At 71.0% G+C, this 56,365-nt stretch carries 52 protein-coding genes and 1 tRNA gene (2 of these 53 running past the window's edge); 19 read left to right on the top strand and 34 right to left on the bottom strand.

Annotation, left to right across the window (positions count from 1 at the left end):
• Both ACWEGE_RS25995 and ACWEGE_RS26000 read left to right on the top strand, forming a co-directional pair.
• Positions 1–50, top strand: partial view of a patatin-like phospholipase family protein gene (locus tag ACWEGE_RS25995; RefSeq protein WP_449663047.1) — the 3' end only. It extends 790 nt beyond the left edge of the window; 50 of the gene's 840 nt are visible here — the last part of the coding sequence; the start codon falls outside the window, past its left edge; its stop codon occupies positions 48–50.
• 86 nt (positions 51–136) lie between these two features.
• Positions 137–223: transfer RNA gene (locus ACWEGE_RS26000), tRNA-Ser, on the top strand.
• A 33-nt stretch (positions 224–256) separates the two neighbouring features.
• Here ACWEGE_RS26000 and ACWEGE_RS26005 read toward each other — a convergent pair.
• Positions 257–730: a MarR family winged helix-turn-helix transcriptional regulator gene (locus ACWEGE_RS26005; protein WP_449663048.1), complete on the bottom strand. Its 474-nt coding sequence runs from the start codon at positions 728–730 to the stop codon at positions 257–259.
• Positions 731–1,328: 598 nt separating this feature from the next.
• Here ACWEGE_RS26005 and ypfJ point away from each other — a divergent pair.
• On the top strand, positions 1,329–2,258 hold the full coding sequence (gene ypfJ, locus ACWEGE_RS26010; RefSeq protein ID WP_449663049.1) for a KPN_02809 family neutral zinc metallopeptidase: 930 nt from the start codon (positions 1,329–1,331) through the stop codon (positions 2,256–2,258).
• Positions 2,259–2,313: 55 nt separating this feature from the next.
• Here the strand turns inward: ypfJ and ACWEGE_RS26015 are convergent, their stop codons facing one another.
• Positions 2,314–3,855 (bottom strand): M28 family metallopeptidase, encoded by a 1,542-nt coding sequence (locus ACWEGE_RS26015; protein WP_449663050.1) that lies wholly within the window; start codon positions 3,853–3,855, stop codon positions 2,314–2,316.
• A gap of 81 nt (positions 3,856–3,936) precedes the next feature.
• On the opposite strand from ACWEGE_RS26015, the gene ACWEGE_RS26020 reads away from it, so the two are divergent.
• Complete coding sequence (locus tag ACWEGE_RS26020) at positions 3,937–4,914, top strand: NAD(P)H-quinone oxidoreductase (RefSeq protein ID WP_449663051.1); 978 nt, start codon at positions 3,937–3,939, stop codon at positions 4,912–4,914.
• On the opposite strand, the gene ACWEGE_RS26025 is transcribed toward ACWEGE_RS26020, so the two are convergent.
• Positions 4,911–6,110: a cysteine desulfurase-like protein gene (locus ACWEGE_RS26025; protein ID WP_206784010.1), complete on the bottom strand. Its 1,200-nt coding sequence runs from the start codon at positions 6,108–6,110 to the stop codon at positions 4,911–4,913. The genes ACWEGE_RS26020 and ACWEGE_RS26025 overlap by 4 nt on opposite strands.
• Before the next feature lie 134 nt (positions 6,111–6,244).
• Here ACWEGE_RS26025 and ACWEGE_RS26030 point away from each other — a divergent pair, with 134 nt between their 5' ends.
• From ACWEGE_RS26030 to glfT1, 4 genes are all read left to right on the top strand, one after another.
• Positions 6,245–6,811 carry a bacterial proteasome activator family protein gene (locus tag ACWEGE_RS26030; protein WP_449663052.1) on the top strand — a complete coding sequence of 189 codons (567 nt, stop codon included), beginning with the start codon at positions 6,245–6,247 and terminating at the stop codon, positions 6,809–6,811.
• Positions 6,812–7,032: 221 nt separating this feature from the next.
• Positions 7,033–7,983: a galactan export ABC transporter permease subunit Wzm/RfbD gene (wzm, locus tag ACWEGE_RS26035; RefSeq protein ID WP_449663053.1), complete on the top strand. Its 951-nt coding sequence runs from the start codon at positions 7,033–7,035 to the stop codon at positions 7,981–7,983.
• A gap of 3 nt (positions 7,984–7,986) precedes the next feature.
• Positions 7,987–8,802 carry a galactan export ABC transporter ATP-binding subunit Wzt/RfbE gene (gene wzt / locus ACWEGE_RS26040; protein WP_449663054.1) on the top strand — a complete coding sequence of 272 codons (816 nt, stop codon included), beginning with the start codon at positions 7,987–7,989 and terminating at the stop codon, positions 8,800–8,802.
• Positions 8,802–9,710: a galactofuranosyltransferase GlfT1 gene (gene glfT1 / locus ACWEGE_RS26045; RefSeq protein ID WP_449663055.1), complete on the top strand. Its 909-nt coding sequence runs from the start codon at positions 8,802–8,804 to the stop codon at positions 9,708–9,710. Before wzt ends, glfT1 begins: the two co-directional genes overlap by 1 nt.
• Positions 9,711–9,765: 55 nt before the next feature.
• On the opposite strand, the gene ACWEGE_RS26050 is transcribed toward glfT1, so the two are convergent.
• The 4 genes from ACWEGE_RS26050 to ACWEGE_RS26065 all read right to left on the bottom strand — a co-directional run bounded on the left by ACWEGE_RS26050 (position 9,766) and on the right by ACWEGE_RS26065 (position 13,165).
• Complete coding sequence (locus ACWEGE_RS26050; protein ID WP_449663056.1) at positions 9,766–11,241, bottom strand: hypothetical protein; 1,476 nt, start codon at positions 11,239–11,241, stop codon at positions 9,766–9,768.
• A 10-nt stretch (positions 11,242–11,251) separates the two neighbouring features.
• Entirely contained in the window at positions 11,252–11,818 is a 567-nt protein-coding gene (locus ACWEGE_RS26055) for a DUF3558 domain-containing protein (protein WP_449663057.1), read from the bottom strand.
• A gap of 6 nt (positions 11,819–11,824) precedes the next feature.
• The gene (locus ACWEGE_RS26060) at positions 11,825–12,271 is read right to left on the bottom strand and encodes a hypothetical protein (protein ID WP_449663058.1); all 447 of its coding nucleotides are present in this window, start codon (positions 12,269–12,271) and stop codon (positions 11,825–11,827) included.
• 129 nt (positions 12,272–12,400) lie between these two features.
• On the bottom strand, positions 12,401–13,165 hold the full coding sequence (locus ACWEGE_RS26065; protein ID WP_449663059.1) for an ESX secretion-associated protein EspG: 765 nt from the start codon (positions 13,163–13,165) through the stop codon (positions 12,401–12,403).
• A gap of 105 nt (positions 13,166–13,270) precedes the next feature.
• Here ACWEGE_RS26065 and ACWEGE_RS26070 point away from each other — a divergent pair, with 105 nt between their 5' ends.
• A complete protein-coding gene (locus tag ACWEGE_RS26070) occupies positions 13,271–13,516 on the top strand; it encodes a hypothetical protein (protein WP_449663060.1) in 246 nt (81 codons plus the stop codon).
• Between the two features lie 67 nt (positions 13,517–13,583).
• On the opposite strand, the gene ACWEGE_RS26075 is transcribed toward ACWEGE_RS26070, so the two are convergent.
• Both ACWEGE_RS26075 and ACWEGE_RS26080 read right to left on the bottom strand, forming a co-directional pair.
• Entirely contained in the window at positions 13,584–15,503 is a 1,920-nt protein-coding gene (locus ACWEGE_RS26075; protein ID WP_449663061.1) for a glycosyltransferase, read from the bottom strand.
• 6 nt (positions 15,504–15,509) lie between these two features.
• Positions 15,510–15,977, bottom strand: a complete 468-nt coding sequence (locus ACWEGE_RS26080; protein ID WP_449663062.1) for a GtrA family protein — start codon at positions 15,975–15,977, stop codon at positions 15,510–15,512.
• A gap of 205 nt (positions 15,978–16,182) precedes the next feature.
• Here ACWEGE_RS26080 and ACWEGE_RS26085 point away from each other — a divergent pair, with 205 nt between their 5' ends.
• The 3 genes from ACWEGE_RS26085 to ACWEGE_RS26095 are packed head-to-tail and all read left to right on the top strand — an operon-like array spanning position 16,183 to position 19,537.
• Positions 16,183–17,517 (top strand): FAD-binding protein, encoded by a 1,335-nt coding sequence (locus ACWEGE_RS26085; protein WP_449663105.1) that lies wholly within the window; start codon positions 16,183–16,185, stop codon positions 17,515–17,517.
• A complete protein-coding gene (locus tag ACWEGE_RS26090) occupies positions 17,514–18,269 on the top strand; it encodes a decaprenylphospho-beta-D-erythro-pentofuranosid-2-ulose 2-reductase (RefSeq protein WP_449663063.1) in 756 nt (251 codons plus the stop codon). The genes ACWEGE_RS26085 and ACWEGE_RS26090 overlap by 4 nt, the downstream gene beginning before the upstream one ends.
• Entirely contained in the window at positions 18,188–19,537 is a 1,350-nt protein-coding gene (locus ACWEGE_RS26095; RefSeq protein WP_449663064.1) for a hypothetical protein, read from the top strand. Before ACWEGE_RS26090 ends, ACWEGE_RS26095 begins: the two co-directional genes overlap by 82 nt.
• 10 nt (positions 19,538–19,547) lie before the next feature.
• On the opposite strand, the gene ACWEGE_RS26100 is transcribed toward ACWEGE_RS26095, so the two are convergent.
• The 5 genes from ACWEGE_RS26100 to glf form a co-directional block, all read right to left on the bottom strand.
• On the bottom strand, positions 19,548–21,062 hold the full coding sequence (locus ACWEGE_RS26100; protein ID WP_449663065.1) for a hypothetical protein: 1,515 nt from the start codon (positions 21,060–21,062) through the stop codon (positions 19,548–19,550).
• 75 nt (positions 21,063–21,137) lie between these two features.
• Positions 21,138–21,860: a hypothetical protein gene (locus tag ACWEGE_RS26105; RefSeq protein WP_449663066.1), complete on the bottom strand. Its 723-nt coding sequence runs from the start codon at positions 21,858–21,860 to the stop codon at positions 21,138–21,140.
• 110 nt (positions 21,861–21,970) lie between these two features.
• Positions 21,971–22,930 carry a decaprenyl-phosphate phosphoribosyltransferase gene (locus ACWEGE_RS26110; protein WP_449663067.1) on the bottom strand — a complete coding sequence of 320 codons (960 nt, stop codon included), beginning with the start codon at positions 22,928–22,930 and terminating at the stop codon, positions 21,971–21,973.
• Positions 22,927–23,445, bottom strand: coding sequence for a phosphatase PAP2 family protein (locus tag ACWEGE_RS26115; protein ID WP_449663068.1), 519 nt, complete (start codon positions 23,443–23,445; stop codon positions 22,927–22,929). The genes ACWEGE_RS26110 and ACWEGE_RS26115 overlap by 4 nt, the downstream gene beginning before the upstream one ends.
• Entirely contained in the window at positions 23,438–24,661 is a 1,224-nt protein-coding gene (gene glf / locus ACWEGE_RS26120) for a UDP-galactopyranose mutase (protein WP_449663069.1), read from the bottom strand. Before glf ends, ACWEGE_RS26115 begins: the two co-directional genes overlap by 8 nt.
• Positions 24,662–24,740: 79 nt before the next feature.
• Between glf and ACWEGE_RS26125 the strand changes: the two genes are divergently transcribed.
• On the top strand, positions 24,741–26,744 hold the full coding sequence (locus tag ACWEGE_RS26125; protein ID WP_449663070.1) for a DUF6541 family protein: 2,004 nt from the start codon (positions 24,741–24,743) through the stop codon (positions 26,742–26,744).
• 126 nt (positions 26,745–26,870) lie between these two features.
• Here the strand turns inward: ACWEGE_RS26125 and ACWEGE_RS26130 are convergent, their stop codons facing one another.
• Positions 26,871–27,752, bottom strand: a complete 882-nt coding sequence (locus ACWEGE_RS26130) for an LLM class flavin-dependent oxidoreductase (protein ID WP_449663071.1) — start codon at positions 27,750–27,752, stop codon at positions 26,871–26,873.
• Positions 27,753–27,848: 96 nt separating this feature from the next.
• On the opposite strand from ACWEGE_RS26130, the gene ACWEGE_RS26135 reads away from it, so the two are divergent.
• Positions 27,849–28,646, top strand: a complete 798-nt coding sequence (locus ACWEGE_RS26135; protein WP_449663106.1) for an HAD family hydrolase — start codon at positions 27,849–27,851, stop codon at positions 28,644–28,646.
• 55 nt (positions 28,647–28,701) lie between these two features.
• On the opposite strand, the gene ACWEGE_RS26140 is transcribed toward ACWEGE_RS26135, so the two are convergent.
• From ACWEGE_RS26140 to ACWEGE_RS26185, 10 genes are all read right to left on the bottom strand, one after another.
• Complete coding sequence (locus ACWEGE_RS26140; RefSeq protein WP_449663072.1) at positions 28,702–29,430, bottom strand: lysophospholipid acyltransferase family protein; 729 nt, start codon at positions 29,428–29,430, stop codon at positions 28,702–28,704.
• 9 nt (positions 29,431–29,439) lie between these two features.
• Positions 29,440–30,879 (bottom strand): glycan biosynthesis hexose transferase WsfD, encoded by a 1,440-nt coding sequence (wsfD, locus tag ACWEGE_RS26145; RefSeq protein WP_449663073.1) that lies wholly within the window; start codon positions 30,877–30,879, stop codon positions 29,440–29,442.
• On the bottom strand, positions 30,876–32,546 hold the full coding sequence (locus ACWEGE_RS26150) for a hypothetical protein (RefSeq protein WP_449663074.1): 1,671 nt from the start codon (positions 32,544–32,546) through the stop codon (positions 30,876–30,878). The genes wsfD and ACWEGE_RS26150 overlap by 4 nt, the downstream gene beginning before the upstream one ends.
• 225 nt (positions 32,547–32,771) lie before the next feature.
• Complete coding sequence (locus ACWEGE_RS26155) at positions 32,772–33,749, bottom strand: lysylphosphatidylglycerol synthase transmembrane domain-containing protein (RefSeq protein WP_449663075.1); 978 nt, start codon at positions 33,747–33,749, stop codon at positions 32,772–32,774.
• A gap of 12 nt (positions 33,750–33,761) precedes the next feature.
• The gene (locus tag ACWEGE_RS26160; RefSeq protein WP_449663076.1) at positions 33,762–35,003 is read right to left on the bottom strand and encodes an acyl-CoA reductase; all 1,242 of its coding nucleotides are present in this window, start codon (positions 35,001–35,003) and stop codon (positions 33,762–33,764) included.
• Positions 35,000–36,052 (bottom strand): LuxE/PaaK family acyltransferase, encoded by a 1,053-nt coding sequence (locus tag ACWEGE_RS26165; RefSeq protein WP_449663077.1) that lies wholly within the window; start codon positions 36,050–36,052, stop codon positions 35,000–35,002. Before ACWEGE_RS26165 ends, ACWEGE_RS26160 begins: the two co-directional genes overlap by 4 nt.
• Positions 36,049–37,443, bottom strand: a complete 1,395-nt coding sequence (locus tag ACWEGE_RS26170) for an AMP-binding protein (RefSeq protein ID WP_449663078.1) — start codon at positions 37,441–37,443, stop codon at positions 36,049–36,051. Before ACWEGE_RS26170 ends, ACWEGE_RS26165 begins: the two co-directional genes overlap by 4 nt.
• On the bottom strand, positions 37,440–38,168 hold the full coding sequence (locus tag ACWEGE_RS26175) for an SDR family NAD(P)-dependent oxidoreductase (RefSeq protein WP_449663079.1): 729 nt from the start codon (positions 38,166–38,168) through the stop codon (positions 37,440–37,442). Before ACWEGE_RS26175 ends, ACWEGE_RS26170 begins: the two co-directional genes overlap by 4 nt.
• Positions 38,161–38,406, bottom strand: coding sequence for an acyl carrier protein (locus tag ACWEGE_RS26180; protein ID WP_449663080.1), 246 nt, complete (start codon positions 38,404–38,406; stop codon positions 38,161–38,163). Before ACWEGE_RS26180 ends, ACWEGE_RS26175 begins: the two co-directional genes overlap by 8 nt.
• An 11-nt stretch (positions 38,407–38,417) precedes the next feature.
• Entirely contained in the window at positions 38,418–39,137 is a 720-nt protein-coding gene (locus ACWEGE_RS26185) for a UDP-N-acetylglucosamine acyltransferase (RefSeq protein ID WP_449663081.1), read from the bottom strand.
• Between the two features lie 149 nt (positions 39,138–39,286).
• Between ACWEGE_RS26185 and ACWEGE_RS26190 the strand changes: the two genes are divergently transcribed.
• On the top strand, positions 39,287–40,393 hold the full coding sequence (locus tag ACWEGE_RS26190) for a DegT/DnrJ/EryC1/StrS family aminotransferase (protein WP_449663082.1): 1,107 nt from the start codon (positions 39,287–39,289) through the stop codon (positions 40,391–40,393).
• Positions 40,390–41,346 carry a Gfo/Idh/MocA family protein gene (locus ACWEGE_RS26195; RefSeq protein WP_449663083.1) on the top strand — a complete coding sequence of 319 codons (957 nt, stop codon included), beginning with the start codon at positions 40,390–40,392 and terminating at the stop codon, positions 41,344–41,346. Before ACWEGE_RS26190 ends, ACWEGE_RS26195 begins: the two co-directional genes overlap by 4 nt.
• Here ACWEGE_RS26195 and ACWEGE_RS26200 read toward each other — a convergent pair.
• From ACWEGE_RS26200 to ACWEGE_RS26230, 7 genes are all read right to left on the bottom strand, one after another.
• A complete protein-coding gene (locus tag ACWEGE_RS26200) occupies positions 41,343–42,683 on the bottom strand; it encodes a M20/M25/M40 family metallo-hydrolase (protein ID WP_449663107.1) in 1,341 nt (446 codons plus the stop codon). The two genes, ACWEGE_RS26195 and ACWEGE_RS26200, sit on opposite strands and share 4 nt — an antisense overlap.
• An 85-nt stretch (positions 42,684–42,768) precedes the next feature.
• Positions 42,769–43,497: a hypothetical protein gene (locus tag ACWEGE_RS26205; RefSeq protein WP_449663084.1), complete on the bottom strand. Its 729-nt coding sequence runs from the start codon at positions 43,495–43,497 to the stop codon at positions 42,769–42,771.
• Positions 43,494–44,003, bottom strand: a complete 510-nt coding sequence (locus ACWEGE_RS26210; protein WP_449663085.1) for a SigE family RNA polymerase sigma factor — start codon at positions 44,001–44,003, stop codon at positions 43,494–43,496. The genes ACWEGE_RS26205 and ACWEGE_RS26210 overlap by 4 nt, the downstream gene beginning before the upstream one ends.
• A gap of 251 nt (positions 44,004–44,254) precedes the next feature.
• The gene (locus ACWEGE_RS26215) at positions 44,255–44,881 is read right to left on the bottom strand and encodes an acyltransferase (protein WP_449663086.1); all 627 of its coding nucleotides are present in this window, start codon (positions 44,879–44,881) and stop codon (positions 44,255–44,257) included.
• Positions 44,868–46,064, bottom strand: a complete 1,197-nt coding sequence (locus tag ACWEGE_RS26220; protein ID WP_449663108.1) for a glycosyltransferase family 4 protein — start codon at positions 46,062–46,064, stop codon at positions 44,868–44,870. Before ACWEGE_RS26220 ends, ACWEGE_RS26215 begins: the two co-directional genes overlap by 14 nt.
• A gap of 32 nt (positions 46,065–46,096) precedes the next feature.
• On the bottom strand, positions 46,097–47,026 hold the full coding sequence (locus tag ACWEGE_RS26225) for an NAD-dependent epimerase/dehydratase family protein (RefSeq protein ID WP_449663087.1): 930 nt from the start codon (positions 47,024–47,026) through the stop codon (positions 46,097–46,099).
• A 23-nt stretch (positions 47,027–47,049) separates the two neighbouring features.
• A complete protein-coding gene (locus ACWEGE_RS26230; RefSeq protein ID WP_449663088.1) occupies positions 47,050–48,183 on the bottom strand; it encodes a DegT/DnrJ/EryC1/StrS family aminotransferase in 1,134 nt (377 codons plus the stop codon).
• A 127-nt stretch (positions 48,184–48,310) separates the two neighbouring features.
• Here ACWEGE_RS26230 and ACWEGE_RS26235 point away from each other — a divergent pair, with 127 nt between their 5' ends.
• Together ACWEGE_RS26235 and lhgO are read left to right on the top strand one after the other, a co-directional pair.
• Positions 48,311–51,415, top strand: a complete 3,105-nt coding sequence (locus ACWEGE_RS26235) for a BTAD domain-containing putative transcriptional regulator (RefSeq protein WP_449663089.1) — start codon at positions 48,311–48,313, stop codon at positions 51,413–51,415.
• 99 nt (positions 51,416–51,514) lie between these two features.
• Positions 51,515–52,705, top strand: coding sequence for an L-2-hydroxyglutarate oxidase (gene lhgO, locus ACWEGE_RS26240; protein ID WP_449663090.1), 1,191 nt, complete (start codon positions 51,515–51,517; stop codon positions 52,703–52,705).
• On the opposite strand, the gene ACWEGE_RS26245 is transcribed toward lhgO, so the two are convergent.
• Both ACWEGE_RS26245 and serS read right to left on the bottom strand, forming a co-directional pair.
• Complete coding sequence (locus ACWEGE_RS26245) at positions 52,702–53,703, bottom strand: DUF3558 family protein (RefSeq protein WP_449663091.1); 1,002 nt, start codon at positions 53,701–53,703, stop codon at positions 52,702–52,704. The two genes, lhgO and ACWEGE_RS26245, sit on opposite strands and share 4 nt — an antisense overlap.
• A gap of 64 nt (positions 53,704–53,767) precedes the next feature.
• Positions 53,768–55,030, bottom strand: a complete 1,263-nt coding sequence (gene serS / locus ACWEGE_RS26250) for a serine--tRNA ligase (protein WP_449663092.1) — start codon at positions 55,028–55,030, stop codon at positions 53,768–53,770.
• 118 nt (positions 55,031–55,148) lie between these two features.
• On the opposite strand from serS, the gene ACWEGE_RS26255 reads away from it, so the two are divergent.
• Positions 55,149–56,365: the 5' portion of an aspartate aminotransferase family protein gene (locus ACWEGE_RS26255; RefSeq protein WP_449663093.1), read on the top strand. It continues 79 nt past the right edge of the window; only the first 1,217 of its 1,296 coding nucleotides appear in the window; it begins with the start codon at positions 55,149–55,151; its stop codon lies beyond the right edge, outside the window.

The following is a 56,365-nucleotide window of genomic DNA, read 5'->3' on the forward strand; positions in this document are numbered from 1 at the left end:
CCGAAGCGGGCCGCGCGCAGGGCGCGGCGCTCACGTTGAGCTGGACCTGAGGCCGGGTCGGCACCAGCGGACGGCCGGCCCGTCCACGGCGGGGCCCAGGGCGCCCCGAAGTGCGTCGGCTACCCTCGTGGGCAGGGGTAGCGTGTCCGAGCGGCCGAAGGAACAGGTCTTGAAAACCTGCGAGGGGGCAACCTCTCCGTGGGTTCGAATCCCACCGCTACCGCACTCGGAACCCGGGCGCACCGAGCGCCCGGGTTCAGTGTTCCCCCGCCAGCAGGTGCGCCTGCACGCGCTCGAACGCCGCGGCGATGGTCGCCTGCTCCTCGGGGCTCAACAGGTCGATGAGGTGCTCGCGCACGCCTTCCACGTGCGTCGGCGCGGCCTTCTCCAGCAGCGCCAGCCCCTCCTCGGTCAGCTCCGTGATGACACCGCGCTTGTCCTCCGGGTCGCGGGCCCGCCGGACCAGGCTCGCCTCTTCGAGCTTGGCCACCTGGTGCGAAAGCCGGCTCTTCGTCGAGCCCATCATGAACGCCAGCTCGGACATCCGCATCCGGCGGCCGGGCTGCATCTGCAGGCAGACGAGCACCTCGTAGTCGACCAGCGAAACCTCGTGCGCCTCGGTCAGCTCGCGGTGCAGCCGCTGCCGCAACAGGAGGGTCGACACGACGTAGGAGCGCCACGCCGCCATCTCCGCATCGTCCAACCACCGCACCGCACGCTCCTCGCTCATAAGGCAGCGTAGAACGTTGATCAAGCGACCGCGCGCTCCGAGACCATTCCGTCTGCCGGTGAAAATGCCGGTGCAACATCGCCCGAAGGTGGGGTTACGAAAAGGTTGAGACTCGGCCGGGAAAGGCGCATTCTGCTTGTGGCGGAAGGTCGGCCAGGGTAAGCGGCGCGGCGACGGCGGCGTGCCGGCCCGGCTCCCCGCCGGAGAGGTCAGGTGGTTGCGTGGCGGGTGATTCTCGCGGTTGACCGCCAGCTGCGTCCCCGCGACCGGAACGGACTCCTACCGGGTCGGTCGCGATCGAGGGTTGTTCTGGTCAGGCCGGCGTGCCCCGCGCGCAAACGCGAGGCAGCTCGATAGCAGTGCGCCGGCCGACGGCAGAACAAGTCTCACCGTGAACAGCTATGAGCGGGCTTCCATGCGCATCACGCATACGGCGTCGGTCGGGCCTGGCTCCGGTCACGGCCTCGGAAGCCGTGACGACAGCGCCTGAACGCCGGCCCCGGAAGCGGCCAACCGCTCGACCAAAGACATACCTCGGTACAAGCCTGGGTGCGCCCGTCAGCGCGACGGCCGCACCCAGGCTCGTTAACATTTGCTGGTGAGATTCGACGACGACGCCGGCCTGGACGCCTCCGAGGTCCAGGACCTGCGCGGAAGCGGTGGAGGCGGCGGCGGGATCGGCGGCCGCGTGGCGCTCGGCGGCGGTGGGCTCGGGATCGTCGGCGTGATCATCTACTTCGTGCTGTCCCAGCTGGGCGGGGTCAGCACCGGCGGCAGCAGCGGCCTGAGCGGCGGGCTCGGCAGCGTCGGGTCCGGCCAGCAGGTCGACAACTCGAAGCTGGCCAGTGAGTGCAAGACCGGCGCGGACGCCAACAAGAACCACGACTGCGCGATCGTCGCGATCGTGAACTCCGTCCAGGACTACTGGACGCAGCAGTTCGCCCGCTCGGGCGCGACCTACCAGAAGGCGCCGACGAAGTTCTTCAACGGCGGCGTGCGCACCGGCTGCGGCAGCGCGACCTCCGACACCGGCCCGTTCTACTGCCCGGCCGATTCGGACGTCTACATCGACCTGTCCTTCTTTAACGAGCTGAAGACCCGCTTCGGCGCGCAGGGCGGCCTCTTCACCGAGGCGTACGTGCTGGCCCACGAGTACGGCCACCACGTGCAGAACCTGCTCGGCACCTCGCGCAAGGGCACCGGCACCGGCCCGACGTCCGGTTCGGTGCGCCTGGAGCTGCAGGCCGACTGCTACGCCGGCGTCTGGGCCAACCACGCCTCGACGACGCCGACCGAGAGCGGCAAGCCGCTGATCACCGACGTCACCCAGGACGACGTCAACTCCGCGCTGGACACCGCGTCCCGCATCGGCGACGACTACATCCAGGAGAACCTCGGCGGCGGCCAGGTCGACCGCTCGAAGTTCACCCACGGCACGTCCGCGCAGCGCAAGAAGTGGTTCACCACCGGCTTCCAGACCGGCGAACCCGCCCGCTGCGACACCTTCGGCACCAACAACCTGGGCTAGTCAAGCACGACGAAGGGGCCGCCCCGCTCACCGGGACGGCCCCTTCGGTCTGTCGTCAGGCAGTCAGTGCGTGCGGGTCACCCGCGACGGCGCGGGCGGAGAAGTTCCGCTGCGCCGTGCGCTCGGCGGCCTTCTGCTTGGCCGCCTTCGCCTTGCCCGGCTGGACACCGTTGATGCTCTCGGTGCTCGTCGCGTAGACGCCGAGGGCCCAGGCGACCCCGTCGGCGTTGCGGTCCAGCGCGACCCGGTCGATGTTGCCCAGGTTGTCGCAGGCCTGGTGGTAGCACGGGTCGAACGCGATGCCGGCCTTGCCGCCCCACTTCGCCGCCTGCGCCGGGGTCTTCAGCACCTCGGCACCGGTGTCGAGCCCGCCGGCCGGGATGCCGACGGCGATGAACTCGCCGTAGTCCGAACGCCCGGTGAAGTCGGTGCCCTCCAGGGACACGCCCCGCGCGGCCTGCATGAAGTCCACGAAGGTCTTCTCGATCTGCGCCGAGCCGTACGGGCCGGCGCCCGCGCCGACGCCGTCGGAGTTGTCACCGTCGTAGGCGAAGTAGCCGGCGTTCGGCGAGCCGATCATGTCGAAGTTCAGGTACAGCGCGATGTCCAGCTGCTGCTCGAAGCTCAGCTGGTCGACGTAGTAGGTCGAGCCGATCAGGCCGAACTCCTCCGCGCTCCAGAAGCCGAAGCGGACGGCGTTGTTGACCTTCGGGCTGCTCCCCAGCTGCAGCGCGGTCTCGAGCAGGGTCGCCGAGCCGGAACCGTTGTCGTTGATGCCCGGGCCGGCCGGGACGCTGTCGAGGTGCGAACCGAGCATCACGACGTTGTCCTTGCGCCCGGTCTTGGTCTCGGCGATGACGTTGTAGCTGGTCCGCGCCTCCTGGAAGGCCCGCAGCTCCAGCGTCACGTTCTGCCCGCCGAGCGTGGCCAGCTGCGCCCCCGCGGCCGCCGTCACGCCTCCGGTCGGGATCGCCGCGTTCTCCGGGCCCCCGAGCGTCCCGTTGAGCGCGCCGTCGGTGTTGTTGTAGACGACCGCGCCGATCGCGCCCGCCGCCGCGGCGGTCTGCTGCTTCTGCGCGAACGAGCAGCCACCGCGCTTGATCAGCGCGATCTTGCCCACCACGTCCGCGGTGTAGTCGGTGGCCTCGCAGCCGCTGGTGTCGTCCACCGCGACCACGGCGAGCGGCGCGGTGATGCCGCCGACCGGCGTCGACTTCGTGTACTCCATGGCGATGATCGGGACGCTCTGACCGCCCGCGGTCAGCTTCTCGGCGAGGGTCTCCGAGTAGGTGAACGGGAACTCCTGGCGGGTCACCTGGTAGCCGGCCGCCTCGAGCTTGGTGGCGATGTACTCGGCGGACTTCTTGTGGCCTTCGGTGCTCGCCGCCCGGGTGCCGCCGTTGGTGTCGGCGATGCGCTGGAGGGCGATCAGGTGCCGGTTGACGCCGTTGGCGTCGACCTTCTTGACAAGCTGCTTCGCCAGAGCAGGGCCGTCGGGGACGGTGTCCGCGGCGGCGGCCGGGGTCAGGCCGAGCACCAGCGTGGCACCGGCGGCGATCGCCACCGGCGGCAGGATTCTCGTTCTAAAGAGTGACATGGTTGCTCACCTTTGTTCCCTATGCGAAGTCCGTCAATGCGCCTTTCGGCGGGACCTTTCGCCGCGGTATACAGTCGACACATGTACGCGATCACCATCCGTGAACCAGGTGACCCGGACGTTCTCGAGTGGGCGGAGGTCGCGGATCCGCGGCCCGGACCCGGCGAAGTGCTGCTGGAGGTCGCGGCGAGCGCGGTGAACCGCGCGGACCTGCTGCAGCGTCAGGGCCACTACCCGCCGCCACCCGGCGCGAGCGAAACCCTCGGCCTCGAATGCTCGGGCACGATCGCGGAGCTCGGCGAAGGTGTCGAAGGCTGGAACGTCGGCGACGAGGTCTGCGCCCTGCTCTCCGGCGGCGGCTACGCGGAGAAGGCCGTCGTCCCGGCCGGGCAGCTGCTGCCGGTGCCGGGCGAGATCGACCTGCTCACCGCGGCCGCGCTGCCCGAGGTGGCCTGCACGGTGTGGGCGAACGTCGTGATGCACGCCAACCTCACCGAGGGCGAGGTCCTGCTGGTCCACGGCGGTGCCGGCGGTATCGGCACGCACGCCATCCAGGTCGGCAAGGCGCTCGGCGCCACCGTCGCGGTCACGGCGGGCTCGCCGGACCGGCTCGAAAGCTGCCGCCAGCTCGGCGCCGACGTCACGATCAACTACAAGACGGCCGACTTCGTCGAGGTGCTACGCGAGGCGACCGGCGGCGCGGACGTCATCCTCGACAACATGGGCGCGTCCTACCTGGGCCGCAACGTCGATGCGCTGAAGCAGGACGGGCGCCTGGTCGTCATCGGCATGCAGGGCGGGGTCAAGGGCGAGCTGAACGTCGGCGCGCTGCTCGGCAAGCGGGCTTCGGTGTTCGCCGCCGGCCTGCGGTTCCGCCCGCTGGACCAGAAGGCGGCGATCGTCGCCGACGTCCGGGAGCGCCTGTGGCCGCTGGTCGCGGACGGCCTGGTCAAGCCGATCGTCGGCCAGGTCGTGCCGATGGCCGAGGCCTCGACAGCGCACCGCGTCCTCGAAGAAGGCAGCGTCTTCGGCAAGGTCCTGCTGGCAGCGAAGTCTTAACGCAGCTCTTCGAGGACCCGCACGAGCTGGTTGATCTCGAAGACGTTGGAGTAGTGGGCGAGCCCGATCCGCACGGCGCCGCCCACTTCTCCGACGCCGAGCGACGCGAAGACGCCGCTCGTGCCGTCGTCGGCGAAGGCGCACAGGCCCTGCGTCGCCAGGTACTCGGCGACCTCGGGCGCCTTCTTGCCGGCCACGGCGAAGGCGAGCGCGGGGATCCGGCGCATGGCGTTGCCGATGACCATGATGTGCCGCAGCGAAAGCAGTTCCGTAGACAGCTGCGCGAGCAGCCCGGCGTGGTAGGACTTCGCCGACCCGAGCGAGGTGACCAGGCGCTCGCGGCGCGAGCCGGTGGCGGCGTCGTCGAGGCCCGAGAGGTAGTCGATCGACGCGATCAGCCCGGCGAGCAGCGGGTACGCGTGCGGGCCGAGCTCCAGGCGGGCGGCGCCGCGGGCCATCGGGTCCAGCGAGGCCGACGGGATGCGCTCGATCAGCTCGGGGTCGCGGAAGACCAGCGCGCCCACCGACGGGCCGCCCCAGGCCTGGGCGGAGACGACCATGACGTCGGCCCCGAGCGCGTTGATGTCCAGCGGCAGGAAGGGCGCGGCGTAGGTGGCGTCGACGACGACGAGCGCGCCGACCCGCTTGGCGAACTCGATGATGGTCGGCACGTCCGGCCGGGTCCCGACGGAGCCGGACGCGAGTGTGACGGCGACGGCCTTGGTGCGCGCCGACACGAGCTGCTCGTACTGCCACGCGGGCAGCTCGCAGGTCTCGATGTCGATCTCGCCCCACCGCACGACGGCCCCGACGCGCTTGGCGGCCCGCTGCCACGGCGCGAGGTTCGCCTGCTCGTCGAGCCGGGAGACGACGAGTTCGTCGCCGATGGTCCAGCGCTCGGCGAGCGCGTCGACGAGCCGGCGCAGCATCACGGGCGCGCTCGGCCCGAGCACGACGGCAGCCGGGTCGGCCCCGACCAGGTCGGCCACGGCCCGGCGGGCCGCGGTCACGATGCTCTCCGCGCGCTGTGAGGCCGGAAACGCTCCGCCCGGCCCGGACACCGGGGCGCGCATCGCCGTGGAAACGGCCGAAGCGACCTGTTCCGGGACCAGCATTCCGGCGGCGCCGTCGAAGTGAATCCAGCCGTCACCCAGCGCGGGAAAGAGCCCACGGATACGAGCGACGTCGAACGCCATGGGGACACCGTACGGACGTGCGGTTTCGCCGTGCGTCCGGGGTTGGGTGGAGAGCCACCGGGAACCCGGTTTACGGCTACGCTCGGAGACGGACACCCCCTGGGTGTCGCGGAGCGTGTCGAAGGCAAGCCAGGATGGAGCACATGACCGAGCCGAACTTCACAGCGGGTGACCCGGGCCAGGAATCTTCACCCCACGTGGTGGTCGTCGGACCGGACGGCACGCCGGTGGGAGCGGCCCCCGCCGACGGCGACCACCCCGAGTCGGTGGGCGACCTCGTCGAGGAGCCGGCGAAGGTGATGCGCATCGGCACGATGATCAAGCAGCTCCTGGAGGAGGTCCGCGCGGCCCCGCTGGACGACGCGTCGCGGACCAGAGTGCGCGAGATCCACCAGACGTCGATCCGCGAGCTGGAGAAGGCGCTGGCGCCGGAGCTGCAGGACGAGCTGGAGCGGCTGGTCCGCCCGTTCACCGACGACTCGACGCCGTCGGACGCGGAGCTGCGGATCGCCCAGGCGCAGCTGGTGGGCTGGCTGGAGGGCCTGTTCAGCGGGATCCAGACGGCGTTGTTCGCCCAGCAGATGGCGGCGCGGGTCCAGCTGGAGCAGATGCGCCGGGGGCTGCCGGCCGGTCCGTCGGGCGCGCCCGGCCTCGGTCACGAGCACGGGCCGGGGATCTCGGGGACGGGTCAGTACCTCTGACAGCCGGGTTGTCCACAGACCGAGGGGCCTGTGGACAACCTCTGTGGACAACTCCGGGCCAGGACGTCCGGAGCTCCAACGGGTCATTCGCGACGTTCGCGCCGAAAACGGATCGTTTCGCGTGACAGACTGTAGTCCAGGTCACCGACGCACCCGCCGCGCGCGCTGGTTGCGGGCGGGGTGGCCAGGCCGGTGCCGGACCCATCGGTACCCTCGTCCACGTGCATGCCACCAGCACGGTTCAGGCCGCAGACTCAGCCGTGGCGACGTCGGCTCCCCCGACGTCGGACAGCAAGACGTTCTCGCGTGCCTTCGCCGATATCAAGGCCGGATTCCGCGCCCGCGAGCTCTGGGGTCACCTGGGCTGGCAGGACATCAAGCAGCGGTACCGCAGGTCCGTGATCGGGCCCTTCTGGATCACGATCACCCAAGCCGTCCTCGCGGTCGGGCTCGGGCTGCTGTACTCGCAGCTGTTCAAGCTGCCGGTCGAGGTGTTCCTGCCCTACATCTCCACGGGCTTCATCATCTGGGGCTTCATCGTCGGCTGCCTGTCCGAGGGCATGGAGACGTTCATCGCGAACGAGGGGCTGATCAAGCAGCTTCCGGCGCCGCTGAGCGTGTACATGCTGCGCACGGTGTGGCGGCAGACGCTGATGCTGGCCCACAACATGATCGTCTACGTGGCCGTGCTGGCGATCTTCTTCAGCGCGCTCAGCAACAAGTACTCGCTGCTCGGCGACGGGGCGTGCGTCCCCAACCACATCTGCCACCCGGGCCTCAGCTGGAACATCCTGCTGGCCATCCCCGGCTTCCTGCTGCTGGCGCTGAACGCCGGCTGGGTGACGCTGCTGTTCGGCATCATCTCGACCCGCTTCCGCGACATCCCGCAGGTCATCAACTCGCTGATCCAGCTGCTCTTCTACGGCACCCCGATCGTCTGGCCGGTGGACCAGCTGATGACCGGCGGCTCCCGCGAGGCCGCCTCCTGGATCCTGCCGGTCGTCAAGATCAACCCGCTCTACCACTTCATGCAGGTGGTCCGCGCGCCGCTGCTGGGGCAGGAGTTCTCGGTCGGCAACTGGATCGTGGTCGGCTCCATCACCGTCGTCGGTTGGGCTCTCGCGCTGGTCGCGATGCGCAACTACCGTGCCCGCGTCTCCTATTGGGTGTGACACATGGTTTCCATTGACGTCCACAACGCGTTCGTCGACTTCCCGATCTTCGACGCGAAGACGCGGTCGATGAAGAAGAAGGTCCTCGGCAAGGTCGGCGGCAAGATCGGCACCGACACCAAGGTGCCGATCATCGAAGCCCTGCACGACGTGACCCTCAGCCTGCGCGAAGGCGACCGCGTCGGCCTGGTCGGGCACAACGGCGCCGGCAAGTCCACCCTGCTGCGCCTGCTCGCCGGGATCTACGAGCCGACCCGCGGCTCGTCGCGGATCAACGGCAAGATCGCGCCGGTGTTCGACCTCGGCATCGGCATGGACCCGGAGATTTCGGGCGTCGAGAACATCATCATCCGCGGCCTCTTCCTCGGCATGACTGCCAAGGAGATGGAGAAGCGGGTCGACGACATCGCGGAGTTCACCGAGCTCGGCGACTACCTGCAGATGCCGCTGCGCACGTACTCGACGGGTATGCGCGTGCGGCTGGCGCTGGGTGTCGTCACCTCGATCGACCCGGAAATCCTGATCCTCGACGAGGGCATCGGCGCGGTCGACGCGGCGTTCCTCAACAAGGCGCGCGACCGCCTCAAGGACCTCGTCAAGCGCTCCGGGATCCTGGTGTTCGCCAGCCACTCCGACGAGTTCCTGTTCGAACTGTGCGATTCGGCCATCTGGATGGACGAAGGTCACCTCAAGCAACAGGGTTCGCTGCGGGACGTCCTCACGTCGTACAAGGGGCGTGACCCCTTCGAAAACATGAGCCAGGAAACCTTGGAGCGCTTCGGCATCGAGCCGGTGGCGACGACGAACGGCGGGGAATGATGGCCAGCGAGACCCGGCAGCTGCCCGACGGCGCGGTCGTCGGCGTGGTCGTCACGCGGCACCGGCGCGAGCTGCTCGCGGACTCGCTGAAGGTCATCGCGGCCCAGAGCCGGCCGGTCGACCACCTGGTGGTCGTCGACAACGGGCCGGACGACTCCGCGCGCGAAGTCGTCGAGAACTACCCGCTGCCGCACACGTACCTGCCGTCGCACCGGAACCTCGGTGGCGCCGGCGGGTTCGCGCTGGGCATGCTGCACGCGCTCTCGCTGGGCGCGGACTGGGTCTGGCTGGCCGACGACGACGGGCGCCCGGCCGACGAGAACGTCCTCGCGATCCTGCTGGAGGAAGCGGAAAAGCGGGACCTGGCGGAGATTTCGCCGGTGGTGTCGAACATCGACGCGCCGGACCAGCTGGCGTTCCCGCTGCGCCGCGGCCTGACCTGGAAGCGCGCGCAGTCCGAGCTGGGCACGGACTTCCTGCCCGGCATCGCGTCCCTGATGAACGGCGCGCTCTTCCGCGCGTCCACTTTGGACGTCGTCGGTGTGCCGGACCTGCGCCTGTTCTTCCGCGGCGACGAGGTCGAGCTGCACCGCCGGCTGGCCCGCTCGGGGCTGCCGTTCGGCACGTCGCTGAAGACGAAGTACCTGCACCCGGACGGCTCGGACGAGTTCAAGCCGATGCTGGGCGGCAAGTTCCACGCGCAGGACCCGGAAAACGAGGTCAAGCGGTACTACACCTACCGCAACCGCGGCTACCTGCTGTCGCAGCCGGGCATGCGGAAGATCGGCGCGCTGGAGATCGTCCGCTTCGGACTGTACTTCGTGGGCGTGAAGCGCGACCCGAAGGCGTTCCTGCAGTGGCTGAAGCTGGTGCGGCAGGGCCGCGCCGAGAAGTTCTACCGCTACTGAGCCCCCAGCAAAAAAGGGCCCCCGCGCACCGCGGGGGCCCTTTCTGCTGAACGCCCTACTCGCCGATGACCGGCGGCGCCGTGCGCATGTCGGTGCCGAAGACCTCGTCGGGGTCACCCTCGACCAGGTAGGTCGGGCGCGAGTGCTCGGTGTCCTCGTCGCCTTCGCCCTTCTGGCCGCGGCCCAGGCCGCCACCGCCGGGCCCCATGCCGCCGCGACCGGCGGCACCCGAGCCGAGACCGCCCATCCCGCGGCCCGCGGCCGCTTCCGCGGCGCCGATCCCGCCGGGCCGGGCAGCACCCGACGCGGCACCCGCGCCCGTCGCGTTGCCGGCGCTCGAGCCGCCGGGCCCGAACCCGCCGCCGCCACCGCGCCCGCCGCCGCCACCGCCGACCTTGGAGTTGTAGGCCTCGTCGCCGCCGAAGTTCATCCCGCCCATCGGCATCGGGCTCATCGGCGGCATCCCGCCGAACTGCTGGTTCTGGTTCGACGTCGACGCCGCCGGGAGGGAGCTGGGCGTGAAGCCGGACGGCGTGGTGGTGCCCGCGGGCACGAACCCGGACCCGGTGGTCGAGCCCGGCCCGGCGAAGTGCGGCGTCCCGGTGGTGCCGGGCACGAAGTTGTTGTTGTGGTTCCCGGTCGGCGTGTTCACCGGGTTGGACACCGGCATGGTGATGTTCCGCTGGTCGATGCCGTTCTTGTCCCCGGTGCCGTTGGGGTCACCGCTGCCGCCCCCGGTGCTGAAGCTCGGCGGCGGCGCGAAGGCGGGCTGCTTGGAGGCGGCCTCGTAGAGGTTCTTGTCGTAGGTCGCCATGACGCCGGCGGCCTCGTCGTGCGCCGCCTGGCTGTCCTTCTGCTTCTGGATCGACTTGTCGACGTTGTCGGGCAGGTTGAAGGGGTTCGAGGTGGCCCAGTCCTTGAACTCGTCCTTCCAGCTGAACGGGATGGGGGCGGGCATGGAGTTCTTCGCCGTGGCGGCGGCCTGCCCCTGGTCGTAGATGGTTTCCGAGGCCAGCTTGGCGTTCTGGGAGTTGGCGTCGGACCACTTGCTGAGGCTGGTGAAGTACTGCTGCGCGTTTTCGGCGGCGGTGCCTTCCCAGGTGCCCTTGGACGCGTTCACGGCAGTGTTCATCGACTGCGCGAACTTGTCGAAGACCTTGTGGACTTCGTGGTAGGCGGTCGAGACCTCGGACACCTGGTCGACGTTCAGGTTGCTCTGGAGGAACGCCTGCAGCTGGGCGTGGTCCGTGCCCTTGTAGTCCGCGTTCGGCGCGTTCAGCCCGGAGACGTATTCGACGTCCCGGCCCTGAGTGGCTTCTTTGACGTTCTTGTCGCCCATCTGCTGCGACTGGTTCTTGGCCCGCGCCTGGGCCATCCACTGCTGCACCGGCCCGAACAACCAGCTGCTCGGATCGACGCCCTCTTCGGCCTTCCGCTGCAGGTAGGCATCCCGCTCGGCGGGCGCCATGTTCTGGACCTCTTGGGGCGTCTTGTCCTCGGTCTTCGGCGCCGGGTCTCGTCGCGTCGTCATCTGGGTCCCCTTACCCCTTGGGCAGCTTCGGCTCGACAGCCTTCGTGGCCACGTCCTCGGCGATCTGGCAGGCCTTCTCGACGGTCCGGACCGAGGTGACGTTCACGTCGACGCGCGCCTTGTCCCCCACGCCGAGGGCGACCGTGCACCCCAGCGGCGCGGTGCTGGACGCTTCCTTGGCCTTGCGGCCGTTGATCTCCAGGTCCTTGATGCCGTTCCCGGTGTCGACCACCGAACCGAGGGGCGCGTCATCCCGGATCGCGACGTTGATGCCCACGCTCTCTTCGCTGGCGGTGGAGGTCTTGTTCAGGTAGCCGCAAACACGCGCCGTACCGAGCTTCTGCTCCTTGCCGTCGCCGAACGTGCTGTAGGAGCTGATGTCCGCCGGGGTGAGCAGGGTGCACGGTTCCAGCGACGCGGTCGTGGCACTGCCTGGGTCCGCCGACGCCGAACCGCCGGAGGTGGCTGGCGGCTCCGACCCCGCGGGCGATGCGGTTCCGGGCTGGGTGGTCGTGCAGCCGGCCAGCAGGCAGGCACCTGCGGCGAGGGGCAGGACAGCGCGTGCGAGGAGTTTCATCGTTCCCTACGGCTTGGACTTCATGGCGTCGAGGGCGGCGTTCTCGGATGCGTTGTAGAGACCGGCGGCGCGCGCAAGCGCCTGATCGGCCTGCTCGGCCACCTCGCGGAGCTGGGCCAGCACGACACCCGCGGAGCCTTCCGCCTGCGCCGCGCCCTTCTGGTCGTGCGCGGCGATGGTGTGCCCGTAGGGGTGGTTGCCCAGCTGCGGGGACTGGTTGAGCGTGTAGGTGGTCTGCTCGAGGCCCCGCAGGTCGGTGACCAGCTCGTTCAGCGCGTCCCGGATCGGCTTCACACCCTCCGGGGTGATCTTGAAACCACCGTTCGCGGCCGCGGCGACCAGCTTGTCCGTCTCGGCCTTGACGGCCAGGACCGCGGCGCCCATGCTCGCCGAAGAGAGCGGGTTGACAATGTCGGCGATCGAGCCTCCGCCCCCGCCGTCGGCAATCAACATCGCAGTTCCACCCCGAATCGCTTCACCCGTGCGTGTGCACCCGGGAGTCTACTAGCCGGACACCCTCCGCCACGGCCGTTCACCGATCTTCACCTTCGACGCGGGCTCGGGCCGAACGGTTCCGGACCGTCAGAACTGGCCTTCGAGCTGGGCGTACAGCTGCTGGGCCAGGCGGGCGTTGTCCGCCGGGGCGTAGGTGATCCAGCGCTGGCCGTCGGCGGCCGCGCGCGACGACATCAGCCAGCGGCCGTTCGGGGTGTCGAACCAGGCCAGCGGGGGGAACGTGCCGGCGCGGGTCTGGGCCGTGAACTGGCCCACGCGCTTCTTCGGCTCCTGGAAGACGCGCTCGATCATGCGGACCTGCGGGCCACCGCCGCCGGTTTGCGAGCGCGGGCCGGTGACGCCGGCGAACGGGTCGTACGCCTCGTCGCGGCGCTGGTGGCGGGGCTGCTGGACCGGCCGCGAGATCGTCACTGACTGGCCGGGCGCCGCCGGCGTCAGCGGGAGCAGGTCGACGATCGCCGGCACGATGCCCGTCGGGCGGACCTCCTCGAAGACGATGAGGTTGTCCTCCTGGCGGGCGAGCACCGCGAACTGGCCGTCGGAGGCGACGCGGGCGAACAGGTGGCGATCGCCCAGCTCGGCGGCCGCGTTGATGGTCACGCTGCCGCGGACGAACGTGGCCAGCGCCAGCTCGGCGTCCGCGTCGAGGCGGCCGCGGCTCCACAGCCCGCGGCCGGTCAGGTCGCGGATGACGGCGTCGCGGATCATCGCGCGCTGCTCGACGGTCGTGCCGACGTGCGGCACCTCGAACGGCGTCGGCGCGCGGCCGAAGCCGAGCTGTTCCAGCAGGATGTCCACCGCTGCCAGCGACAGCGAGAACGAGTGCGGCATTCGCTTCCAACCCCCCGCGGATGAGTCCGGCCTTCGCGAAAACCGTAGCTCCGCCCTCAGCGAACCCGCTTGCCGGGGCAAGATCGGCGCTGGTCCGATGGACGCATGGCTGACCCGAAACCCGCCCTCGTCCTGCACCTCGCCACCGGCGGCGAACCGCTGCTGTTCGCGCTGACCACCGAAGAATCCGAGCGGCTGGCGGGCAGGCTCGCCCAGCTCGTCCAGGACGGCGCCGTCGAAACGGTGACCACCAAGGACCACTCGCCGGTCGCGGTCAACTTCGCCCACGTGGCCGCCGCGTACGTCGACGACCTCGCCCGGAAGAGCACCGTGTTCGGCATGCACGCCTGACAGCACCGAGCCAAAACCGGCGAAGGCCGCCTCACGTCGTACGTGAGACGGCCTTCGCGAAAGACGATCAGAGCTTGTACAGGCGCTTCCAGTTCTCGCGCGAGGTGAGCTCGGGCATCGCCCGCTTGTACTGCTCCTGCACCGCCGCGCCTTCCTTGCGCAGCCGCTGGATGACCCGCGCGCCCTGCTTCGCCAGCGCGAACATCTTCACCCGGTCGTAGGACCGGACGCGGACGCCTTCCTGGCTCGCGTCGGTGACCACCGCCGTCTCGAACTGCGCGATGTGCCACCAGTTCGCCTCGTCGATCGGCACCGCGCCGAGCCCGAAGCGGCTGCGGCCGAGCACCCGGTCGAGCACCCGCTTGAGCAGCACCACGCGCTGGAAGGGGGGCCGCGGCGGGGTGTTGATGATGCCGATGTCGCTGGAGGCGATGCCCGGGACGTCGGTCGCCTTGTGGCGCTTGGTCTCCGGGTAGTTCTCGCGGATCCGCCGGATCTCCTGCATGGCCTCGACCCCGCCGTCACGCAGGATCTCCGGGCCCTTCAGGAAGTCCTCGACGGCCTTGATCAGCGTCGCCGACAGGCCGTACTGCATGCCGAGCAGGTAGCGCACCAGCTGCGCGAGCAGCACCCGCGAGAGCAGGTTCAGGTTGAACGGCGAGTGCAGGGCCGCGGTGATGATCGAGTTGCGCAGGTTGAAGTACCGGTGCCACTCGTCCCAGTCCTTCATGTGGAAGTCCGCGTGCCACACGCCCGCACCCGGCAGGGTGACGGTCGGGAAGCCGTGCGCGCGGGCCCGGTAGGAGTACTCGGCGTCGTCCCACTGGAAGAAGAACGGCAGCGGGTAGCCGGTGGCCTTGACGACCTCGTACGGGATCAGGCACGACCACCAGCCGTTGTAGCCGGCGTCGAGGCGGCGTTCCTGGCGGTTCGGCTTCAGCGTCTCCTCGTCCACGCCGAGCAGGTCGGCGGTGGTCAGCGAGTGCTCGACCGGCTGGCCGGGCTCCAGCGTGTTGAGCCGCGCGTACTCGGCGCCGACGTGCAGCTGGTTCGGGTGGAACAGGTTGAGCATCTGGCCACCGACGATGATCGGGTCGGCGGCGCGGTTCGAGAACGCCGTCATCCGGATCACCAGGTCCGGCTCGAGCAGGACGTCGTCGTCCATGAACAGGACGTTCGCGTGCTCGGTGGCGGTGTGCCCGGCCACCTCGAAGAGGCCGCGGGTGAAGCCGCCGGCGCCGCCGAGGTTCGGCTGCTTGATGTAGTGCAGCTTGTCGGCGAGGTCCTTGGCGACCTGCTCGAAACCGTCGCGCGACTCGACGAGGTCGGTGCCCTGGTCGGCGACGTAGATCGCGTCCAGGGTCTCCAGCGACGAGACGTCCGCGGCGAGGGCCTGCAGGTTCTTCAGGCAGTCGTCGGCGCGGTTCATCGTGCAGATGGTCACCGCGGTCGGGCGGATCTTCTCCGGCGCCTCGACCGTCCAGCGGACCTGCTCGACGCGCAGCGTCTGGCCGCCCTCGGTCTCGAGGTCGAGCCAGAGCGCGCCACCGTCGTAGAACTTGTCCAGCTTGCCGGTCAGCGCGACCTTCCGCTGCTTGGCGTCGGCGACCTGCTCGGCGGCCACCACGCGCGGCTCGCCCTCGACGTCGGACGCGCCCATGGACAGCAGGCCGGTGCCGGTCACGACGGCCTCGACCGAGACCTCGGACACGTTCGTCCAGCGCTGCCAGTAGCTGGCCGGGAACCGGCCGAAGTACGTGTTGCCCGACACCTTGGAGGCGGGCTCGAGGGTGATCGACGCACGTTCCCGCACGGCCGCGCCCCACTCGAGCTCGGCGTACAGGTCCTTGCTGACGATCGGCGCCGGGCCGGCGAAGAGCCCGCGCTGCGCCGTCAGGCGGCCTTGCGGAGTGTGCTCGGTGAACCGCGTCTCGGCGGCCGCGCCGGCTTGGGTGCTCGGCGCCGGGGTGGCTGTCTTACCGGGCATGGTTCCTCAGTTCTCCTCAGTCGACGGCTCGCGGAACACGACCCACTTGAGCATCACGAAATTGATCACGGTGGCGGTGGCCTGCGACACGGCCCAGCACAGCGTGTGCTGCCACGCGGACTCCGGCAGCACCTGCAGCGCCAGCTGGTTCACCCCGACCGCGACGAAGAACGTCACGGTGTAGAGCAGGACGAACGAGCCGATCTGCGCCTTGCCGTCGCGGCGGCCGCCGGCGAAGGTGAACTTCCGGTTCAGGAAGAACGCCGTGGTCGTGCCCACGATGAAAGAGATGGCGCGGGCGATGTCGACCCACGGTGAGGTGGCCATCCCGGCCACCTGCGTCAGCAGCGTGTAGGTGCCGAGGTCGACGAGGGCGCAGAAGCCCCCGATCAGGGCGAAGCGGATGAGCTGGCCCAGCAGTCCCGGGGAGGACTGCGCAGCCGTTGTGCCGGCTTGCGGATCGGTCGCCACCACTGCTTTACCTCGTCACATGTGTCACGGTCACCCGCGCGGGCGCTTGTGCCTTGATGCGCAAAGTGTAGTGAGGACGGCTTCAGGTCCACTTTCCGGGCGTGGCTACTCCATCCATGCCCCCACCGCCACCCTCAACGGAGGCGCTTCGCGCCGCTGCTTTACTTGACGGGTGACCCAAGCACCCAATACACAGCGTCGCACGCTCATGGGCTGGGCGCGGACCGCACCGACCACCGCCGAGGTCCTGAGCACGCCGGACGTCGAGGTCATCGCTCGTGCCGTGGTCCAGGCCGGTGCACGCGGCGTGATCGCCCGCGGCCTCGGCCGGTCCTACGGCGACCCGGCGCAGAACGCCGGCGGCCTGGTCGTCGACATGACGGCGCTGAACCGGATCCACTCGATCGACCCCGACACCGCGCTGGTCGACCTCGACGCCGGGGTCAGCCTCGACCAGCTCATGCGCGAGGCCCTGCCGTACGGCCTGTGGGTCCCGGTGCTGCCCGGCACGCGCCAGGTGACCATCGGCGGCGCGATCGCCAACGACATCCACGGCAAGAACCACCACAGCGCGGGCAGCTTCGGCAACCACGTCGTGTCGATGGACCTGATCACCGCGGACGGGCAGATCCGCACGCTGACGCCGGAGGGCCCGGACGCCGAGCTGTTCTGGGCGACCGTGGCCGGCATCGGCCTGACCGGCATCATCGTCCGGGCCAGGATCCGGATGACCAAGACCGAAACCGCGTACTTCCTCGCGGACAACGAGCGCACGGACAACCTCGACGAGACGCTCGAACTGGTCAGCAACGGCTCCGACGACAACTACACGTACTCGTCGGCGTGGTTCGACACGATCTCCACCGGCTCGAAGCTGGGCCGGGCCGCCTTCGGCCGCGGCTCGCTCGCGAAGCTGGACGAACTGCCGCCGAAGCTGCGCGCGAACCCGCTGAAGTTCGACGCCCCGCAGCTGGCGACGCTGCCGGACGTCTTCCCGAACGGCCTGGCCAACAAGCTGACCTTCGGCGCCATCGGCGAGCTGTACTACCGCAAGACGCCGAAGGCCGCCCGCGGCGTGATCCAGAACCTGACCGCCTTCTACCACCCGCTCGACATGTTCGGCGAGTGGAACCGGGCCTACGGCTCGAAGGGCTTCCTGCAGTACCAGTTCTCGACGCCGCTGAACGCGCACGAGCCGCTGCGGAACATCGTCCGGAAGATCGCCGAGTCGGGGCACGTCTCCTTCCTCAACGTCTTCAAGCGGATGGGCGAGGGCAACGCGGCGCCGCTGTCGTTCCCGCACCCGGGCTGGATGGTCTGCGTCGACTTCCCGATCAAGGACGGCCTGAGCCGGTTCTGCCAGGAGCTCGACGAAGACGTCCTGGAGCTGGGCGGGCGGCTGTACACCGCGAAGGACTCGCGCACCTCGCCCGAGACGTTCGCGAAGATGTACCCGCGGCTCGAAGAATGGCGCAAGGTGCGCGCTTCCATCGACCCCGAAGGCGTTTTCGCCTCTGACATGAGCCGGAGGCTCGAACTGTGATCGACGCGGTGGGCAACCCCCAGTCCCTGCTCCTGCTCGGCGGCACGTCCGACATCGCGCTGGCGATCGCCGAGAAGTACCTGGCCGAGAAGCCGCTGCGGGTCGTGCTGGCCGCGCGGCCGTCGCCCCGGCTGGAGGCGGCCGCCCAGCGGCTGAAGGACCGCGGCGCCGAAGTGTCCACAGTGGACTTCGATGCGAAGGACACGGCGTCCCACCCGGCCGTGCTGGCGAAGGCGTTCGAGGGCGGCGACATCGACGTCGCGGTCGTGGCGTTCGGCCTGCTCGGCGACCCGGAAGAGGCCTGGCAGGACCACGCGAAGGCCGTCGAGCTGGCGACGGTGAACTACACGGCCGCGGTGTCGGTGGGGGTGGCGCTGTCGGAGAAGCTCAAGGCCCAGGGCCACGGCACGGTGATCGCGCTGTCGTCGGTGGCGGGCGAGCGGGTCCGCCGGTCCAACTTCGTCTACGGCTCGACGAAGGCCGGGTTCGACGGGTTCTACCTGGGCCTGGGTGAGGCGCTGGCGCCGTTCGGGGTGAAGGTGACGGTGGTCCGGCCGGGGCACGTGAAGACCAAGATGACCGAGGGTCTCAAGGACGCCCCGCTGGCGCAGACGGCGGAGCAGGTGGCGGAGATCGCGGTCGGCGCGGCCCGGGCGGGCAAGGAGCTGGTGTGGGCGCCGGCGCCGTTCCGGCTGGTGATGTCGGCGCTGCGGCACGTCCCGCGGCCGATCTTCCGCAAGCTGCCGATCTGAGCCTCTCCGACCCCCTCGGCGCGGCCACCCAGGCCCGGCCGTACCTGCGCCCCGGCGAACAGCCGCGGTGGGCGGCGTACGGCCGGGTACTCGCGTTCGCCGTCCGCGGCCTGACGCCGGAGGGGCAACCGGACAAGGGGATGCTGCGCAAGCTCGGCTCGGGCGTGGCCGGGTTCGCGGGTGACTTCGTCCTCGAGGCGATCGCGGGCGGGGACGACAGCGGCTCCGACAAGGCGCCGCCCCCGCAGGTGATCGCCTTCGGCGACCGCGCGGGCGTGCTGGCGCACGAGTTCCTGCGCGGGCTTCCGCCGCGCGCCGCGATCCAGCGGCTCTGGGTGCTGACCCCGGCGCGGCTGCTGGTGCTCGACGCGCCGGTGCCCCCGCCCGAACCCGCACCCGCGCCGCAGAAGTCGTTGCTGGGCAAGGCCATCGGGTTCGGCCGCGGGGTCGCGAAGTTCGGCAAGGACGTCGCCGAAATCCTCACCGACCGCACGCAGACCTACGGCGAAAACCGCGAAGGCGAACCGATCGGGCTGCGGGAGTTCACCCCGGTGGCGGAGCTCCCTGCAGCCCGGATCGCCCGGGTCGACCAGGCGAAGCGCAGCCGCAAACCGGTGCTGCGCGTGGCACTGGTGGACGGGTCCGGACTGGACTTCCTCGAGGAACGGACCGCGCTGAAGCTCGAGACCACGACCGCGGCGAAGGTCGACGAAATCATCGAGCGCGAATACCGCGGGCACTGGCTGCGGCCCGGGGAGGTGCTGCGGCTGGGCTGCGCGCCGCACCACGCGCACGTCGGGCTGCGGCTCGGCGGCGTCCGCCACGCGCCGTACATGCCCGCGCGCGAAGTGCCGAAGCTGACCGGCGGGCCGGGGCGCTGGCCGCTGCCCACCGACGCCGTCGCGGACGAGGACTGGGCCGACGACCCGGCGCTGGGCTACTGGGCCGTGGCCGACCACCCCGGTCGGCTCGCGGTCCGGCTGGCCGACCACTTCGCCGGCGGCGCCGGCCACGCCCGGCTGACCTGGACGAACCAGCGCCTCGCCGTCGTCTACCCGACGAGCCGCCTGGAAGGCGGCGCCGGCGGGCCGTTCACCACGGCGGAGGAGTTCGACCCACGTGTTGTCGTCCGGCTGGACGCGGTGCCGGGTGGGCCCAGCTTCCCGCCTTCGCCGTCGATCCGCTTCGGCTTCGGCGACGGCTCCGCGGTGTTCCTGCGCGACGCGCTGGCGGCGGTGAAGGTGCCTCGCGCGCTGTCACGGGCTTGATCACCCCGCATCACCCCGCGGAGTGGGCGGGGACCAGGTAGAGGTTCTGGCTGCCCACCCACGGCGAGTCGATGTGCCAGCTCGCCAACGCCGTCCGGGGCGGTGTGCGGCGGGTCGTCGCCAGGACCAGGTCCGGGCTGATCGGCGCCACGCTGTGGTCGAAGTTGTGGAAGTTCGCTTCCAGCAGCGCCCGGCCCAGGTCGCCGCTGCGGCGCTTGGTTTCGGTGATCGCCGGGTCGACCGCGCCGCGGTCGGAGAACTCGTCGACCAGCTCGCAGTCGCACGCGTACGCCAACGCGCCGACCTCGCCCGCCGTCTCGACCTTGCGGCCGTGGGCGATCGCCGCCAGCTCCTGGCCGATCTCGCGGTACTCCGTCGTCGATGCGTGGTTGCTGGTGATCGGCGCGAACTGGCGCGGGAGGCCGGGCCAGGCGTACACCGCGACGCTCGCGACGAGTGCCGCTCCGGCCAGCGCCCACGTGGCGCGCCGGACCGCTTCCGGGACCGCGGACGCGCAGGCCGCCAGGAAGATCGTGGCGCCGATGATGCTCGGCGCGTAGTACCAGTGGTAGGGCGGCACGCCCAAGCGGCTGTAGGCCAGGTAGTGCAGCGCGCCGGCGACGGCGAGCGCCGCGAACGGCGTCAGCCGGCGGGCCGTCTCGAAGCCGCGGCGGTACTGGACGATCCAGGCCGCCCCGGCCAGGCCCGCCAGCACCAGCGGCAGGAACGACAGCGCGGCCGCGGCCGGGAAGTTGCGCCAGTACAGCAGCGGGCCGTTGGCGAAGCTGAACGGCCCCCACGACTGCTGGCTGATCTTGATCACGAGCGTGTCCGGCACGGCCGAGCCGAGCACCACCCAGCTGAACCCGAACCACGGCAGCGTGACGGCGAGCGCCGCGAAGGCCGTCCGCCAGATGCCGGTCCAGAACTCGCGGCGGGCGGCGAACAGCACCGCGGCGATCAGCAGCAGGTCGATCCGGACCAGCGCGAGCAGCCCGATCACCACGCCCAGGCGGCCCGCCCGCCGCTCCCCCGCGTAGACCAGCGTCCACACGACGCCGGTGGCGCCGAGCCCCACCTCCAGGCCGATCGAGGACAGCAGCAGCGGGTTGACCAGGAGCAACGCGAACGTCAGCGGCGCGAACGCCGGCGGCAGGCCGGTGCGTTCCCCCAGCCGGCGCAGGCCCAGCACGAGCAGGACCTGCGTGGCGACGAACACGACGCCGGCGGCCAGCACGGCGTCGCGCAGGACGAACGTGACCGCGCCGAGGGCCAGGACGTTCAACGGGGACGTCGCGGTGTTCGCCGTCCCCTGCTCGATCAGGCCCCAGTGGCCGTGGAAGGCGAGGTTCTTCGCGTAGGACAGCGTGATGTACGTGTCATCGATGAGATGGCTGCTGACCAGGGCGAACACGACGGCGGAAGCGACCGCGGCGCCGGCCGGCAGCGCCCACGAGCGGGCGGCGGGGATGGCCGCCGGCAGCGCGCGGACGGCGTTGGGGAGTTCTGCGGAGGCGCTTCGCATCCCGGCCACCGTACCCCGCTCGTGATGATTCTGTGATCTGAGCGGGGTACGGGTGGCCGAGGCCACAGTCCGGGATCAGATGCCGTCGCCGGTACCGGAGCCGGGGTTGCCACGGCCGCCGAAGCCGGGCCCGCGGCCGTTGAAGCCCTGGTCGGGGCCGTTGTACTGGCGGTGGATGCCGGGGCGGCCGTCACGGGGGCCGTGGTGGCTCGCGGCGGCGAGCCCGCCGACGATCCCGCCGCCGACGAGCATGCCGAGCACACCGACGGCGACGAGCTGGGTGGCCCGGTGCCCGACGAACCGCCGGAAGCCACCGGACTGCCGCGGGGCGGCTGGGGGCGGGCCCCAAGCCGGGTAGGGCCGGCCGAACTGCGGACCGGGCGGGGGCTGCTGGCCATGCGCGGCGGTCTGGTCGACCGGGTCGGGCGCGGCCGGTCCCGCGCCGGGCGGGGGCTGCTGGCCGTGCACGGCGGTCTGGTCGGCCGGAGCGGCGGCGGCCGGGTCGGGCGCGGCCGGTCCCGCGCCGGGCGGGGACTGCTGGCCGTGCACGGCGGTCTGGTCGGCCGGGGCGGCGGCGGCCGGGTCGGGCGCGGCCTCGGCCGGTCCCGCGCCGGGCGTGGCCGGGCGGCTCTCTTCCGCAGGCTCGGTGGCGAACGCGGCTGTGGGTGAGGCTTCCCCCTGGCCGGGAGCCGCGGCCGCGGGCTCGGGAGCCGGAGGCCGGGTGGCCGCTGTCGGGTGCTCGGCCGTCGGCTGCTCGGCTCCGTCCGGGGCCTTCTCCTCGCGCGGCTGGTCGTTCATGGTCGCTCCTGTGGTCACGGGGACGGGCGCAGTGCCCGCCCCCACCACCTCAGGGTGCGCCGCTCAGCTGTGTGTCAGCTGAACCGAACCTGTCGATCCGCCATGAGAGCTCACAGGTAGAACGACAGGAACAGGGTGATCACCCAGGTCGCGCCCAGCACCTGCAGGATGCGGTCCTTGAGCGCGATCTCCTCGGGCTCGCCCGCGATGCCGCCGTCGACGTCCACCGCGTAGCGCAGCACCGCCACCAGGAACGGCACCATCGAGATCAGCGCCCACACCGAGTTGTGCTCGGTCTGGCGGATCTCGAACGCCCACAGGCAGTACGACATGATCAGGATCGCCGCCGACGTCGCCCAGACGAACCGCAGGTAGCTGGCCGAATACTTCTTCAGCGACGAACGGATCTTCGCGCCGGTCCGCTCGAAGAGCATGATCTCCGCGTAGCGCTTGCCCGCCACCATGAACAGCGAGCCGAACGCCGTGACCAGCAGGAACCACTGCGAAAGCGCGATGCCGCCCGCGACGCCGCCGGCGATGGACCGCATCAGGAAGCCCGAGCCGACGATGGCCAGGTCGACCACCGGCTGGTGCTTGAGGCCGAAGCAGTAGCCGAGCTGGACGGCTTCGTAGACGCCCAGCACGACCGCCAGCTGCCAGCTGGCCAGGAACGAAACGCCGAGGCCGGCCAGGAAGAACACGACCGCGGCCCCGTACGCGACGGGGACCGGCACGATCCCGGCCGCGATCGGCCGGTTGCGCTTGGTCGGGTGGGCGCGGTCGGCCTCGACGTCGATGGCGTCGTTGATGAGGTAGACCGAGCTCGCTGTCAGCGAAAAGGCCACGAAGGCGATGACCGCGTCGATCAGGAGACCGGTGCGGTCGGTCGACTTCGAGAACGCGAAGAACGGGGCCGCGAAGACCAGGACGTTCTTCACCCACTGCCGCGGCCGCGCCGTCTTGACGACGCCGCCGAGCAGGCCGAACGGCCCCCCGGACGCCGTCGTCCCGACAGCCTCGGGCGTCACGGCGGGTTCGTCGCTGCTGCGCTGCTCGGTCGTTTCGCTCATGGGTTCTTATTCAGCTTCCGTCGTATCAGACCACCGACGAGCCCCCCGAGAGCTGCACCGGCCAGAACGTCTGTCGGATAGTGAACGCCGAGCACGAGCCTCGAGGCCAGCATCGGCGGTACCAGGGCGGGCACCAGGTTACGCCCGGTCAATCCGGAGTAGAGCACCGCCGCCGCCGTCGTGGACGTCGCGTGCGACGACGGGAAGCTCAGCTTGCTCGGCGTGCCGACCAGGACCTCGACGCTCGGGTGGTCCGGCCGCGGCCGCCTGACCACGCGTTTCACCGCGATCGACGCGGCGTGCGCGCCGACGACACCCGCCGACGCGACCAGCCAGTCCTTGCGGCGCTTCTTGTCGACGACGGCGCCGGCCACGCCCAGGGCGAACCAGCCCAGGGCGTGCTCGCCGAAGTGCGACATGCCGCGCGCAGCCTTCACCGAAGCTTCACTCTTCAGAAAGCCCTGGGCCTTCGCCAGGACCGCCACTTCGCCGGCGGGCTGCCCCTTCTCAAGCATCCAGGGACCCGTCGAGCGGCGCGCCGTCGGTCAGGTGCGGGGCGATCTTGTTGTCGAACGCCGACAGCGCCGAGCCGATGGCCATGTGCATGTCGAGGTACTTGTACGTGCCCAGGCGGCCGCCGAACAGCACGTTCTTCTCGCGCGCTTCCTTCTTGGCCAGCTCGCGGTAGGCCTCGAGCTTCTCGCGGTTCTCCGGGGTGTTGATCGGGTAGTACGGCTCGTCGTCCTCGCCCGCGAAGCGGGAGTACTCGCGGAAGATGACCGTCTTGTCCTTGGGGTAGTCCCGCTCCGGGTGGAAGTGCCGGAACTCGATGATCCGGGTGTAGGGGACTTCCTGGTCGTTGTAGTTGACGACCGAGGTGCCCTGGAAGTCACCCGTCTCCGCGACCTCGGACTCGAAGTCGACGGTGCGCCAGGTGAACTTGCCCGCCGAGTAGTCGAAGTAGCGGTCCAGCGGCCCGGTGTAGACGGTCGGGGTGCCCGCCGGGATGTGCTCGCGGACGTCGAAGTAGTCGACGTTCAGCCGGATCTCGATGTTCTCGTGCTCGGCCATCTTCTCGAGCCACGCGGTGTACCCGTTGACGGGCAGGCCCTCGTAGGTGTCGTTGAAGTACCGGTTGTCGAAGTTGTAGCGGACCGGCAGGCGCGTGATGATGTTCTCGCCCAGGTTCTTGGGGTCGTTCTCCCACTGCTTCGCGGTGTAGCCCTTGATGAACGCCTCGTAGAGGGGGCGGCCGATCAGTGAGATCGCCTTCTCCTCGAGGTTCTGCGCGTTGGCCGTCTCGAACTCCGACGACTGCTTCGCGATGAGCTCGCGGGCCTCGTCCGGGGTGTGCGACTTGCCGAAGAACTGGTTGATCAGCGCCAGGTTCATCGGGAACGAGTAGACCTGGTCCTTGACCCGCGCGAAGACGCGGTGCTGGTAGTTCGTGAACTCGGTGAACCGGTTCACGTACTCCCACACCCGCTTGTTCGAGGTGTGGAACAGGTGGGCCCCGTACTTGTGCACCTCGATCCCGGTCTCCGGGTCGGGCTCCGAGTACGCGTTGCCGCCGAGGTGGCTGCGTCGCTCGAGGACGAGGACCTTCTTGCCCAGCTCGGCCGCGGCCCGTTCGGCGACGGTCAGGCCGAAGAAGCCGGACCCGACGACGACGAGGTCGTAACCTGCGAAATCGGCTTCAGTAATCTTGGCGGGGTTCGTGTGCGCGCTCACGGGCGTCGAGGGTACGCAGGTCGCTGACCCGGCCCGCACCCGACTATCACATTTCGGCCTACGACACACCTGGAAAGCAGTGCCTGCACCCGAGGACTTCTGGAGCTACTTCGGCGCGGTGGCCACCTACCTGGCCGTGCTCGCGGTCCCCGGCGGGCTCGTCGGGTGGGCCGCCGGCCTGCGCGGCTGGGCCCTGGCCGGGCTCGCGCCGCTGCTCAGCTACGCCATCACCGGCCTGGCCGGGCCCTGGCTGGCCATCGCGCACATCCCGTACGGCCCGCTCAGCGTGGCCGCGGTCACCCTGCTGCTCGCCGCCGTCCTCCACGGCCTGCGCCGCCTGGCCACCGCCCGCGGCCGGCTCACGCCGGACGCCGGAGGACCACCGTGGACGCGGCGGGCGCACCTCGCCGTCGCGGCCTGCGTCACCATCGCCGTCGCGGTGTCGATCGTCGTGGTCGTCTCCGGCCGCGGCGGGACGACCGCGGTGTTCCAGCGCTGGGACACGGTGTTCCACGCGAACGGCATCCGGTACATCGCCGAGACCGGCGACGGCTCGCTGACCGGCATGGGCACCATCAACTGGTACCCGGCCGGCTCCTTCTACCCGAACGCCTACCACCTGGTCGGTGCCCTGGTCTACGAGCTGTCCGGGACGTCGGTCCCGGTCACGCTGAACGCGGTCACGATGCCGATCGCCGGGCTGTTCGCGCTGGCCATGGCCGCGTTGGTGCGCCAGCTCGGTGGCCGCGCGGTGTTCGCCGGCAGCGCCGCGCTGGTCGCGGGCGGCGCGACGACCGGGGCGTACGAGTCGGTGTCGAGCGGCCTGCTGCCGTTCGCCCTCGGCATCGTGCTTACGCCGCTGGCGGTGGTCGCGCTGCAGCGGTTCCTCGCGCGGCCCGGCGTCGACACCGGCGCGGTGCTGGCACTGAGCGCGACCGGCCTGCTCGCCGCGCACTCGAGCGCGCTGTTCGGGGCGGTCCTGTTCGCCTTCCCGCTGGTGGTGCAGCGCTGGTACCGGGCGCTGCGCGGCCGCCGCGTCGACGGCGTTCCCGAGGGCAGGCGCGCCTGGCGGGTCGTCGGCGGCGACGTGCTGCGGATGCTGCCGGTGATGGTGGTGGCCGGCCTGCTGTCCGCGCCGATGATCCTCGGCGCGATCGGGTTCACGTCCGGCTCGTACCCGTACTACGCCTGGGGCTCGCACATGCCGGTGTGGAAGGCACTGGCCATGCTGGCGACGTTCAAACAGGTGCTGCCGGTGCCGCAGATCTGGCTGACGGTGTTCCTGGCGATCGGCGTCCTGACGCTGGTGCGGCTGCGGCGGATGCGCTGGCTGGTGCTCTCGGCGCTCGGGCTGTCCGCGTTGTTCGTCCTCGTGGCGTGCTTCGGCGGCGAACACTGGGTGATCAGCCTGTCGCGGCCCTGGTGGAACGACCGGTTCCGGCTGATGGCGCTGGCGTCGATCCCGCTGTGCCTGCTCGCCGCGCACGGCATGAGCGAGACCCAGCGGTGGCTGGCGAACGTCGCGAGCGGCCGCGCGTGGGTGCGCGCGCGGCCGTGGCTGACCGGCCGGGTCGGGTTGGCGACCGCGGTGCTGCTGGTCGTCGCGATGGGCGTGCTGACCGGCGGGTTCTACCGCGCGGCCAACGCCAAGACGGTGTCGCTGCTCTACTACAACGGCCTGCCGGGCGAGGTGGTCCCGCCGGTCAGCCGGGACGAGATCGACGCGATGGACCACCTCGGCACGCTCGGCATCCCCGCCGGCCAGAAGGTGCTCAACGACCGCCTCGACGGCACGGCCTGGATGTACGCCCTGACCGGCGTGCACCCGGTGGCCGGCCACTACGACGCCGGCGTGGCCCCGCCGGACGCGCTCTACCTGGCCCGGCACTTCGTCGACTACGACAGCGACCCGCAGGTGCGCGCGGCCGTTCAGCGGCTGAACATCCACTACGTGCTGGTGGGCAGCGGCACCATCCGCCGGGACACACCCATCGCCTGGGGCCTGCAGCACCTGGACGGGCACGACTTCCTGCAGGTCGTCTACCGGAACCCGGGCGCGGTCATCTACCGGATCGTGAAGTAGAACGCCCTCGTGGCCGCGGCGCCCCACCGCGGCCACGAGGGCCCCGCACCCCCGGGGCGTCTGCAAGTACCGACGCCCGAGGGGCGGCAATCGGTTTCCCGATCACCCTGATGTCACTCGTTCGGACTAGTGCAGCTCCGGCAGGACGTCGGCGGCGACCTGCTCCAGGACGGCCTCCCGGCCCTCGTAGGGCGACGACGACCGCGGCCAGTGCGAGATGACGTCGGTGAAGCCGAGCTCCTGCGCCCGGCCGACCGCGTCGCGGAACGCCTCCACGCTGCTCAGCGAAAACACCGGTGCGGCGTCCAGGCTGAGGTGCCGCTGGATGCTCGCCCGGTCGCGGCCCACCTCGTCCAGCCGCCGGTCGAAGACCTCGGTGAGCTGCTTGACGCCCGCCCACCACTCGTCAGCGGTGCCGCCGCCCTTGCCGGTCGTCACCCAGCCGGCGCCGAAGCGCGCGGCGAGGGTCATCGTGCGCGGGCCGTTCGCGGCGACGACGAACGGCAGCCGCGGCCGCTGCACCGGACCGGGCAGGTTGCGGGCCTCGCGGGCCCGGTAGTACTCGCCGTCGAAGTCGAACTTGTCGGTCATCAGCAGCCCGTCGAGCGCCTCGACGAACTCGGTGAAGCGGTCCGCGCGCTGCTTCGGCGTCAGCTCGGGGGCGTCGAGCACCGCGCCGTCGTAGTGGGTGTGGTCGACGCCCGCGCCGACGCCGAGGACGAGCCGGCCGTCCGAGACGTCGTCGAGGGTGTTCAGCTCGCGCATGAACGGCACGGGGTGCCGGGCGACCGGCGAGGCCACGAACGTGCCGAGCCGGATGCGGGACGTCACCATCGCCGCCGCGGTCAGGGTCGGGATCGCGGAGAACCACGGGCCGTCGACCAGGTTGCGCCAGCCCAGGTGGTCGTACGTCCACGCGTGGTCGAAGCCGTACTCCTCGGCGGCCCGCCACTTCGGCTCGGCGGCCCACCAACGATCTTCAGGAAGGATCACGATGCCAAATCGCACAGGTCCGGACGCTATCGGTTACCACCGGCTGTCGCACGGACGGGGAAGCCTTCCCCCGAACGAGTCAGGGACAATGGCGGGGTGGAGAGACCCCAGTTGATCGCGTCCGACGTCGACGGCACCCTGCTCGGCCCCTCCGAATCCCTGACCGGCCGCACGATCGCCGCCGTCCGCCGGGCGATCGAGGCGGGGGTGCCGTTCGTGCTGGCCACCGGGCGGCCGCCGCGCTGGATCGCGCCCGTGTCCGGGCCGCTCGAGCTGACCGGGTACGCGGTGTGCGCGAACGGCGCCGTCCTGTACGACTGCGGCCGCGAGGAGGTCGTCGCGGTGCACGGCCTGCTGCGGCCCGAGCTGCTCCACGACATCGCGCACGCGCTGGACAAGGCCCTGCCCGGTTGCCGGCTGGCCACCGAGCGCGTCGGCACCGACGCCGACCACGACATGCGCAACTTCGTGATCGAGCCGGACTACCACAACCCCTGGGGCGACGGCGAAGGCCGCACCGCGCCGCGCGCCGAGGTGCTCGGGCACCCGGCGATCAAGCTGCTGGTCAGCCACCGCCGGATGTCGTCGGAAGAGATGGCGGACGCGGTGAACGCGCTGTTCGACCGGGACGTCGACGTCACCTACTCCTCGTCGGGCGGCCTGGTCGAGCTGTCCGCGCACGGCATCACCAAGGCGACGGGCCTCGCCGACGTCGCCGAGCGGCTCGGCGTCGAGCCCGAGCGGGTGATCGCCTTCGGCGACATGCCCAACGACGTCGAGATGCTCCGCTGGGCCGGCCACGGCGTCGCGATGCAGAACGGGCACCAGCAGGCGCGGTCGGTGGCCGACGAGATCACCGGCCCGGCCGGCGAAGACGGCGTTGCGCAGGTTCTCGAGCGCTGGTTCTAGCCGTCTTGCGGGGGTCCGGGTGGCGGCGCCCCCGGCCGGGGCGAAGCCCCGGATGTCACCGCCGGTCGAGCTCGGCGGCTTCCTCGGGGTTCGGCGCCGTGCCGCCCAGGTGCGCGGGCAGCCACCAGCGTTCCTCGTCGGACGCCGGCTGCTCGGGGTACTCGGCCTGGGCACGGTCGAGCAGCGCGCTCATCCGGGAGCGCAGCTCCTTCGTGACGATGTCCCAGTCGTCACCCTTCGCCGGGTGCATCGGCTCGCCGATGAGGATCGAGATGGGCACGTGCCGGCGGGTGAGGTCCTTCGGCCGGCCCTTCGTCCAGAGCCGCTGGGTGCCCCACAGCGCCATCGGCACCACCGGGACGCCGGCGGCCGCGGCCATCCGGACCGCGCCGGACTTGATCTCCTTGACGGTGAACGACCGGCTGATCGTGGCCTCGGGGAAGACGCCCACGACCTCGCCGGCCTGCAGCTTCGCGAGTGCTTCGCGGTAGGAGGCCAGCCCGGCGGAGCGGTCGACCGAGATGTGGTGCATGCCGCGCATCAGCGGTCCGGCGATCTTGTTGTCGAAGATCTCCTTCTTCGCCATGAACCGCGTCAGCCGCTTGGCCGGGCGCGCGCCGAGGCCGCAGAAGATGAAGTCGAGGTAGCTCACGTGGTTGCACGCGATGACCGCCCCGCCGCGGCGCGGGATGTTTTCCGCGCCCTCGATCCGGATGCGGTTGTCCAGTACCCGGAACATCGTCCGGGCCGCCGCGATCACGGGCGGGTAAACCAGGTCAGCCATCCGGCAAGGTTACGGGACCGTAGGTTCTTGACCGCTGTTCAGCGGGGAAGAACACAATGTGACGGCGACCAGGAGCGCGAACAGCGCGACGGACTGGTGCTTGATGCCCTCGATGCCGTCGCCCAGGGCCGCCGTCCCGAACTGCGTCACCGAGACGGCGAACAGGAACGCGACCGCCACACCGAGGGCGTTCCGCCGCCACAACCAGGCCCTGACCAGCACGAACAGCCAGATCGGCACCAGCGCGAACAGCCCGAGCGGGGCGATCAGGCCGGTCAGCCACGACACCACCGGCACCCGGTACTCCTGCGCGTGCGGCGCGAAGCCGGCGCCGGAGTCGAAGCTGCCGAGGTAGTCCGGCCGCGCGGTGAGCTGGTCGGTCGCGGCGCGGTGGAGCACTTCGAGGGTCCGGCCGGGGTGGGTCGCGAAGTACGTCACGACGTTCCGGCGGCTGATCTGGTCGCGGTACTGCGGGTACCGCGGGTCCGTCGTCGCCGGGTGCGGGTGCCACCAGCCGTTGCCCGCGTACTGCGCGAACGTCGGTGGCAGCCCGAGCTCGGCGAGGTCAGCCTGGGTGTCGTGCTTCCCGTCGACGATGTTGAGGAAGATCGAGTTGAAGACGTTGATCTCGCGCGAGTCGTCGCCCGGGAACGCGGTGTACGTGCCGTCGGGGGCCCGCGCCGGCTCGACGCTCTGCTGCGCGTAGAGCGTGACAGCGCCGATCGCGCCGATGACCAGCGCCGCCGAGGCCCACCTTCGCGCCCCGCGCAGCCCACCGGGCCGGACCAGCAGGATCGCCACCGCCAGGAGCGGCAGGACGGTCAGCGTCTGGACCTTGGCGTTGACCACCAGGACGCCGCCCGCGAACGTCACGGCCATGCCCGCGTAGCTCCAGCGCCCCTCGCGCGCGGTCAAGAGCAGGCCGCCGACGGCCAGCAGCAGGCCGAGGAAGGCCGCGCCTTCGCCGAGGATCGCCGCGAAGTAGCCGAAGAACGCCGAGTCCGCCACGACCAGCAGGAGCCCGGCCGCCACGAACAGCCGCGTCCGGCGCGGGTGCGGCAGGCCGAGCACGATCGCGGCGATCGCCGCCGCGGCGATGACGCTGCTCAGCAGGCCCAGGATGACCAGGCTCAGCGTGCCGTGGAGACCGATCAGCCCGCCGATCCGGACGGCGAGGTCGGCGAGCCAGCTCTGCGTCAGCAGGTACGTCGGCCGGCACCGCGGCGCGCCCGGCGCGGGCGTGTAGGCGAGGTGGACGAACGGCTCGGGCAGGCCCTTCCAGGTGATCCCGGCGCCGCACAGCACCCGGCCGCCGTCGCCGTTGTTGGACATCGCGATCGGCCGCGGCACCAGGAACCGCACCACGAACAGCGCGAGCGACGCCCCGAACACCCCGATCCCGAGCCGCGCTTCGGCACCCAGCTGCCGGTCCGGGGCCTCGAGCTTCACGAAGGACAGGGTACGTAGCGGAAGTCCGGGCCCTTGTCGAGGTCGGCGACCAGGGCCTTCGCCTGTTCCGTCCGCGGGTAGACCGAGACCCAGTAGGGCGTGCCGACCCGGCGGAAGGTCGCGACCTGGTACTTCCCCGCGTACACCGGGTCGATGGCGCAGTGCTGGCGGTCGTCGTAGCCGCCGTCGGCGGGCAGGGCGACGGTCGGGCGGCGGCCGTTGACCACGTAGTCGTAGTCGGTCGCGACGCCGCCGTCGTGCCGTCCTTCGCGCGCGATGTGGTCGTCGGTGCGGCCGAGGACGTCGATGATCAGCAGCTGGTCGCCGTGGGTGGCGAGCGCGCCGGGCGCGGCCGCGCTGACCACCGAGCCGGGCGGCAGGTAGTCGCCGAGCCAGCCGCCGATTTCGGCGAGCTCGGTGCCGTGCGAGTGCCAGGCGCGGACGCGGTCGAGCATTTCCGGGCTGAACACCGACACGAGCACCGCGATGCCCGCCAGCGCACCGGCGGTCACCGGCACCAGCCGCGGCGTGACGGGCTTCGGCCGCGGCGACGGCTTCGCCACGGCTTCCGCGGTCAGCACGCCGTACGTGCCCGCGGCGGCGACCGCGAGCAGCGGCGGCAGCGGGGCCAGCAGCCGCCACGACGGGCCCGGATCACCGCCGATGAGCACCGCGGCCGCGGCCAGCCCGGCGGCCGTCGCGAACAGCAGCCAGATCAGGGCCCGGGCCTCGACGGTGGCGGCAACCGGCGCTTCGCCCGTGCGACGCAGCAGAAGCGCGACCGCGGCCACCAGCCCCAGCAGCAGGAAACCCTGGTGCGCCAGTGCGAACCCGGACAGGTACGGCCAGCCGGCGGCGAGGCGGTCACCGAAGGGCCCACCGAGCTTCGCGGCCAGCGGCGCGGGGAGGAAGTGCTGGTAGAACGTCGCGCGCCAGGCCAGCCGCGGGATCAGGAAGACCAGCGCGCCCAGCAGGTACCCCACCGGCGCCCACCAGCTGTGCTTCTCCTTGAGCGCGGCCCCGGCGAGCCACAGGCCGGCCAGCACCCCGACCACCAGGCCCTCCGGGCTGGTCATCACCGCGAAGGCGACGAGCACCCCGGCGACGACCGGGCGGCGCGCGGCGAGCGCGTAGCCGGTGGCGAGGACGAGCAGCACGAACAGCGGCACTTCGGAGCCCGACGCCCCGTACACGGCGAGGCCGCCGGCGCTCGCGGTGAGCACCGCCGCGGCCACGCCGATCGCGGGCCGCGGGGCGGCGCCGTCCGGGGTGGCGGCGACGACGATCCGGTTGGCCAGGAAGTACGCCAGGAGCACACAGCCGAGCGCGGCGAAGACCCCGAGCACGACGGCCGTGGTGCGGACGTCGGCACCGAACGCGGCGCGCGGCAGGGCGACCAGCACCAGCCACGAAAAGTTCGTGTACCCCTCGACGCGTTCGCCGGGGTTGAAGACCGGGCCGTTGCCGTCGGCGATGTTCTGCGCGTAGCGGAAGGTGACGAGCGCGTCTTCGGTGACGGTCGCGAACAGCAGCTGGTGCAGCAGGGACAGGCCGAGCGTCAGGGTGAGGACGAAGGCACGCCAGCCGCGGTCGGCGTCGAGGCGGTGCCAGGTGAGCACCACGATCGCGGCGACGACCAGCCACGCCACCACGACCGCGTAGACCACCCGGCCCCCTCACCTCGTCACCGCACCTGCCCCGGCCGGGCGGGTCCACGCCAGGTTATCGACCGGCGGCCGCGGGGCGTTTCCCGTGGCGTCCCTGGTCCCGGCCGAGGCGGATCGCATCGCCGGCGACAGTCAAGCAGGGTATTCCGCTCGTCGGCATAACCCGATCGAGTGTTGTCCACAGGTGTACATACCTTGTGGACAACTTGTGGACAGTGGGACGGCTCAGACGGAGGTGACCGCCGGGCGGGCCGAACGGGCCGCCACCGCCGCGATGCCGGCCGTCAGCAGGTCGGCCACCGTGAACATCACCCGGGAGGCCACCGCGAACGCCGTGGCCTGGCCGACCGTCAGGCCGCTGGCCGTCAGGACCGCGACCTGCGCCACCTCGCGGACCCCGACCCCGCTGGGCAGGATGAACGCGAACGTGCCCACCGTCATCGCCACGGCCATCGCGCCCACGCACAGCACGAAGCCGCCGAGGCCCGGCGTGCCGACCGAGTTGGCCAGCAGCCACAGGTGGACCCCCTGCAGGCACCACGCCGCCGTCGAGGCGCCGAACACCTTGCCGATCACCGCCCAGCCCAGCGGGTGCGCCAGCGGCGGGCGGCGGAGGATCCGCAGGACCAGCGAGGTGCCCCAGGTGAGGATCTTCGGGTGGAGCATCGCCAGGCCGAGCGGGATGAGCACGAACAGCCACAGCGCGCGCGGGCTGTTGCTGAACACCGCGGGCGCCGCCAGCAGGGACACCACCAGCGCCGACACCACGCCGACGCCGAGCTGGATCAGGGAGCCGGTGAAGATCCGGGCGCGGGCCAGGCCCGCCTTGCGGCCCAGCTCCATCTGCAGCAGGTACGCCCAGACCGAGCCCGGCACGTACTTGCCGAGCGAGCCGACCAGGCAGATCTGGGCGCCACGGGCGTAGCCGATCGGCTCGCCCAGGTCGTCGACCATCATCTGCCAGCCCCAGGTCGACACCAGGATCGCCGCGACCAGGGCGACCAGGCTGAGCAGCGACGACTCCCAGGCGACGTCACGCAGGGTGTGCCAGAACTCGCCCCAGTTGGCCGCCAGCTGTTTCGCCGCGAAGCCGAGGACCAGCAGGATCGCCACCCAGCGGACGACGTCGACAACCTTCGCCTTGACGGACTTCGGCTGCTTGCCCGCAGCCGGCAGGTCCTCCGGCGTCTCCACTGTCGTCATCGACGGCTCTCCTCAGGCCTGCACCGTGACCAGGCGGCTGAACTCGGAGAGCAGATCGTAACCGTCCCACACCGCCGAGAACGTCAGCGCGCTGCCGAAGGGCACGATCCGGTCGACGCCGCGGCCCGCGAGCTCGTGCGCGAACGCCGTCAGCTCCTCGGCCGTGAAGCCGAACTGGCCGACCGTCTGGTCCTTGCGGAGGACGATCGGCACCAGCTCGGACAGCGAGGCCACCCGCGCGTTCGCGAACGTGCCCGCGCCGAGCCACTCGCGCGGCAGCACCGCCGGGTCGGTCAGCTCGAGCGTCGCCAGGCCGTTGCCCTCGAACGCGATCTCCTTGACCAGCCCGTCGACCGCCGCGCCGTACGCCGAGACGCGCTTCTGGACCGCCATCGCGGGCTCGGTGACGTGCTGCTTCGTCGCCAGGACCGCCGCCAGCAGGGCGCGGAACTCGCTCCCCGCGGCGCGGGCGCCGGCTTCGTCGCCGACCCAGAACACCGCGCGCGGCGACGAGCAGGCGGCCTGGTCGAACCAGTACGAGTCGTTGTAGAAACCCTCGGCGGCCGCACGACGCTCCTCGGCGGACGCGCGCTGCCAGCCCGCCACCGACGCGACGGCGAACGACGAGCGGTCCGGGAACGTCAGGTCACGCGCGTGCGGGGCCAGCGGGTACTTCCGCAGGGCGGCGACCGAGCCGTCGCCGCCCCAGATGACGCGCAGGTCGGCGGCCAGCGACAGGGCGCCGCTCACCTCGTCGCTGCGGTCGTAGGTCACCATCCGCTGGGTCGCCCGGATGGCGTCCGCCACCGAAGCGTCCACTTCGGACAGTGCCGCGTTCAGCGCCTCCAGCACCGCCTCGGCGGCCCCGGCCGAGCGCGACGACACCCGCACGACGTTGTGGTTGCCCGCCAGCGCGGACAGCGCCCACGAGTAGACGAAGATCGTGTCGACGTTCGCCGGCGGCACGTGGAACACCAGCCCGCGCGGGAACCGCAGCGCGGTCCCCGAAGTGTCCATAGTGGACAGTGCCTTGGCGATTTCACCCTTGCGCAGGAAGAAGCCCAGCGACGCCAGCTCCGGGAACCGGCGCGCGGTGGCCGGGGCCAGCAGCTTGCGGGCGAACTTCGTGACGAACTCGACGATCCGCGGGTCGCCCACGCGCAACCGGCCGCCCGGCGGCTCGGCCCGCAGCTCGTCGACCAGCGCGCCGACCTCGATGGGAGCCGCTTCGGGGAACCGTTGGGTGAGGCTCATGCCGCCGCTCCCGAGAACGTGTCCGAGCACCCGCGGGCTTCGGCCTTGGGCAGCCGGCCGAGCACGGAGAAGTGCTTGCCCGGCCAGTCGCCGTCGTCGATGCCGTTGCAGACGCCGAGGTCTTCGGTGAGCAGCACGTGCCCCGGGTACGACGTCGGCAGCGTCGAGACGACCTCGATCACGCCCGGCTCCCCGACCGGCTGCTCTTCCCAGGTCTCCGGGTTGCGGATGACGACGTCGGCGAAGTCCGGGCAGTACAGCGAGTTCCCGGACGGCCCCTCGAGGAACACCGTGCCGATCTGCTCGATCATCCCGTAGTAGTTGTGGATCCGGGTGAGCCCGGTGTCCTCTTTGAACCGCCGCCGGAACTCGGTGTTGTCGACCGCGCGGTCGATCAGCTTCTTCCAGCCACCCGAGTGGATCAGGATCCCGTTCGACAGGTCGAGGTCGTTGTCCCGCGCGACCTCGTAGAGGTACAGCCAGACCATGAAGGTGAAGCCGAAGATCAGGAACGGCTTGTCGCCGTACTCGGCGAGGAACTTCTTGACCGCTTCGACGTCCGGCTTGTCGTTCTCGTCCAGCACGTACGTGTGCTTGCGGCCGAAGTTCGCCATGCCCAGCACACCAGCCCCCCGCGCGGAGAACGACCGGCGGTTCTTGATGATGCCGATCGTGTCGACCATCAGCATCGGCAGCCGCTCACCGCCGAGGACCTCCTGCAGCGTCGCGCCCAGCTGCTTGGTCTGCGCGCCCGCCGCCGCCTTGTCCAGGTGGATGCGGGACGCGCCGGCGCCGGTGGTGCCCGACGACGTCAGCGTCTTGAAGACCTCGCTGTCCGGCACCGACTTCAGGTCGTGCGTCTTGAACATCCGCACCGGCAGCCACGGCAGCTCCGCGATCGAGCCGAAGCGCGCGTCCGAAGCGATCCCCAGCGACGACAGGATCCGTTCGTAGCCCTCGGAATTGGCCCGGTGGTGGGCCGTCAGGTCGACGAGTTCGGGCAGCAGCAGGGCTTCCCGCTCGGCCTGCGACCGCGTGAACACGCTCATACCCGCCCCTCCAAGGTCCGGTAGTCGATCTTGCCGCTGGCCAGCAGCGGCACGGTGTCGATCGGGCGGACGTCGAACCCGCTGACGTGCAGGTGCAGCCGCTCGGACAGCGCCCGCGACGCGTCCTTGCAGATCTCCTTGTCCGCACCCTCGGCGAACAGCACGACCTTGTCGCCGCCGGCCACCGCCGCCACCACGTCGATCCCCACCGCCGCCGTGCGCACGGCCTGCTCGAGGTCGTCGAGGCTGACGCGGTTGCCGAAGACCTTGCCGATGCGCTTGAGCCTGCCGGTGATGAACAGGTACCCCTCTTCGTCGAGGTACCCGAGGTCACCGGTGGCCAGCACGCCACCGTGTTCGTCGCCCTTGGCCAGTCCGGACTCGTCGTCCGCATAGCCCATCATCACGTTGGGCCCACGGTAGACGACCTCACCGACGATTTTCGGGTGCGTGGTCTCCGAGCCGTCGTCCCGGCGCACCGAGAACTTCCCGCCCGGCAGCGCCGGCCCGGCGGAACCGAGCTTTTCGGCCAGCCGCTCGGCGGGCACCGTCGTCATCCGCGGCGACGCCTCGGTCTGGCCGTACATGACGTACATCCGGCCGCCGACGGCGAGCATCTTCTCGTTGAACTCGGCGATCAGCTCGTCGCGCAGCTTCCCGCCGGCCTGCGTCAGCGTCCGCAGCGTCGGGTACTTCGCGGGGTCGAACTTGAGCCGCCGCAGCATTTCGTAGTGGTACGGGACGCCCGCGAGGGACGTGACGCCGTAGGTGTTCACCGCGTCCCAGAAACCGCGGCCGAGCACGCCGGACGGCTCGATCACGACGGTCGCGTCCCGCACCAGGTGCGAGTTCAGCACCGACAGCCCGTAGCTGTAGTGCAGCGGCAGGCACGTCGGCGCGACCTCGTCGGCGTCGATGTGCAGCACCTGCGCGATGGCTTCGGCGTTCGACACGATCGCCTGGCGCGACAGCCGGACGAGCTTGGGGTTGCCGGTGGACCCGCTGGTCGGCAGCAGGACGGCGAGGTCGGGGTGCGGCACGACCCCGTCGGCCGACGAGCGGATCCAGTCGGCACCCTGCGTGGTGTACCCCTCGGGCGCGTCACCCGAAGCCGCCAGCACGGCTGCCGGGCGGAACCGCGAGACCAGCCCGGCCAGCACGTCGGCGTCCAGCGCCGGGTCGATCAGCGCGATCGCCCGGCCGGACTCGAACGCACCCAGGTACGTCAGCACGCTCGGCAGGTCGACCGACATCCGCGCGAACACGACGCCGGTGGGCAGCCCCGCCAGCTTCTCCATCGCCCGGCCGACCTCGGCCGACAGTTCCGCGCCCGCCAGCGTGCGGCCCCCGGCCACATCGACCAGCCGGGCTCCCGCACCCAACAGCGTCACAGCACCAAGCCTCCGTCGATCCCCAGCACCTGGCCGGTGATGAACGACGCTTCGTCGCTCACCAGGAACCGGATCGCGTTCGCCACTTCTTCCGGCCGGCCCAGGCGCCCCAGCGGCGTCTTGCCGGCGTTTTCCGCCTTCGCGTCTTCGCTCAGGCCCGCCGTGAGATCGGTCTCGATCACGCCGGGGGCGACCGCGTTGACGCGGATGCCGGACCGGCCGAGCTCCTTCGCCGCCGACTTCGCGATGTTCGCCACCGCCGCCTTCGAGGCCGCGTACACGGTTTGACCAGCGCTTCCGTACTCGCCGACGATCGAGGCGAGCACGACGATCGAGCCGGACTTCTTCCGCATCATCGCCCGGGCCGCGGCCTGGACGGTGTGCAGCGTGCCGGCGACGTTCGTGCTCAGTGTCGTGTCGACGAGGTCTTCCTTGATCATCCCGAGGAGCGCGTCCTCCATGATCCCGGCGTTCGCGACCACGACGTCGAGCTTGCCGTGCTCCTTGGCGACCCCCCTGACCAGCGAAGACACCGCTTTCGCGTCGGTGACGTCCAGCGCCAGCCCGGACGCACCCACGGAGGCGGCGGCCTCCTTGGCGCGAGCCTCGTCGCGGCCGGTGAGCACCACGGTCGCGCCCGCCTCGACGAGCGCGCGGGCGGTGGCCAGGCCGATCCCCCGCGTCCCGCCGGTGACGAGCGCGACCCGACCGGCCAGATCAGTCATTCTTCGACTGCAGCTCGGTCACCATGTCCACGGCGACCTTGAAGCTCGACATGTCGATGACCTGGTCGGTGTCGAACTCGACGTCGAACTCGTCCTCGATGGCCGCGACCAGCGCCATGTGGCCGACCGAGTCCCACGCCTCGATGTCGCGGTACTTCAGGTTCTCGACGTCCACACCGCCGTCGAGGTCCAGCGCCTCGACGAAGACCTCGCGGAGCTTGGGGGCGACATCCGACATGTTCACGACTCCTAGTGCTCTTCGCGCGGGCGGGCGTCCCACGCCTTTACCAAGGTAGAGAGGTCGCCGGGCAGCGTGACGTCCGGGAGACCCTCCTTGCCCTTCAGCCACGGCCCGAGCGCCTCGATCGTCTCCTCGTCGAGGCCGCGGCGAGACAGGCCGACGACGTTGATCCCGGTGACGCGGGCCGGGTTGCCGACCGCGATGGTGAACGCGCCGATCTCGCGCCGCACCGCCGAGCCCATCCCGACCATCGCGCCGGGGCCGATCACGACCTTCTGGTGCAGGATCGCGCCCATGCCGAGGTTCGCGCCGTCCCAGATGTGGCAGTGGCCACCGGTGACGGCGTTGGAGGCGATCGTGACGCCGTCGCCGACCAGGCAGTCGTGCGCGATGTGGGAGCCGCGGAGGTAGTAGCCGTCGCTGCCGACGGTCGTTGTCCGCCAGGTTCCTTGGTGAACGCTCACGTACTCGCGGATCCGGTTGCGGCTGCCGATCACGACGCCGTGTCCGTCGTGATCGGGGTCACCGGTCGGCGCGTCTTCCCAGGAGGCGGGATGGGGACGGTTGCGGTCCTCGCCCGGCGTGCCGATCGTCACGTGCGGGCCGATCCAGTTGCCGTCGCCGATCCGGGCCGGCCCGGTGATCACCGCGAACGGGCCGATGACGTTGCCCTCGCCGAGTTCGACGCCTTCGCCGATGACGGCGCTCGGGTGGATGCGGTTGGCCACGGGCGGGTGTCCGTTCGTCGGCGGCTGGGTACTGGGCGCGCGGCCGCGCCCGGTAACGTGTGGCCCGCGTTGCTGCAGGGGAGCCGGGCGCAGAACCGGCGGCTCACTGTACCGGACGCACCGAAATCGCCTGCCGAGAGAGACAGCCCATGATCCCCATCACCGTGGTCGACGTCCGCGACGCGGAGGACCTCGTCGTCGAGGTGCTGCGTTCCGGCGCCATCGCACAGGGACCGATGGTCAAGCGCTTCGAAGACGCCTTCGCGGCGGTCTCCGGGACCAAGCACGCGATCGCGGTCAACAACGGGACCACCGCGCTCGTCGCGGCCCTCCAGGTGCTGGACCTGCGGCCGGGCGACGAGGTCGTCACCTCGCCGTTCACCTTCGTGGCGACGCTGAACGCGATCCTCGAGGCCGGCGCGACCGTCCGGTTCGCCGACATCCGGCGCGACGACTTCGCGATCGACCCCGACGCCGTCGCGGCCGCGGTGACCGAGCGCACCAAGGTGCTCATGCCGGTGCACCTCTACGGCCAGACCGCGGACATGGGCAAGCTCACGCCGCTGGCCGCCGAACACGGCCTGCAGGTGATCGAGGACTCGGCGCAGGCCGTCGGCGCGTCGTTCGAGGGCAAGCCGGCCGGTTCGTTCGGCATCGGCTGCTTCTCGCTCTACGCGACGAAGAACATCACCACGGCCGAGGGCGGCGTCATCACCACGGACGACGACGTGCTGGCCGACCGGCTGCGCGTGCTGCGCAACCAGGGCATGCGTGCCCGCTACCAGTACGAGGTCGCCGGCCACAACTACCGGATGACCGACCTGCACGCCGCCGTCGGCATCCCGCAGCTGGCGAAGCTCGACCAGCTGACCGCGGCCCGCCAGGCGAACGCGAAGCGCCTGTGCGAGGGCCTCGCGGGCACGCCCGGCCTCGACGTCCCGCAGGTGCTGCCGGGCCGCGAGCACGTGTGGCACCAGTACACCGTGCTGGTCGGGCCGCACGCGATGCTCTCGCGCGACGAGCTCGCCGCCGCGCTGACCGAGCGCGGCATCGGCAACGGCATCTACTACCCGAAGATCGTCTTCGACTACGACTGCTACGCGGGTCACGACCTGATCCCGGGCGCGCGCGTCGAGGACTTCCCGGTGGCGCGCGCCGTTTCGGAGCAGGCGCTGTCGCTGCCGGTGCACCCGCACCTGTCCGAGTCCGACCTGGACACCATCATCGAGACCGTTCGCGAGGTACTGGGCGCATGACGCATCGGATCGCTCTTGTCGGTACCGGGAACATGGGTTCCCTCCACGCCCGCGTGCTCGCCGGCAACGAGCGCGTCGACCTGGTCCGCGTGATCGATCCGCGTGAGGAAGCCGGCAAGGCGGTCGCCGACCGGTACGAAACCCGGTGGACGCCGGAAATCGGCTCACTGTCCGATGTGGACGCCGTGGTGCTGGCCTCGGCCACCGAGGCGCACTACGACCTGGCGCAGGAGATCCTCGGCCAGGACAAGCCGATGCTGGTGGAAAAGCCGGTGTGCAACAGCTTCGAGCTGTCGCAGGAGATCGTCTCGCTGTCGGCGAAGAAGGACGTCCCGCTGATGTGCGGGCTGCTGGAGCGCTACAACCCGGCGGTGATGACCGCGCGGGCGCTGGTGCAGGAGCCGGTGCACCTGATGGCCCGCCGCCACGGCCCGTACGCGCCGCGCATCAAGACCGGTGTGGCGTGGGACCTGCTGGTGCACGACGTCGACCTGGCGATCCAGTTCTTCGGCGGCGCGACGCCGTCGCGGGTGACCTCCGGCGCGGGCTACTTCCACCCGTCGTCGGTCGAGGGCGCCGAGGACACCATCGAGACGGTGCTGTCGTTCCCGACCGGGCTGGCCACGGTGTCGGCCTCGCGGCTGGGGCAGAAGAAGGTCCGGTCGCTGGTGGTCTCCGAGCTCGACCGGCTGATCGAGATCGACCTGCTGCGCCGCGACGTCACGATCTACCGCCACGTCTCGCACGACTCCGTCACCCCGGACGGCCTCGGCTACCGGCAGCAGACGGTCATCGAGATCCCGGAGCTCGTCACGGCCCGCGAGCCGCTGGCCACCCAGCTCGACCGGTTCTGCGACCTGCTCGAAGGCAAGATCGACGCCGACACCGAGCGCGACCTGATCCTGCCGTCGCACCACGTCGTCGAGCAGGTGCTCACGCAGGCCGCGGCCTAGCTCACCGGCGCCGGGAACGCGGCCGGGCTCTTCTTCGAGCCGGGGCCCACCGCGCGGACGCCGAAGAAGACGTTGTCCTTGGACAGGTCGATCTTCGCCGTCAGCGCCGGGCCGACGTCGACGGCGTGCGTCCAGTCCGGGGCCGTCGTTTCGCGCCAGACGACCTCGTAGCTCGTCGCGCCCGGCGTGGCGGTCCAGAGCAGTTCCGAGTCGTTCGTCAGCGCCGCCGTGCGGATCTTCACGCCCTTCGGCGTGCCCGGCGCGGTGGCGAGCGACCACAGCGCGGCGCCGTTCACCCGCGCCACCCGGGCGATGAACGGGAAGTCGCAGAACTCCGGCAGATCGCCGTACTGGACACCGTTTTCGACGCGGACGTCCTGGTGCTGGTGGGCGAAGTCCTCGTTCGGCTCGGTGAACCGCGCCGCCGGGTAGCCCTGCTCCAGGAAGCCGATGTGGTCGCCGCCGCGCAGGTAGCGGTCGCGGCGGTAGACCACGCGGACGGTCATGCCGGTCGCGTCGTTCTCCGCGACCGACTTCACGAACCGGGCCAGCTGCCGCGGCGGGGAGTCGTTCTCGCCGCCGATGCTGCGGCGCAGGTTCGCCTCGGCCGGGGTTTCCGCCGTCGGGACGCCCTCGGCGAAGAGGCGGATCGTGAACGGGTCACGCGTGCCGTCGTCGGCGCGGCTCGAGCCGACGATGTCGTCGGTGAACATCGCCTGGACGTCGGTGCCGGCGGCCTTGAACTGCTGCGCCATGAACCGCGAGCCGTACAGGCCCTGCTCCTCGCCGGCGACGGCGGCGAAGACGATCGTCGCGGCCGGCTGCCGCGTCGAGAGCACGCGGGCCAGCTCGAGGGCGACCGCGACGCCCGAAGCGTCGTCGTCGGCGCCCGGCGCGTCCCCGGTGAAGTCCATGACGTCGGAGCGGCGCGAGTCGTAGTGCCCCGAAACGACGTAGACACGGCCCGGATCGGTGGCCCCGCGCAGGGTCGCGACGACGTTGGTGATCGTCGTCGGCACCGGGATCCGGTCGGCGGGCGGCTGGACGTAGGACTGCAGCTCGACGCCCAGCCGTCCCCCGGAAGCCGCCGCGATCTCCTGGAACTGCGCGAACAGCCAGTCGCGTGCGGCGCCGATGCCGCGCGCGGGGTCGTCCTGCGCGGAGAGGGTGTGCCGGGTGCCGAACGCGGCCAGCCGCCGCACGGTCGCTTCGATCCGCCGTTCGTCGACCTGGCGGAGCAGGGCCCGCAGCTCCGCGTCGGGACGCTGGGGGCGGACCGGGCCGCCGGGACCGCGGTCACCGAGCTCGGCGGCCCCGGCCGGGACGGCGGCCGTCATCCCGAGCGCGGCCGTTGCGGTGAGGAACGCTCGTCGAGAGGTCACGATTCACGTCTTACGCCCGCACCGGGTGGGCGGGTACCGCCTACTTGGTGAGCCGCTTGCCGTCGGCGTCGTAGGCGTTCAAGGGGGTCAGGACGGCGGAGTTCGGGACCTCGTCGGGGTTGAACCAGAAGAACACCACGCCCGGGTCCGCCGACCACCTGGCCAGTTTCGCCTCGACGGTCCGGCCGCGCACCGTGGTCGTGACCTTCTCCGCCGGCCCGGCGAAGTAGCCGAAGACCGGGATGACCTGGTTGCCGATCAGTTCGCCGCCGTCGGTGGCGTGGAAGCCGAACGAGCGGTCGGAGCCGCGGAACTCGTTCGTCGCCAGCACCGACCGCAGCGACGTCCCGGACCGGAAGCCCGCCACCAGGCCGAAGCGGATGCCCGGCAGGTCGGGTGCGTCGACGGCCCGCGCGTACAGGACGATCTCGCCGTCCGGGGTGCGGATGCCGGTGCCGACGACGTCGCCGACCGGCTGCTCCGCGGACGGGCTCGGCGACACCGGTGCCGGTGCTTGTGCCGACGACGTGGTCGTGGCCGGGGCCGGTGGCTGCGCGACCGGCGCGGGCGCGGGCTGCCGCAGCTGGATGGCGAACACCACGACGAGCACGACGACGGCCGCGGCGGCCACCCCGGCGGTGCCCGTGAGCAGCCTGCGGCGACGCCGGATGCGCCGCCCGCCTGCCATGATCGCGCCCAGGTCGGGTTCGGCGAAGGGCTCCTCGGGCGGCTGCCGGAGAGCGGCGCGGAAGTCGTCGAGCTCGTTCACCGCCCGCCCCTCCCGATCAGCGTGTCCTCCGGGTCCGCCTCGACCCGCAGCTTGGCCAGCGCCCGCGAGTTCGTGCTCTTCACGGTACCCAGGGAAACGCCGAGCTCACGGGCCACCTCGGCTTCCGGCAGGTCGAAGAAGTGCCGCAGCACGACGACGGCTCGTTCGCGGTCGGTCAGCGTCTTGAGCACCGCGGTGAGCCACGCGCGCTGGGTGACGACCCGGTCGACGTCGAGGCGGTCCTGCTGCTCGGGCGGGGTCTCGGCGGCGTACTCGCGGATCGGGCGCCGCCAGCCGTCGATGACGTGGTTCACCAGGACGGTGCGGGCGTAGCCGTAGGCGTCCTTGTGCCGCACCCGCGACCAGGCGGCGTAGGTGCGGGTGAAGGCGGTCTGGGCGGCGTCTTCCGCCTGGTGGCGGTCACCGGTGAGCAGGAACGCGGCGTGCGTGAGCCGGGCCGAGGACGCGCGGACGAACTCCGCGAACTCGTCGTCGCCGCGCGCCATGGATCACCTCGTTCCGTCCTTCCCAGCGACGGCCGGAGCGCCGGAAGGTTGCCTCTCGATCTTTCCGAGGTTACCCGGCGATTCAGAAACGTTGTGTAACCGATATCTCACGCTCGGCCACGGAGTACTAGATTGGCCACCGTGCGGGCCGTGCGGTTCCGTGCGAAGGACTTCACCGCCGGGAGGATCGGGCGGTTTCACGACGGCGGCGCCGGTGTCCGGCGCCGCCGTCATCCATGTCAAACGCGGAACTACTCCGAGAAGTCTCCCGACGGCGCGCCCCAGCCGGATGCGTCTCCACCGCGTTCCTGCGCGATCTCCCGCCGCCGGGCGTTCTCCGCGCGTACCCGGTCCACTTCGGACTGGATGTACTCCTCGTCGTACCGCTGGAACACCCGCGCCGGATTGCCGGCCACCAGCGTCCTCGGCGGGACGTCCTTGGCCACCACCGAATTCGGCTGGACCGTCGCGAAGTCGCCGATCGTCACGCCCGCCATGATCACCACCAGGCCGCCGATGAAGCAGCCCTTGCCGATCTTCACCGGCTTGCGCTCGATCAGGTCGCTGCCCGAGTGGTTCTGCAGCGTCATGTTCGCCAGCCAGCTCGAGTGCGTGAAGATCAGCGTGTTCAGCCCGATGCTCGTGTGCTCGCCGATCTCCAGGCCGCCGCTCGCGTCGAGCGCCGCGCCCTCGCCGATCCAGCAGTGGTCGCCCATCTTGAGGTTCTCGGGGCTGATGATCTTCACGCGCTCGCGCACGCGGCACGTCGGCGGCAGGCCGTAGAACGCCGCCCGCTCGGCGTCGTTCATGTACTGCGAGACCAGCTCGGTCAGGATCTGCGGGCGCAGCCGGTGGCTGCGCTCGTCATCGAAGAACATCGGCTTCCGACACCAGCTTCTCGAACGTGCGGAGGTGTTCCTCGGCGACGACGTCGAGGCCGAAGTTCGACCGCACCAGCTCGCTCTCCCGCTGCGCGATCAGCGCCCGGCGCTCCGGGTCGTCGAGCAGCTCGATCACCGTGCGGGCCACCGCTTCCGAGTCGTCCGGGCGCACCAGGAGCACGTTTTCGCCGTTGCGCAGCTCGATGCCCGGGTAGTTGTCCTCGGTCACCGACGCGATCGTCGCCGTCCCGGAGAGCATCGCCTCCAGGGACGCCGTGCCGCAGCCGCCGTTGAGGTCGTGCGTGACGATGTCCGCCGCCGCGAAGTACGCCGGGACGTCCTCCTTCGGCACCGCGCCCGTGACCACCAGCGCGTCCGAAACCCCCAGCTCGGCGGCCCGCTTCAGGAACGCGTCGTGGTACACGCGGCCGACGACGGCCACCCGGACGCCGGGGTGCTTGTCCAAAATGGACGGCAGGGCCTCGATCAGCGGCAGCCGGTTGCGCAGCGGGATGACGTGGCCGAGTGACACGATCAGCGGCGCGTCCCCGATCCCGTGCTCCGCGCGGACGTCCTTCGTCACCGGCTTCGCGAAGTGCCCGGTGTCGACGGCGATCGGGAAGTACTCCGAGTTCGCGTCGCTCGTGCCGTACCGCTCGACGCAGTAGTCGACGCCGAGCTTGTCGAGGATGACGTACTTGGGCTTCAGGTACGCCAGGATCGGCCGCACCAGCACCGCATCGAGCAGCCGGAACACGCCGCCGTACAGCTTGTTGTCGCTGATCAGCAGCGTGTGGATGGTCAGCAGCGTCGGGACGTCGTGCCGACGCGCCCAGATCCCGGCCAGCCACGACAGGTCGAAGAACTGGCCGTGCAGGTGGATCGCGTCCGGCTTGAACTCGTCCAGCAGCTTCCACAGCCGCCGCCAGTTGCCCGGCCGCAGCGACGCGAAGGTCATGTCGAAGTCGATCGACAGGCCGATCTGCGGCATCTTCACCGCCGGGAGCCGCACGACGCGGTAGCCGTCGCGCTCCTCTTCGGCCGGGGCGTCGGCGTACGCGGCCGTGATCGCGAGGACTTCGTGCCCGGCCGCGGCGAACTCCGCCGCCAGTGACGCCGCCATGTGCGCGCTGCCGCCCACCCGGGGCGGGAAGAAGTTGTTCACCACCGCGATGCGCATCGCACGTCCTTGGGCGGGCCCGGCGGTGGTGCTCACTCCGTTTCCTTGACCAGTTCCCGCATCCCGTCTTCGACGGTGATCCGCGGCTCCCAGCCCAGCACGTCCCGCGCCCGGCTGATGTCGGCGGCGCGCCGCGAGACCAGCACGTCACGCTCGTTGAACAGCGGCTCGACGTCGACGCCGACGGCCTCGATGAGGATCTTGGCCAGCGCCGCGATCGACGTGTCGATGCCGGTGCCGATGTTGATCGGCACGTTGGCCTTCTCCGACTCCAGCGCCGCCACGACGGCCCGCGCGAGGTCGGTGACGTGCACGAAGTCCATCGACTGGTCGCCGCGGCCGTCGATGATCGGCGGCTGGCCGGCGCGCAGGCGCTGGATGAAGTGGTTGATCACCGACGTGTAGTAGGCCTCGATCTTCTGGCCGGGGCCGTACACGTTGAAGAACCGCAGCGCGTTCCAGGACAGGCCCTTGTTCCGCTCGTAGAAGGCGAGCAGGTCCTCGCCCGCGCGCTTCGAGATGCAGTACGGCGTGAGCGGCTTGAGCTCGTCGTCCTCGTGCATCGGCAGCCGCTTCGGGTCGCCGTAGACCGACGCGGTCGAGGCGAACACCAGCCGCTCGACCCCCTCGTCCGCGGCCGCGGCGAAGACGTTGTGGTTGCCGATCATGTTGATGTCGATCGACTCGTGCGGGTCGGCGATCGACTTGTTGATCGACACCGTCGCGAAGTGGATGACGTGCGTGCAGCCGCGCATCGCCTCGCGCACCGCGCCGCCGTACCGGACGTCCTTCTCGACCAGCTCGACCTTGCCGGTGGCGACGAACTCGTCGACCCGGGCGCGGTCGCCACGGGTCATGTTGTCGAAGATCCGGACCGTGTAGCCGCCTTCGATCAGCAGCGGGATCACGTGCGCGGCGATGAACCCGCCACCCCCGGTGAAGAGCACCTTCTTGTCGGACACCAATTTCTCCTCGGTCGGCGGCTTCAGGACAGGGTCTGCACGGCTTCGCGCACGACCTCCGCGACCCGGGTGACTTCCGCGTCGGTGAGGTTGGCGTGCATCGGGATGGCGAGCTGACGCGCGAACGCGTCGGCGGAGACGGGCAGCGGGGCCTGAGGCCCGTAGATCGGCTGCAGGTGCGAGGCGTAGGTGCCGAAGTTGCACTGGACGCCCTGCGTGCGGATCCGCAGCGCCAGGGTGTCGCGGCTGACCTCGGGCGCGACCGTGAGCAGGTACGCCTGCCACGGGTGCTCGCGGTCGGGCAGTTCCACCGGGACGGTCAGCGCGTCGACGTCGGCGAAAGCCTCGTGATAGCGCTTCGCGACCGAACGGCGGGCGGCGAGGAGGTCCGGCAGCCGGTCGAGCTGGACGTTCATGATCGCGGCCTGGACGTCCGACAGCCGGAAGTTGTAGCCGAGCTCGTGGAACTCCGGGATGGGCAGCGTGTCCGAGCCTTCGCGGCTGATGGCCGGCTCGATGCCGTAGGTGTGCAGCTTGCGCGCGCGGGCGATGAGGTCTTCGCGGTCGGAGACCAGCGCGCCGCCCTCGCCCGCGGTGATGCCCTTGCGGCCGTGGAAGGAGAACGCGGCGAGGTCGGCGAGGCTGCCGGCCGGGCGCGTCTTGTACGTGGCGCCCGCGGCGCAGGCGGCGTCTTCGAACAGCCAGAGACCGTGCTTGCCGGCGATCGCCCGGTACTCGTCGAAGTCACCGGGCTGGCCGGCGACGTCGACCGCGAGGATGCCGACGGTCTTCGGCGTGATCAGGGCTTCGACGTGCGCCGGGTCCGCGCTGAAGACGTCCGGGCGGATGTCGGCGAACACCGGCTTCGCGCCCGCCTCGACGACGGCGTGGCCGGTGGCCGGGAACGTGTAGTCGCCGACGATCACCTCGTCGCCGGGCTGGACGCCGAGGACCTTGAGCCCGAGGAAGAGGGCCGAGCCGCAGTTCGCCGTCGTCAACGCGTGCGCCGTGCCGGTGACCTGGGCGAACCGTTCTTCGAACCGGCGGCACGCCGGTCCGGCACCGGCCAGCCAGCCGGAGCGGAAGACCTCCGCGACGGCAGCGAGCTCTTCTTCACCGACGGTCGGCTGACCGAGGGCGATGCTGTCTGACGACATACCTCTCCCATTGCGTGGGGACCCGGCGAAGTGTATAGACGCACGCTCAGGTGATTCACAGGACCACGCCGAAGTGGACTTTCGAAAGACGCTTACCGCAGGTCGGGGACGTCCTAGGCTGGGTTCCATGCGATTCGGGGTGCTGGGGGCCGTCGCCGCGTGGCGCCCGGACGGCACGCAGGTGGCGGTGGGCGGCCCGCGGTCGCGGACGCTGCTGGCGCTGCTCGCCCTCGACGCCGGGCGGTTCGTCCCGGCCGAGCGGCTGATCGACGGCATGTACGGCGAACACCCGCCCGAGGGCGCCGCGAACGCCCTCCAGTCGCAGGTGTCGCGGCTGCGGACGGCGCTGAAGGACCTCGCCCCGGTCGAGTTCACCGCGGCCGGGTACCGGCTGGCGGTCCCACCGGACGAAGTGGACGTCCACTGCTTCGAACGTCTCGTCCGCGAAGGCCGCGCGCTGCTGAAGAACGGCGAGCACGCACGGGCCGCACCGGTCCTGGGCGAGGCGCTGGCGCTGTGGCGCGGGGCCGCGTTGACCGACCTCGCGGACGCGCCCTTCGCCGCCGCGCAGGTCACCCGGCTCGAGGAGCTGCGAGCGGACGCCGTGGACGACCACGTCGAGGCCAGGCTGGCGCTCGGACAGGCCGAGGACGTCCTGGCCGGCCTGCGGGAGACCATCGCGGCGCAGCCGCTGCGGGAGCGGCCGCGGGCGCAGCTGGTGCGGGCGCTGGCCGCCGCCGGACGGCCGGCCGACGCGCTCGCCGCGTTCGAGGACGCCCGCCGCACCTTGGCCGACGAACTGGGTGCCGACCCCGGCCCGGAACTCGCCGAAGCGCACCTCGGGGTGCTTCGCGGCGAAACCGAGAAGCCGGTGCTCCCGGCGTTGCCCGCGCAGCTGACCACCTTCGTCGGCCGCGACGCCGAGCTGCGGCAGGTGGCGGAGCTGCTGGGCCGCGCCCGGCTCGTGACGCTCACCGGGCCGGGCGGCACCGGCAAGACCCGGCTCGCGGTCGAGGCGGCCGCGGCCCAGGCCGGGCCGGTGGCGTTCGTCGAGCTCGCCCCGCACGGCGGCGGTGACGTCCCCGGCGCGGTGCTGGCCGCGCTCGGCCTGCGCGAGAGCTCGCGCGGCGGCCTCCAGGACCCGGTCGAGCGGCTGGTGTCGGCGTTGCGCGACCGCCCGGTGCTGCTGGTGCTCGACAACTGCGAGCACGTCGTCGAGGTGGCGGCCCGGCTGGCCGCGCGCCTGCTCGCCGCGTGCCCGGGGCTGCGGGTGCTGGCGACGAGCCGCGAGCCGCTCGGCATCACCGGCGAACAGCTGGCGCCGGTCCCGCGGCTGGCCGTCCCGCCGCCCGGGACGCCGGCCGAACGGAGCCGGGACTTCGCGGCCGTCCGGCTGTTCGCCGACCGGGCGGCGGCGAGCGACCCGGCGTTCGTGCTCGACGAGTCGACGATCGGCGACGTCCAGCACGTCTGCGCGGCCCTCGACGGCTTGCCGCTGGCCTTGGAGCTGGCCGCGGCCCGCGTCCGGACGCTGGAGCTCGGCGAGATCGCGGCCCGGCTCGACGACCGGTTCCGGCTGCTGGCCCGCGGCAGCCGGACGGCCGAGGCGAGGCACCGCTCGCTGCGCGGGGTCGTCGAGTGGAGCTGGGACCTGCTGAGCGAGGAAGAGCGCTCGCTGGTCCGGCGGCTCACGGTGTTCACCGGTGGCGCGACCGCCGCGGCCGCCGCCGAGGTGTGCGGCGCGGACGTCGACCTGCTGCCGGAGCTGGCCGACAAGTCCCTGGTCGAGGCGGTCGGCGGCCGGTTCCGGATGCTGGAGACGATCCGCGCGTTCGGCGGCGAGAAGCTGGTGGAAGCGGGCGAGGCGGAGACGCTCCACCGCGCGCACGCCGAGTACTTCCTGCGGTTCGCCGAAGAGGCGGACCCGAAGCTGCGCACGGCGGACCAGCTGGAGTGGCTGGCGCGGATCGACGCCGACTACGACAACCTCCTGGCGGCGTTGCGCTGGTCCACCGAGCACGACGTCGTGCTCGCGCTGCGGCTGGTGCCGCTGCTGGCGATGTACTGGTGGATGCGCGGGCGCCGGTTCGAGGGCGCCGGGTTGTCGCTGGCGGTGGTCTCGCGGTGTGCTCCCGAACTGCGCGAGGAGTACGCCGAGGAGTTCCTGGTGTGCGTGCTCGGCGCGCTGGCCGGGCAGCCGGACGAGTCGCTGGAGCAGTACCGGCCGCTGATCCACCGGTACGCGGCCGAGGGGGCGTGGCAGCCGCGGCACCCGATGCTGGTGATGCTGCTGGGCGTGGTGACCGGCCCGCCGGGCGACGACGCGGAACTGCTCATCCGCGGCGAGGGCCTGCTGGCCAGCGGCGACGCCTGGAGCTGGGCGCTGCTGCCGATGGGCCTGGGCCTGCGGGCGATGATGTCGGGCGACCTGGCGGGTGCGGAGGAGGGGCTGCGCGAAGGTGCGGCGCAGTTCCGGGCGCTGGGCGAGCGGTGGGGCCTGTCGATGGCCCTGGATCACCTGTCCCAGCTGCTGGCCTGGCGGGGCGAGTACGCGGCGGCGTTGCCGCTGATGGACGAAGCGCTGGGCCTGATGCACGAAATCGGCGCGACGGACGACGTGGCGGACCTCGTCTGCCGCCGCGCGTGGACGCACCTGCTGTCGGGCGACCGCGCCCGCGCCCGCGCGGACTACGAGCTGGCGGCGGCCACGGCCCGCCGCGGCATGCCGGAATCCCGCGCGGCGGCGTACGTCGGCTTGGCGAACCTGTCCCGCTTGTCGGGCGAACTGGCGGCGGCCAGGTCGTGGTGCGAGCGGGCGCTGGCGGAGTGCGCGGGAGGCTCGTTCGCGGCGGAGTCGGTCCGCGCGACGGCGGCGGTCGCACTGGGCTGGCTGGCGCTGGCGGAAGGCGACCGGCCTTCGGCGGTCTCGTTGCACCGCTCGGCATTGCTGATCGGACGGCAGTGGAACGCGAGCGACGTGGTGGCCCTCGCCTTGGAGGGCTTGGCGGGAGCAACCCGGCCTTCGGAGGCGGCGGTCCTGCTGGGCGCGGCGGCCGCGGTGCGGGGAACGGAGATCAGCGGCCCGGACGTGACGGCGGTCCGGGGGCGGCTGGTGGAGTCGCTCGGGGTGGCCGGGTTCGAGCGGGCGTACCGGACGGGGCTGGGGATGAGTGCGCAGAAGGCGCTGGAGCACTCGATCGAGGGGGAGGTGTCCGCCAGTTCGGACACGTAGCGTGGGAGCGCGGCGGAAAAGTGGCTTCGGCGACCAGGAAAGCGCCGGCCTCGAAGCCGTGCTTAACCACCTGGTGAGACTCGCGTAGCCTGGTCGATCGTGCGCAACGTGGTAGTCGTCGGGGGCGGGATCGTCGGTCTGGCCGTGGCCTGGGAGCTGACCAGGCGCGGGCTGGACGTCACCGTCCTGGAAAAGGAATCCCGCTGGGCGGCCCACCAGACCGGGCACAACTCGAACGTCGTGCACGCCGGGCTCTACTACAAGCCCGGCTCCTTCAAGGCGCGGATGTCCGTCGCCGGGAACCGGTCCATCGTGGACTTCGCGCGGCAGTACGGCGTGCCCGTCGAGGTGTGCGGGAAGCTCGTCGTCGCCACCCACGAATCCGAGATTCCCGCGCTGAACACCCTCGCCGAGCGCGCCGAGGCCAACGGCGTCCCGGCCAAGCAGATCTCGCCCGCCGAAGCCCGCGAGTACGAGCCCGAGGTCGCCTGCGTCGCCGCGTTGCGCGTGGAATCCACCGGGATCATCGACTTCCCCGCCGTCTGCCACGCGCTCGTCCGGCTGCTCGACGAGGCCGGCGTCGACCTGCGGCTGAGCTCGCCCGTCCTGGCCATCCGGGCCGGCGGCAACGGCGGGGTCGAGGTCGCGACCGGCGACGACGTCGTCCAGGCCGACGCGCTGGTCAACTGCGCCGGCCTGCACTCCGACCGCGTCGCGCGGCTGGCCGGGCTGACGCCGTCGGCGAAGATCGTGCCCTTCCGCGGTGAGTACTACGAGCTCAAGCCGGACCGGCGGCACCTGGTCAAGGGCCTGATCTACCCCGTGCCGGACCCGACGCTGCCGTTCCTCGGCGTGCACCTCACGCGCATGCTCGACGGCAGCGTCCACGCCGGCCCGAACGCCGTGCTCGCGCTGCGCCGCGAGGGCTACCGCTGGCGCGACTTCTCCGCCAAGGACGTCGCCGAGGTCGCGGCCTTCCCCGGCGCCTGGCGGCTCGCGCGCAAGTACGCGTTCCCGACCGGGCTCGACGAGGTCCGCCGCTCGTTCTCCAAGAAGCGCTTCGCGGCGAGCCTCGCGCGGCTCGTCCCCGCCGTCACCGAGGACGACATCGTCCGCCACGGCTCCGGCGTGCGCGCCCAGGCGATGCGCCGCGACGGCTCGCTGGTCGACGACTTCCTCATCGAAACCACCCGCGACCAGGTGCACGTCCTGAACGCGCCGTCGCCGGCCGCGACGAGCGCGCTGGAGATCGCGCGCCACATCGCGGACCAGGTGGCTTCGGACAGCTAGCCCGGGAGGTTCGCGGTCACCAGCGGCAGGCCCTGCTTCACGACGTCACACGTCTTCGCGTCGTCGCCGACGAAGCCGCTGACCACCTGTACCGACGACGTGTCCGTGATCGCCAGGGTCGCGCCGCAGGTCACCCGGAGGCCGCCCATGTTCGGGAACAGGCCCCACTTCCGGCCGCCGACGTCGACGGTCTCGGCCGGGGTGACGCCCTTCGCGCCCGGCCACTCCCCGACCGGCGTGCTGGGGCCGTACCAGACCTCGAACGCCTTCTGGCCGCCGTCGCCGTCGGTGTCGTCCCAGAGGCAGAACGACGCGTTCGGCACCGTGGACGAGTTGTCCTTCTTCCCGTCCGGCGAGATGTTCGGCAGCTGGGACACCTGGTCCGGCTTCAGCGCGGCGCACGGGTCCGCCGACAGCAGCGGGCCGCCCGGCTCGGGCTTCGCCGACGTCGACGGCGTGACCGGCGGTGCGTCCTGCCCGCCCGGCAGGTGCGCCGCGACCTGCGGGATCACCAGCTTCGCCAGCTCGCACGAGCGGTCGAGCTTGCTCGACGAGACGCCGACGTAGGCGAACGACTTGGCGCCGAGCAGGGCGTAGAACGTGCAGTCGTCGGGGAGGATCGAGGCGTACTGCGTCCAGCTCAGCCCGCCGATCTGCTGCGGCTCGGACTTCTTGACGGCACCGGAGAGGTACTCGTTGAAGTCCATGTCCGTGGCGAGACCGATGTTCAGCACGGCCAGCGGCTGGTCGTCGTCCTTCGAGTTCCACAGGCACATCGGCGGCTGGAGCCGGTCCTTGTTCTCCTTGACCGGCTTCCCCGGTGACTGGTAGCCGAGGGCGTCGACCTGGGCCTGGTCGAGCAGTGTGCAGGCGTCGACGGCCTTGACGACCGGCCCCTGGCCGGGGACGGGCGACGCGGAGCCGCCGACCGTCACCGTGCAGCCCGTCACCACGGTCACGGCCGCCAGCGCGACCGCGACCTGCCACTTGATCCGCATGTGTCCTCCCGTTCGGCCCGGACACTACTGGGACGAACGGAGCAGCACCGCGGATCCGCCCGATTCAGCGAGGCGTGAGCACTTCCTTGCCGCCGACGAACGGCCGCAGCGCCTCCGGCACCCGGACCGAGCCGTCTTCCTGCTGGTGGTTCTCGACGATCGCGACGATCCAGCGGGTGGTGGCCAGGGTGCCGTTGAGGGTCGCGGCGATCTGCGGCTTGCCGTTCTCGTCGCGGTAGCGGACCGAGAGGCGGCGGGCCTGGAACGTCGTGCAGTTGGACGTCGAGGTCAGCTCGCGGTAGGTCTCCTGGGTGGGGATCCACGCCTCGCAGTCGAACTTGCGGTGCGCGGACGTGCCGAGGTCGCCGGTCGCGGTGTCGATCACCCGGTAGGGCACCTCGACCTTCGCGAGCATCTCCTCTTCCCAGCTCAGCAGCCGCTCGTGCTCCGCCTCGGCGTCTTCCGGCTTCGCGTAGACGAACATCTCCACCTTGTCGAACTGGTGGACGCGGATGATGCCGCGGGTGTCCTTGCCGTACGAGCCGGCTTCGCGGCGGTAGCAGGACGACCAGCCCGCGTAGCGGTTCGGGCCGTCGTTCAGGTCGAGGATCTCGTCGGCGTGGAAGCCGGCGAGCGGCACCTCCGACGTCCCGACGAGGTAGAGGTCGTCGTCCTCGAGGTGGTAGATCTCGCTCGAGTGCTGCCCGAGGAAGCCGGTGCCCGCCATGATCTCGGGCCGGACCAGCGACGGCGTGATCATCGGCGTGAAGCCGTTCTCGAGCGCCTGCGCGATGGCCATGTTGAGCAGGCCGAGCTGCAGCTGCGCGCCGACGCCGGTGAGGAAGTAGAACCGCGAGCCCGAGACCTTCGCGCCGCGTTCCATGTCGACGCCGCCGAGGCCTTCGAGCAGCTCCAGGTGGTCCTTCGGGGTGAAGCCGAGCTTCGTCGGCTCGCCGACGTGCTTGAGGACGGTGAAGTCGTCTTCGCCGCCGACGGGCGCGCTCGGGTGGACGAGGTTCGGCACGGTGCGGAACAGCGCGTCGAACTCCTCCGACGCGGCGTTCTGCTCCGCCTCGGCCGCCTTGACCTGCGCGGCGAGTTCCTTGGCCGTGGCCAGGAGCTGCTGCTTCTCCTCCGGCGGTGCCTTCGGGATCTGCTTGCCCAGGAGCTTCTGTTCGTTGCGCAGCTTGTCGGCGGCGGCGATCGAAGACCGGCGCCGGGTGTCGAGGGAGAGCAGTTTGTCGACCACTTCCTCGTCTTCGCCACGGGCGCGCTGCGACGCGCGCACGGCTTCCGGGTCATCGCGCAGAGTCCTGGGGTCAATCACGGGTCCGAGGGTAGTCCGTACAGACTGTGCGGCCCTACTGGGTTATCCCGACAGTCTGATCGTTGAAGCGCTGTTCACGGCGTCCTCATACTCCAGGGAAACCCTGAGGAGGCGCCCGATGACCGACGAGCTGCTGGCCCGGCACCGCGCAGTCATGCCGTCCTGGATGTCGCTGCTCTACGAGGAGCCGATCGAAATCGTGCACGCGCACGACCGCCGGATGACGGATTCCCAGGGCCGCACGTACCTGGACTTCTTCGCGGGGGTGCTGACCAACTCGATGGGCTACGACGTCGCCGAGATCGGCGACGCGGTCCGCAAGCAGCTCGACACGGGCATCCTCCACACCTCGACGCTGTACTTGATCAGGTCCCAGGTCGAGCTGGCCGAGCGGATCGCGAAGCTGTCCGGCATCCCGGACGCGAAGGTGTTCTTCACGAACTCGGGCAGCGAGGCCAACGACACGGCGCTGATGCTGGCCACGCAGTACCGCCGCAGCAACCAGGTACTGGCGATGCGCAACTCCTACCACGGCCGCTCGTTCGGAACCGTGGCGATCACGGGCAACCGCGGCTGGTCGGCATCGGCGCTGAGCCCGGTTAAGGTCAACTACGTCCACGGCGGCTACCGGTATCGCAGCCCGTTCAGGGATCTGCCGGACGCGGCGTACATCGACGCGTGCGTGGCCGACCTGGTGGACGTCCTGAACACGGCAACGGCGGGCGACGTGGCCTGCCTGATCGCGGAGCCGATCCAGGGCGTCGGCGGCTTCAGCCTGCCGCCGGACGGCCTGTTCCGGGCGATGAAGGAGGTCCTGGACTCCTACGGGGTGCTGTTCATCTCGGACGAGGTCCAGACGGGCTGGGGCCGGACGGGCGAGCACTTCTGGGGCATCGAGGCCCACGGCGTGACGCCGGACATGATGACGTTCGCCAAGGGCCTGGGCAACGGCCTGGCAGTCGGAGGCGTGGTGGCCCGCGGCGACGTGCTCGATTGTTTCCAGGCCCAGTCGTTCTCGACGTTCGGCGGCAACCCGGTCTCGATGGCCGGAGCGACGGCGGTCCTGGACTACATCAAGGACCACGACCTGCAGGCGAACTGCGCGGCCCGCGGAGCGCAGCTGCTGTCGGGCTTGCGTGCGTGCGACTCCCCGATCGTCGCGGAGGTGCGCGGCAAGGGCCTGATGATCGGGGTCGAGCTGATCAAGCCGGGGACGACGGAGCCGAACGTCCCGGCGGCGGCGAGGATGCTGGAGGAGACGAAGAAGCGCGGGCTGCTGATCGGCAAGGGCGGCCTGCACGGCAACGTCCTGCGCCTCGGCCCCCCGATGACGTT

Source organism: Amycolatopsis sp. NPDC004747 (assembly GCF_053601335.1).

Excerpts from the sequence above, each read along its gene's own strand:
- ACWEGE_RS26005 (WP_449663048.1), bottom strand. The coding sequence starts at position 730 with ATGAGCGAGGAGCGTGCGGTGCGGTGGTTGGACGATGCGGAGATGGCG.
- ACWEGE_RS26015 (WP_449663050.1), bottom strand. The coding sequence starts at position 3,855 with ATGTCACTCTTTAGAACGAGAATCCTGCCGCCGGTGGCGATCGCCGCC.
- ACWEGE_RS26020 (WP_449663051.1), top strand. The coding sequence starts at position 3,937 with ATGTACGCGATCACCATCCGTGAACCAGGTGACCCGGACGTTCTCGAG.
- ACWEGE_RS26025 (WP_206784010.1), bottom strand. The coding sequence starts at position 6,110 with ATGGCGTTCGACGTCGCTCGTATCCGTGGGCTCTTTCCCGCGCTGGGT.
- ACWEGE_RS26030 (WP_449663052.1), top strand. The coding sequence starts at position 6,245 with ATGGAGCACATGACCGAGCCGAACTTCACAGCGGGTGACCCGGGCCAG.
- wzt (WP_449663054.1), top strand. The coding sequence starts at position 7,987 with ATGGTTTCCATTGACGTCCACAACGCGTTCGTCGACTTCCCGATCTTC.
- glfT1 (WP_449663055.1), top strand. The coding sequence starts at position 8,802 with ATGGCCAGCGAGACCCGGCAGCTGCCCGACGGCGCGGTCGTCGGCGTG.
- ACWEGE_RS26050 (WP_449663056.1), bottom strand. The coding sequence starts at position 11,241 with ATGACGACGCGACGAGACCCGGCGCCGAAGACCGAGGACAAGACGCCC.
- ACWEGE_RS26055 (WP_449663057.1), bottom strand. The coding sequence starts at position 11,818 with ATGAAACTCCTCGCACGCGCTGTCCTGCCCCTCGCCGCAGGTGCCTGC.
- ACWEGE_RS26060 (WP_449663058.1), bottom strand. The coding sequence starts at position 12,271 with ATGTTGATTGCCGACGGCGGGGGCGGAGGCTCGATCGCCGACATTGTC.
- ACWEGE_RS26065 (WP_449663059.1), bottom strand. The coding sequence starts at position 13,165 with ATGCCGCACTCGTTCTCGCTGTCGCTGGCAGCGGTGGACATCCTGCTG.
- ACWEGE_RS26070 (WP_449663060.1), top strand. The coding sequence starts at position 13,271 with ATGGCTGACCCGAAACCCGCCCTCGTCCTGCACCTCGCCACCGGCGGC.
- ACWEGE_RS26075 (WP_449663061.1), bottom strand. The coding sequence starts at position 15,503 with ATGCCCGGTAAGACAGCCACCCCGGCGCCGAGCACCCAAGCCGGCGCG.
- ACWEGE_RS26085 (WP_449663105.1), top strand. The coding sequence starts at position 16,183 with ATGGGCTGGGCGCGGACCGCACCGACCACCGCCGAGGTCCTGAGCACG.
- ACWEGE_RS26100 (WP_449663065.1), bottom strand. The coding sequence starts at position 21,062 with ATGCGAAGCGCCTCCGCAGAACTCCCCAACGCCGTCCGCGCGCTGCCG.
- ACWEGE_RS26105 (WP_449663066.1), bottom strand. The coding sequence starts at position 21,860 with ATGAACGACCAGCCGCGCGAGGAGAAGGCCCCGGACGGAGCCGAGCAG.
- ACWEGE_RS26110 (WP_449663067.1), bottom strand. The coding sequence starts at position 22,930 with ATGAGCGAAACGACCGAGCAGCGCAGCAGCGACGAACCCGCCGTGACG.
- ACWEGE_RS26115 (WP_449663068.1), bottom strand. The coding sequence starts at position 23,445 with ATGCTTGAGAAGGGGCAGCCCGCCGGCGAAGTGGCGGTCCTGGCGAAG.
- ACWEGE_RS26140 (WP_449663072.1), bottom strand. The coding sequence starts at position 29,430 with ATGGCTGACCTGGTTTACCCGCCCGTGATCGCGGCGGCCCGGACGATG.
- ACWEGE_RS26155 (WP_449663075.1), bottom strand. The coding sequence starts at position 33,749 with ATGACGACAGTGGAGACGCCGGAGGACCTGCCGGCTGCGGGCAAGCAG.
- ACWEGE_RS26160 (WP_449663076.1), bottom strand. The coding sequence starts at position 35,003 with ATGAGCCTCACCCAACGGTTCCCCGAAGCGGCTCCCATCGAGGTCGGC.
- ACWEGE_RS26165 (WP_449663077.1), bottom strand. The coding sequence starts at position 36,052 with ATGAGCGTGTTCACGCGGTCGCAGGCCGAGCGGGAAGCCCTGCTGCTG.
- ACWEGE_RS26175 (WP_449663079.1), bottom strand. The coding sequence starts at position 38,168 with ATGACTGATCTGGCCGGTCGGGTCGCGCTCGTCACCGGCGGGACGCGG.
- ACWEGE_RS26180 (WP_449663080.1), bottom strand. The coding sequence starts at position 38,406 with ATGTCGGATGTCGCCCCCAAGCTCCGCGAGGTCTTCGTCGAGGCGCTG.
- ACWEGE_RS26190 (WP_449663082.1), top strand. The coding sequence starts at position 39,287 with ATGATCCCCATCACCGTGGTCGACGTCCGCGACGCGGAGGACCTCGTC.
- ACWEGE_RS26195 (WP_449663083.1), top strand. The coding sequence starts at position 40,390 with ATGACGCATCGGATCGCTCTTGTCGGTACCGGGAACATGGGTTCCCTC.
- ACWEGE_RS26200 (WP_449663107.1), bottom strand. The coding sequence starts at position 42,683 with ATGACGGCCGCCGTCCCGGCCGGGGCCGCCGAGCTCGGTGACCGCGGT.
- ACWEGE_RS26210 (WP_449663085.1), bottom strand. The coding sequence starts at position 44,003 with ATGGCGCGCGGCGACGACGAGTTCGCGGAGTTCGTCCGCGCGTCCTCG.
- ACWEGE_RS26215 (WP_449663086.1), bottom strand. The coding sequence starts at position 44,881 with ATGTTCTTCGATGACGAGCGCAGCCACCGGCTGCGCCCGCAGATCCTG.
- ACWEGE_RS26220 (WP_449663108.1), bottom strand. The coding sequence starts at position 46,064 with ATGCGCATCGCGGTGGTGAACAACTTCTTCCCGCCCCGGGTGGGCGGC.
- ACWEGE_RS26230 (WP_449663088.1), bottom strand. The coding sequence starts at position 48,183 with ATGTCGTCAGACAGCATCGCCCTCGGTCAGCCGACCGTCGGTGAAGAA.
- ACWEGE_RS26235 (WP_449663089.1), top strand. The coding sequence starts at position 48,311 with ATGCGATTCGGGGTGCTGGGGGCCGTCGCCGCGTGGCGCCCGGACGGC.
- ACWEGE_RS26245 (WP_449663091.1), bottom strand. The coding sequence starts at position 53,703 with ATGCGGATCAAGTGGCAGGTCGCGGTCGCGCTGGCGGCCGTGACCGTG.